Source organism: Methylocaldum sp. RMAD-M (genome assembly GCF_017832375.1).
Taxonomy (GTDB): domain Bacteria; phylum Pseudomonadota; class Gammaproteobacteria; order Methylococcales; family Methylococcaceae; genus Methylocaldum.
Genome location: NZ_JAFIBZ010000009.1, coordinates 115,343 through 172,763, shown reverse-complemented (window position 1 = coordinate 172,763; position 57,421 = coordinate 115,343). Strand labels below are relative to the sequence as shown.

General features: G+C 58.8%; 42 protein-coding genes and 1 pseudogene. 21 read left to right on the top strand and 22 right to left on the bottom strand.

The annotated features are described in order from the left end of the window. Positions 1–242 precede the first annotated feature (242 nt). On the bottom strand, positions 243–1,442 hold the full coding sequence (locus tag JOD69_RS11640) for a transglycosylase SLT domain-containing protein (protein ID WP_086134817.1): 1,200 nt from the start codon (positions 1,440–1,442) through the stop codon (positions 243–245). Between the two features lie 124 nt (positions 1,443–1,566). Next, a complete protein-coding gene (gene pyrC, locus JOD69_RS11635) occupies positions 1,567–2,610 on the bottom strand; it encodes a dihydroorotase (protein WP_086134816.1) in 1,044 nt (347 codons plus the stop codon). 315 nt (positions 2,611–2,925) lie between these two features. Here pyrC and parC point away from each other — a divergent pair, with 315 nt between their 5' ends. Beyond that, entirely contained in the window at positions 2,926–5,160 is a 2,235-nt protein-coding gene (gene parC, locus JOD69_RS11630; protein ID WP_210023950.1) for a DNA topoisomerase IV subunit A, read from the top strand. Between the two features lie 248 nt (positions 5,161–5,408). Here parC and lysM read toward each other — a convergent pair whose 3' ends face one another. Then, positions 5,409–5,870 carry a peptidoglycan-binding protein LysM gene (lysM, locus tag JOD69_RS11625; protein ID WP_077729576.1) on the bottom strand — a complete coding sequence of 154 codons (462 nt, stop codon included), beginning with the start codon at positions 5,868–5,870 and terminating at the stop codon, positions 5,409–5,411. Between the two features lie 101 nt (positions 5,871–5,971). On the opposite strand from lysM, the gene JOD69_RS11620 reads away from it, so the two are divergent. The 6 genes and pseudogenes from JOD69_RS11620 to JOD69_RS11595 all read left to right on the top strand — a co-directional run bounded on the left by JOD69_RS11620 (position 5,972) and on the right by JOD69_RS11595 (position 14,113). After that, the gene (locus tag JOD69_RS11620; RefSeq protein WP_086134813.1) at positions 5,972–7,690 is read left to right on the top strand and encodes an autotransporter assembly complex family protein; all 1,719 of its coding nucleotides are present in this window, start codon (positions 5,972–5,974) and stop codon (positions 7,688–7,690) included. Further along, positions 7,687–11,136, top strand: a complete 3,450-nt coding sequence (locus JOD69_RS11615; RefSeq protein ID WP_086134812.1) for a translocation/assembly module TamB domain-containing protein — start codon at positions 7,687–7,689, stop codon at positions 11,134–11,136. The genes JOD69_RS11620 and JOD69_RS11615 overlap by 4 nt, the downstream gene beginning before the upstream one ends. A gap of 204 nt (positions 11,137–11,340) precedes the next feature. Beyond that, positions 11,341–12,501, top strand: coding sequence for a hypothetical protein (locus tag JOD69_RS11610; protein WP_086134811.1), 1,161 nt, complete (start codon positions 11,341–11,343; stop codon positions 12,499–12,501). Between the two features lie 549 nt (positions 12,502–13,050). Continuing rightward, a pseudogene (locus JOD69_RS24665) lies at positions 13,051–13,158 on the top strand (DUF2934 domain-containing protein); the annotation flags it as partial. Between the two features lie 241 nt (positions 13,159–13,399). Continuing rightward, positions 13,400–13,729, top strand: a complete 330-nt coding sequence (locus tag JOD69_RS11600; RefSeq protein ID WP_208110007.1) for a DUF2288 domain-containing protein — start codon at positions 13,400–13,402, stop codon at positions 13,727–13,729. Between the two features lie 195 nt (positions 13,730–13,924). Continuing rightward, complete coding sequence (locus JOD69_RS11595) at positions 13,925–14,113, top strand: hypothetical protein (protein ID WP_077729570.1); 189 nt, start codon at positions 13,925–13,927, stop codon at positions 14,111–14,113. 8 nt (positions 14,114–14,121) lie between these two features. On the opposite strand, the gene JOD69_RS11590 is transcribed toward JOD69_RS11595, so the two are convergent. Then, positions 14,122–14,502: a DUF423 domain-containing protein gene (locus JOD69_RS11590; protein ID WP_205781107.1), complete on the bottom strand. Its 381-nt coding sequence runs from the start codon at positions 14,500–14,502 to the stop codon at positions 14,122–14,124. 327 nt (positions 14,503–14,829) lie between these two features. Continuing rightward, positions 14,830–16,731, bottom strand: coding sequence for a molecular chaperone HtpG (htpG, locus tag JOD69_RS11585; protein WP_086134809.1), 1,902 nt, complete (start codon positions 16,729–16,731; stop codon positions 14,830–14,832). Between the two features lie 342 nt (positions 16,732–17,073). On the opposite strand from htpG, the gene motA reads away from it, so the two are divergent. Genes motA through JOD69_RS11570 form a run of 3 tightly spaced genes read left to right on the top strand, consistent with a single transcriptional unit; the run spans position 17,074 to position 19,656 of the window. Continuing rightward, positions 17,074–17,928, top strand: a complete 855-nt coding sequence (gene motA / locus JOD69_RS11580; protein ID WP_086134808.1) for a flagellar motor stator protein MotA — start codon at positions 17,074–17,076, stop codon at positions 17,926–17,928. 21 nt (positions 17,929–17,949) lie between these two features. Further along, entirely contained in the window at positions 17,950–18,894 is a 945-nt protein-coding gene (motB, locus tag JOD69_RS11575; RefSeq protein ID WP_086134807.1) for a flagellar motor protein MotB, read from the top strand. A gap of 12 nt (positions 18,895–18,906) precedes the next feature. Then, on the top strand, positions 18,907–19,656 hold the full coding sequence (locus JOD69_RS11570) for a class I SAM-dependent methyltransferase (protein WP_086134806.1): 750 nt from the start codon (positions 18,907–18,909) through the stop codon (positions 19,654–19,656). 26 nt (positions 19,657–19,682) lie between these two features. Here the strand turns inward: JOD69_RS11570 and JOD69_RS11565 are convergent, their stop codons facing one another. From JOD69_RS11565 to JOD69_RS11555, 3 genes are all read right to left on the bottom strand, one after another. Continuing rightward, complete coding sequence (locus tag JOD69_RS11565) at positions 19,683–20,702, bottom strand: FAD-dependent oxidoreductase (protein WP_086134805.1); 1,020 nt, start codon at positions 20,700–20,702, stop codon at positions 19,683–19,685. Between the two features lie 71 nt (positions 20,703–20,773). Beyond that, complete coding sequence (locus JOD69_RS11560; protein ID WP_086134804.1) at positions 20,774–21,490, bottom strand: DUF2459 domain-containing protein; 717 nt, start codon at positions 21,488–21,490, stop codon at positions 20,774–20,776. Positions 21,491–21,555: 65 nt separating this feature from the next. After that, complete coding sequence (locus JOD69_RS11555) at positions 21,556–22,572, bottom strand: tryptophan--tRNA ligase (RefSeq protein ID WP_086134803.1); 1,017 nt, start codon at positions 22,570–22,572, stop codon at positions 21,556–21,558. Positions 22,573–22,745: 173 nt separating this feature from the next. Between JOD69_RS11555 and JOD69_RS11550 the strand changes: the two genes are divergently transcribed. From JOD69_RS11550 to JOD69_RS11525, 6 genes are all read left to right on the top strand, one after another. Beyond that, positions 22,746–23,045: a PilZ domain-containing protein gene (locus JOD69_RS11550; protein ID WP_086134802.1), complete on the top strand. Its 300-nt coding sequence runs from the start codon at positions 22,746–22,748 to the stop codon at positions 23,043–23,045. 30 nt (positions 23,046–23,075) lie between these two features. Continuing rightward, positions 23,076–23,480: a 6-carboxytetrahydropterin synthase gene (locus tag JOD69_RS11545; RefSeq protein WP_086134801.1), complete on the top strand. Its 405-nt coding sequence runs from the start codon at positions 23,076–23,078 to the stop codon at positions 23,478–23,480. 19 nt (positions 23,481–23,499) lie between these two features. Then, the gene (locus JOD69_RS11540; protein ID WP_077729558.1) at positions 23,500–23,949 is read left to right on the top strand and encodes a DUF1249 domain-containing protein; all 450 of its coding nucleotides are present in this window, start codon (positions 23,500–23,502) and stop codon (positions 23,947–23,949) included. Positions 23,950–24,297: 348 nt separating this feature from the next. Beyond that, the gene (locus JOD69_RS11535) at positions 24,298–25,323 is read left to right on the top strand and encodes a chemotaxis protein CheB (protein ID WP_086134800.1); all 1,026 of its coding nucleotides are present in this window, start codon (positions 24,298–24,300) and stop codon (positions 25,321–25,323) included. An 891-nt stretch (positions 25,324–26,214) separates the two neighbouring features. Beyond that, a complete protein-coding gene (locus JOD69_RS11530; RefSeq protein WP_240502451.1) occupies positions 26,215–28,977 on the top strand; it encodes a SpoIIE family protein phosphatase in 2,763 nt (920 codons plus the stop codon). Continuing rightward, positions 28,949–30,088: a PhnD/SsuA/transferrin family substrate-binding protein gene (locus tag JOD69_RS11525; protein ID WP_086134799.1), complete on the top strand. Its 1,140-nt coding sequence runs from the start codon at positions 28,949–28,951 to the stop codon at positions 30,086–30,088. Before JOD69_RS11530 ends, JOD69_RS11525 begins: the two co-directional genes overlap by 29 nt. 303 nt (positions 30,089–30,391) lie before the next feature. Here the strand turns inward: JOD69_RS11525 and recQ are convergent, their stop codons facing one another. From recQ to purE, 3 genes are all read right to left on the bottom strand, one after another. Next, the gene (gene recQ, locus JOD69_RS11520; protein WP_086134798.1) at positions 30,392–32,545 is read right to left on the bottom strand and encodes a DNA helicase RecQ; all 2,154 of its coding nucleotides are present in this window, start codon (positions 32,543–32,545) and stop codon (positions 30,392–30,394) included. A 35-nt stretch (positions 32,546–32,580) separates the two neighbouring features. After that, positions 32,581–33,711 carry a 5-(carboxyamino)imidazole ribonucleotide synthase gene (locus tag JOD69_RS11515; protein ID WP_077729554.1) on the bottom strand — a complete coding sequence of 377 codons (1,131 nt, stop codon included), beginning with the start codon at positions 33,709–33,711 and terminating at the stop codon, positions 32,581–32,583. A gap of 113 nt (positions 33,712–33,824) precedes the next feature. Further along, positions 33,825–34,313, bottom strand: coding sequence for a 5-(carboxyamino)imidazole ribonucleotide mutase (gene purE, locus JOD69_RS11510; RefSeq protein ID WP_077729553.1), 489 nt, complete (start codon positions 34,311–34,313; stop codon positions 33,825–33,827). A 107-nt stretch (positions 34,314–34,420) separates the two neighbouring features. Here purE and ubiG point away from each other — a divergent pair, with 107 nt between their 5' ends. The 3 genes from ubiG (at position 34,421) to pntB (ending at position 38,427) form a co-directional block, all read left to right on the top strand. Next, positions 34,421–35,161, top strand: a complete 741-nt coding sequence (gene ubiG / locus JOD69_RS11505; RefSeq protein WP_086134797.1) for a bifunctional 2-polyprenyl-6-hydroxyphenol methylase/3-demethylubiquinol 3-O-methyltransferase UbiG — start codon at positions 34,421–34,423, stop codon at positions 35,159–35,161. A gap of 287 nt (positions 35,162–35,448) precedes the next feature. Continuing rightward, a complete protein-coding gene (locus JOD69_RS11500; protein WP_077729551.1) occupies positions 35,449–37,011 on the top strand; it encodes a Re/Si-specific NAD(P)(+) transhydrogenase subunit alpha in 1,563 nt (520 codons plus the stop codon). Between the two features lie 15 nt (positions 37,012–37,026). Further along, on the top strand, positions 37,027–38,427 hold the full coding sequence (pntB, locus tag JOD69_RS11495; RefSeq protein WP_086134796.1) for a Re/Si-specific NAD(P)(+) transhydrogenase subunit beta: 1,401 nt from the start codon (positions 37,027–37,029) through the stop codon (positions 38,425–38,427). A 195-nt stretch (positions 38,428–38,622) separates the two neighbouring features. Here the strand turns inward: pntB and JOD69_RS11490 are convergent, their stop codons facing one another. The 9 genes from JOD69_RS11490 to JOD69_RS11450 form a co-directional block, all read right to left on the bottom strand. Beyond that, a complete protein-coding gene (locus JOD69_RS11490; RefSeq protein WP_086134795.1) occupies positions 38,623–39,891 on the bottom strand; it encodes an alginate export family protein in 1,269 nt (422 codons plus the stop codon). A gap of 288 nt (positions 39,892–40,179) precedes the next feature. Continuing rightward, the gene (locus tag JOD69_RS11485) at positions 40,180–40,758 is read right to left on the bottom strand and encodes an ANTAR domain-containing protein (protein ID WP_086134794.1); all 579 of its coding nucleotides are present in this window, start codon (positions 40,756–40,758) and stop codon (positions 40,180–40,182) included. After that, entirely contained in the window at positions 40,755–42,080 is a 1,326-nt protein-coding gene (locus tag JOD69_RS11480; RefSeq protein WP_086134793.1) for a CmpA/NrtA family ABC transporter substrate-binding protein, read from the bottom strand. The genes JOD69_RS11485 and JOD69_RS11480 overlap by 4 nt, the downstream gene beginning before the upstream one ends. Before the next feature lie 506 nt (positions 42,081–42,586). Continuing rightward, positions 42,587–45,313: a nitrate reductase gene (locus tag JOD69_RS11475; RefSeq protein WP_348529956.1), complete on the bottom strand. Its 2,727-nt coding sequence runs from the start codon at positions 45,311–45,313 to the stop codon at positions 42,587–42,589. A gap of 63 nt (positions 45,314–45,376) precedes the next feature. Continuing rightward, positions 45,377–45,697 (bottom strand): nitrite reductase small subunit NirD, encoded by a 321-nt coding sequence (gene nirD / locus JOD69_RS11470; protein WP_086134823.1) that lies wholly within the window; start codon positions 45,695–45,697, stop codon positions 45,377–45,379. A gap of 5 nt (positions 45,698–45,702) precedes the next feature. Then, positions 45,703–48,141, bottom strand: a complete 2,439-nt coding sequence (nirB, locus tag JOD69_RS11465) for a nitrite reductase large subunit NirB (RefSeq protein WP_086134792.1) — start codon at positions 48,139–48,141, stop codon at positions 45,703–45,705. A gap of 359 nt (positions 48,142–48,500) precedes the next feature. Then, the gene (locus tag JOD69_RS11460) at positions 48,501–50,222 is read right to left on the bottom strand and encodes a bifunctional protein-serine/threonine kinase/phosphatase (protein WP_086134791.1); all 1,722 of its coding nucleotides are present in this window, start codon (positions 50,220–50,222) and stop codon (positions 48,501–48,503) included. A gap of 42 nt (positions 50,223–50,264) precedes the next feature. Continuing rightward, positions 50,265–51,539, bottom strand: a complete 1,275-nt coding sequence (locus JOD69_RS11455) for an MFS transporter (RefSeq protein ID WP_077729640.1) — start codon at positions 51,537–51,539, stop codon at positions 50,265–50,267. A 615-nt stretch (positions 51,540–52,154) separates the two neighbouring features. After that, positions 52,155–53,105: a hypothetical protein gene (locus JOD69_RS11450; protein ID WP_086134789.1), complete on the bottom strand. Its 951-nt coding sequence runs from the start codon at positions 53,103–53,105 to the stop codon at positions 52,155–52,157. A 627-nt stretch (positions 53,106–53,732) separates the two neighbouring features. Between JOD69_RS11450 and JOD69_RS11445 the strand changes: the two genes are divergently transcribed. Beyond that, the gene (locus tag JOD69_RS11445; RefSeq protein ID WP_086134787.1) at positions 53,733–54,551 is read left to right on the top strand and encodes an alpha/beta hydrolase; all 819 of its coding nucleotides are present in this window, start codon (positions 53,733–53,735) and stop codon (positions 54,549–54,551) included. 268 nt (positions 54,552–54,819) lie between these two features. Continuing rightward, complete coding sequence (locus JOD69_RS11440; RefSeq protein WP_077729539.1) at positions 54,820–55,035, top strand: hypothetical protein; 216 nt, start codon at positions 54,820–54,822, stop codon at positions 55,033–55,035. A gap of 89 nt (positions 55,036–55,124) precedes the next feature. On the opposite strand, the gene cynS is transcribed toward JOD69_RS11440, so the two are convergent. Both cynS and JOD69_RS11430 read right to left on the bottom strand, forming a co-directional pair. Beyond that, positions 55,125–55,616 (bottom strand): cyanase, encoded by a 492-nt coding sequence (gene cynS, locus JOD69_RS11435; protein ID WP_205780710.1) that lies wholly within the window; start codon positions 55,614–55,616, stop codon positions 55,125–55,127. Position 55,617: 1 nt separating this feature from the next. Continuing rightward, complete coding sequence (locus tag JOD69_RS11430) at positions 55,618–57,357, bottom strand: bifunctional protein-serine/threonine kinase/phosphatase (protein ID WP_086134786.1); 1,740 nt, start codon at positions 57,355–57,357, stop codon at positions 55,618–55,620. Positions 57,358–57,421 lie beyond the last annotated feature (64 nt).

Genomic DNA, 57,421 nt, shown 5'->3' with positions numbered 1-57,421 from the left:
ACGGTGTCCTCGCTCTCCCGCACGATCCCCGCGATCTCCAGCGCTTTGAGACCCCGCTCGGCCGAGAGCAAGACCATCTGGGCACGAGTTCGGAGCCGTGGGTCCTTGGTCTTTCGATACAGGGTGTCTAACTCACTCTGTTGCGCTTTGCCCAACGGGGGGATCAGGATGGCTTTCATGCCACCAGTGTACGCCCTTTCCGCAGAACTTTATGGGATGTACTTAGCCGGTTTCGCCACTTTTTAGGCTGCTTTGTCCTTGCCGATGCTTATTTTCGGCGAGAATCCCTGATTCAAGCCGGGTATGCCGACGCTCTGGATGTGCATGGCGTTGCTGCCTTCCTCATAACGCGGGAGCCGCCCTTCGGTGTGCCACAATCGATAAGCCAGGGCGGCCGTCAAAACCCGGATCGGATAATCGCGCGGAAGGTTTTGCAGATAGGGCTGGATCGTCACGAAGTCGCGCGCGCCGTACTGCGTCATGATCGAGCGCAAACCGCCGTTGGCCGGCCCGATATTGTAGGCGAGAAGACCGAGGAACAAATCGCCGCGCATCTCCGCCAGATAAAGACGCAGGGTCGCCGCGGCTACGAAGGTATTGTGGCGCTGGTTGAGCATGTCCAGATGGTCGACATCCAGATGTTTCTTGACGACGCTGACCGCCGACTTCGGGGCAGCGGTGATCTGGAAGAGTCCGCGGCCTCCGTCTTTGCTGTCCCGCGGATAGAATGACGATTCCGTAGCGCCGATGCCGACCATGACTTCGGGGTCGACATCGAAGGCCTTGGCAGCTTCGTGGATCGTCGGCAGATAGATTTTGGCTCGCTCGATGATGCGCTGCATTTGAGTCAGATCGGAACGCCGATAGGCGGCAAACACCTGATGCGCAATCGTGTTCCGCTCGGCCTCCTGCATGCCGCCGACCAGGCTGCGAAGCTTGCCGAGATCGCGGCCGAATTCTTCCTGGGCGGCGAACCAGCCGGCTGCGACGGCGACGAAAACCGCCAGGATCGCAGGCAGAATCATGCCTTTGAGCACCAGCTTGGCGCGCATGCCCAGCCAGAGGCGCAACAGCACCGCATTTGCGATCCCTACGGCGAGTACCATTGCGGCGAACGGAAGCAGATTGGACCATAATCCGGTTCCGGCAAACCAATCCACCGAGCGTCCGAATACCGCGATGATTCCGATGAGGGCGGACGCAGCCAATGCCAGGATTTCGGTGCCGATAACGGCGACCCATCGCCACGGGTTCAGTTTTGCCGCGGGCTCGGCGCCTTTCTTGGCCTGTGTCCGTTTCTTTTTCGGCTTGGCCGCGTTATTGGATCGCCGCTTTTTGGGAGGGGATGAGGCAGGAGGGACCAAGTCCAGCTCGCCTTGTACGGGCTTGAGTGGCTTGCTCGGCGCCGCCAGGAATGAATCGGAGGACGAAGCAGGAGGCATCGAAGATTTCTCTTTGGAGATCGACTTGGGACCGGACACGAATCACCTGTTAGTGGAAGTTCCGAATTCCGTCCATGGACTGCCTCGATTCCAGCAATGGAGTGTCTGACGCGTGATTTATCGTTTATCGTAGCCGCTCGACAACACGCCAGCCTATCGTCTCGCCCGCCCTGAGCGGCACCAGGGTATCGTCACCGAATGGGATGGCCTCGGGCATCTTCCACTCGGATTTCTCGATCGCGATTTTTGCCTGATTGCGCGGCAGACGGTAAAAATCCGGGCCGTTGAAGCTCGCAAACGCTTCGAGCTTGTCCAGGGCACCGGCGGATTCGAAAACCGTCGCATAGAGCTCGAGCGCCCCGCGGGCGGTATAACACCCGGCACAGCCGCAGACCGATTCCTTTTGACTGCGTGGATGAGGCGCGCTGTCGGTTCCCAGGAAAAAATTTGGGTTGCCGCTGGTTGCCGCCTCGACCAAGGCCAGGCGATGAGTTTCGCGTTTCAATACCGGCAGGCAGTAAAAATGGGGACGAACGCCTCCGGCCAGCAGGGCGTTGCGATTATAAAGCAGATGATGGGCGGTAATGGTAGCCGCGATGTTCGGCCCGCCGTCCCGCACGAATTGGACGCCGTCCCGTGTGGTGACGTGCTCCAGAACGATGCGGAGCGCCGGAAATCGGCTTGCGATGGCGGTCAGATGCCTGTCGATGAACGCTTTTTCGCGGTCGAAGATATCGACCTCGGCATCCGTCACTTCGCCATGCACCAGCAAGGGCACATCGTATCGCTCCATGGCTTCGAACACCGGATAGATCTTTTCGAGGGTGGCGACCCCGGCTTCCGAATGCGTCGTCGCGCCGGCGGGATAAAGTTTCAGCGCCACGATCTCGGGTTCCTCGGCAACCCGCCGAATTTCCTCGGGCGAGGTTCCCTCGGTGAGATAGAGCGTCATCAGCGGATCGAATTCGAGCCCGGCGGGCAAGGCGTCCAGAATGCGGCGGCGGTAGGCGAGGGCGTCCGCCACGGTGGTGACCGGCGGCTTCAGATTGGGCATGATGACGGCTCGGCTGAATTGCCGTGCGCTGTCCGGCAGCACGTCGCGCATGGCGGCGCCGTCGCGGAGGTGCAAATGCCAGTCGTCAGGGCAGGTGATGGTCAGTCGTTGCATGGATGGCAGTGGATGTTTAAAGACGCAATCTTACAAGATTCGGCGCTGCCGTGGTTTGACGGGCAGCACAAACCCACGATGTGCCGGTTCCCGAGCTCCGGTTTGGGAACCGGGTTTTGCAAGCTCCTGCTTGCCGTATTTCGCGAAGCCGGAGCTTCCAAGGCAGCGTTCCCAATCCGGAGATTGGGAACGAGCATAACCGCGATAAGGCAGGCGGCTGCGAAAGGACTTAAAATGATCAGCTAACACAGAGGCGGAGATGCAACCGCCCAGGCTCTTCTGTTTATCAATCGCTCACTCTCTACCGAAAAAACCGTGAATTCCGTTTCCCACGAACGCATACCATTGAAAGATTTCACCGAGAAGGCGTACCTGGATTATTCCATGTACGTCATTCTCGACCGTGCCTTGCCCAATATCGCCGACGGACTCAAGCCGGTGCAAAGACGCATCGTCTACGCCATGTCCGAGCTGGGTTTATCGGCCCAGGCCAAATATAAAAAATCCGCCCGCACGGTCGGCGACGTATTGGGTAAATACCATCCCCACGGGGATTCGGCCTGTTACGAGGCCATGGTGTTGATGGCCCAGCCGTTTTCGTACCGCTATCCCTTGATCGACGGACAGGGGAACTGGGGCTCGCCGGACGATCCCAAATCCTTCGCAGCCATGCGCTATACCGAGGCGCGCCTGACGCCGTACGCGCAGACCCTGTTGTCGGAGCTGGAGCAGGGTACGGTCGACTGGTTGCCGAACTTCGACGGCACCCTCGACGAACCGGCCCTGCTGCCGGCGCGCTTGCCGAACGTGCTGCTGAATGGCTCGACCGGCATCGCGGTAGGCATGGCGACGGATATTCCGCCGCATAACCTGCGCGAGGTGGTCGGAGCCTGCATTCGTTTGTTGGACGACCCCCGGCTCAGCGTCGAAGAGCTATGCGACTCGATCAAGGGGCCGGATTTCACGACTGAAGCCGAGATCATCACCCCGCGCCAAGATATCGTCCGCATGTACCAGACCGGGAACGGTTCGATCCGCTTGCGGGCGCGGTGGGAGCTGGAAGAAGGGAATATCGTCGTCACCGCTTTGCCTCACCAGGTGTCCGGCAACGCGATCATGGAACAGATCGCCGCCCAGATGCAGGCGAAGAAGCTCCCCATGGTGGAAGATCTCCGCGACGAATCCGATCACGAAAACCCGACCCGGCTGGTCATCATGCCGCGCGGGCGGCGCATCGACGCGGATCAACTGATGTCGCATCTGTTCGCGACCACCGATCTGGAGAAGACCTACCGGGTCAATCTCAACATGATCGGGCTGAACGGCAAGCCGCAGGTCAAGAATCTTCAGGAAATCCTGCTGGAATGGCTGAGCTACCGCACCGAGACCGTGCGCCGGCGGCTTCAGTACCGGCTGGACAAGGTCATCGCGCGTTTGCACATCCTCGAAGGCTTGCTGATCGCCTACCTCAATATCGACGAGGTGATCGCGATCATCCGGAACGAAGACGAACCTAAGCCCGTGCTGATGGAGCGTTTCGGGCTGAGCGACGTGCAGGCCGAGGCCATTCTGGAACTGAAGCTGCGTCATCTGGCCAAGCTCGAGGAAATCAAGATTCGCGGCGAACAGGACGAGCTGGAAAAGGAACGGGCCAGCCTCGAAGCCACGCTGGGTTCACAGAAGAAGCTAAACGCTTTGATCAAGAACGAGCTGAAACAGGACGCCGAAAAATACGGCGATGCGCGCCGTTCCCCCATCGTCGCTCGCCAGGCGTCCCAAGCCCTGGACATTACCGTGGTGATCGGCAGCGAGCCGGTCACGCTCATTCTTTCCGAAAAAGGCTGGATTCGCGCCGCCAAAGGGCATGATATCGATCCGACCACGCTCGCTTTCCGGTCCGGCGACAGCTTTCTCTCTGCCGCGCTCGGGCGCAGCAACCAGCCGGCCTATTTCCTCGATTCAACGGGCCGAAGTTACGCCGTGCCGGCCCATGAGTTCCCATCCGCCCGCTCCCAGGGAGAACCCCTGACCGGACGGCTCAACCCGCCGCCGGGTGCGCTGTTCAAGGCAGTGCTGGCAGGTGCGGACGACGGCTGGTATCTGTTCGCGACCGACAGCGGCTATGGTTTCATTACCCAGCTCAAGGAGCTCCACACCAAGAACCGGGCGGGCAAAGCCCTGCTGACGGTACCGGAACATGCGAAGGTCCTGACGCCGGTACTGGTCGGTCAACCCGAGTCCGATCTGGTGGCGATCGCCACCGCGCAAGGCCGGTTTCTGGTATTCCCCATCAGCGAGATCCCGGTCCTCAACAAGGGCAAAGGCAATAAGCTGATCCAGATTCAACCGGCGGATCTGGCCGCGCGGCAGGATTACGTAGTAGCCATGACTGCCGTGCCCCCCGACGCCGGTCTGAAGGTTCACTGCGGCAAGCGTAGCCTGAGCGTGACGGCCAAGGATCTGGCCCATTACCAAGGATCGCGCGCGCGGCGCGGAAATCCGCTGCCGAAAGGCTTTCAGCGGGTGGAGCAACTGACGCTCCTAGTCTGAGGGACGTGGCCGGAAACAAGGTTCCGATTGGCGCTCCTGGTGTAGGGTGGGTTAGGCGCGCATGACCACGAACGATGCCGTGATCGCAGGACTCTCTGCGCGCCGTAACCCACCGACACCGCGGCCTTGTCCGGTGGGTTACGGCACGCGGAAACTCCGCTGGAACTTTGTGGATTCCGTGCGATGCGTGCCTAACCCACCCCACAATCGGTTTCGAGGAGAACGAGGCGTTATCGGTCGCCAGCTCTCTAATGCTCGGTCGGAATCCGTATCTTCTGCCCCGGAAAGATCAGGTCGGGGTTCTTGATGACCTCGCGGTTCGCTTCGAAAATCTTCGAATACTTGTTGGGATCCTTGTAGAACTGCTGCGCGATTTTGGAAAGGGTGTCGCCGGACTGGATGACGTAGTACTGCGTGTCGCCGTAGGTCTCCGCCGCCTGGGGGCTAGCTACGCCTGCCGGCAGCTTGACGCCTTCCACCTTCACCGCTTCGACGCCCTTGATGTTGCCGGCCATCAGTGCGGCTTTCTGCAAAGCCTCCGCCGAGTCCGCCTCGCCGGAGAGATAGGCGACGGAATCACGGTAATCCACCTTCAGGTTCTTGATGCCGGGATTGTTTTCGTTGATGTGCTCTTCTATTTTTCGGGCGGCCTGGCCTTCCTCGCTGAAGAGCCGATGTCCGATGTCCTTTGCAAAATCGAAAAGTCCCATGATTGTTACTCCTTTGCTTTTCCGTGTTTGTAGCCTCTGCGATCATTAGACCATCTGTGCTGCGAGTTTATTCGGCGCAAACGGGATTACGGGGAACAGGGGTGCGGTGGATCTTATTGCTCAGTTGCTTGCTATGTTTCGCATCCGCATGGAGCGCCGAACAGGTTGCGATCAGAATCGAGGGGCTCGACGAGAGGCTGGAAAGAAACGTCCGTGCGCTGCTGACCATCGCCCAGGCGGAAAGCATGAGCGACCCGCACAGGATTCGCATCGCTCACGAGCGCGCGCCGGACGAGATCCGAAGAGCGCTGGAACCGTTCGGGTACTACCGCCCGAAAATCGACGCGGCGTTGACGCGCGAAGGGCCGGGCTGGCTGGCGGTCTACCGAATCGATCCGGGAGATCCGATCAAGCTGAGCGAAGTGGATGTCCGCTTGACGGGCGAAGGTCTCGAACTGCGGGAATTCAAAACCTTGATTGCACGCTTTCCGCTGAAGGAGGGTGATGTTCTCGACCATACCCGTTACGAAAAGGGAAAGGAGGCGTTCTCGGAAGCCGCGACCGAGTTCGGGTTTTTCGACGCCAGCTTCAGCCGTGCTGAAATTTTGGTGCATCTTTCGGATTACCGATCCGAGATCCATCTGCATTTCGATACCGGCAAACGTTACCGCTTCGGCGAAGTCTCATTCTCGGAAACGCCGCTCAAGCCGTCGCTGCTCGAACGTTTCGTGAATTTCCACGCGGGCGAACCTTTTCGTTCTTCGACCCTGACCAGGCTTCAGAAAAACCTGCTCGACAGCAGTTATTTCAGCAAGGCCGACGTCATCCCGCACCCCGAGCAGGCGGATGCTCGACAGGTCCCGGTTTCGGTTTCATTGGCAATGCAGCCGAAAAACCGGTTTCAGGCCGGTGCCGGATACGGCACGGACACCGGCCCGCGCTTAACCCTGGGCTATCGCAATCGTTACCTGAATCGCCATGGACATAGCTTCTACGCCGACCTGCGGCTGTCGCTCATCCGTACCGAACTCGACGCGCTATACGCCATTCCCTTGAAGCGTCCGGAAAAGGATCAGCTCGGCTTTGCCGCGCAAATCGGCACCGAGGATACCCTGGCCGGTACAGCCGAAGTCGCACGCATCGGCATCAGGCATTCGACCGCCCGTTGGGGTTTGCGGGAAGTATTGTCGCTGGATCTGCAGCGCGAGCGTTTCGATGTGGGCGAGGGTCCGCAGACTGCGGTTTTGTTGCTTCCGAGCCTGGGTTATACCTGGTTGAGCTCGGAAAACGTGCTGAATCCCGAGCGCGGGGCGCGTATCGACCTGATCGGGAACGGAGCTTCGAAAGACCTGCTATCCGATGTTTCGTTTTTCAAGCTGCGGCTCAACGCCAAGGGGATCTACAGCCTGGGGGAGCGCAACCGGCTGATCGCGCGCGCCCAGCTCGGCTATATCGCGACCGACGAATTCAGCGAGCTGCCGCTCACGCAACGCTTTTATGCCGGCGGCGACAGGTCCGTGCGCGGTTATCGTCTGAACGAGATCAGCGCGAGGAATGCGGACGGGGACCGCATAGGCGGGCGCTACCTGACCGTCGGCAGCATCGAATACGAGCGGACGCTGTTCGGCCCTTGGGGCGTGGCCGTCTTTTACGATGTCGGACGTGCCGCCAATCATTTCGACGAACCGTTCAGTCATGGTGTCGGCCTGGGAGCCCGCTGGCGTTCGCCCATAGGTCCGGTTCGGCTCGATTTCGCCGTGCCCCTGTCGAGGGCGGAGGACTCGTTTCAGGTGCATCTGATTCTGGGTCCCGATTTATGAAGCGCCTGACGGCAGCCGTACTGGTCGTATTTCTTGTTCTCGCCGCCGTCGGCTACGCGCTGCTCTCGACCGAGATCGGCCTAACATGGCTGGTTCGCGGCGTGGAGCGTGGGGTCGGCGGTTTGAAAATCGGCCCTGCCTCAGGCTCGGTGCTGGGCGGATTTTCGCTTAAGGATCTGAGTTACCGGGATGAGCGATTGAGCATAGACCTCCGGGAACTCGAGATCGAATGGCGACCGAGGGCCTTGCTGCACCGAAGATTGCATCTCGACACGGTTCGCTTGAGGGATGTCCGAGTCGTGCAGATCGCCGAAGCCGCGCCGGAGCCGAAAGCCCCCCGGTTGCCCGATTTACGTCTGCCGCTGGATATAGCGATCGACGAGATCGAGATTCGCGATGCAAGCTGGCAGTCGTCCGAATCGGCGGAGCCGATCCGTCTGGAACGGATCGATGCGGGTCTGAAACTTCGCGAAGGCCGCATGATGGTCGAACGGCTCAGCGTAAAAACGCCCGAGGTCAGCGCGTCGCTCGGCGGAACCATCGCTCCCGGCGAAGAACGACCTATCGACCTCGATACCGCATGGACCGTGGAGCTGCCGGACCGGCCGAAAATCGCCGGAACCGGAAGGATTACAGGAGACCTGGAGCGGATTTCGACGGTCCAGCGGATTACGGCTCCGACGGCAATGCGCGTGACGGCGGAGGTCTTGATCCGAGAAAATTCCCTCGCTTGGAATGCCGAGGTCGATCTTCCCGAATTTCCGTTGGACCGGCTCGATCGGGACTGGAAGGCGTGGCCGTTCTCCGCACAGTTGAAAGGCGAGGGCACCAGCCGCACAGCCAAGGTTTCCGGAGATTTCGCGTTGACCGTGCCGGACGTGGGCCAAGCGCGAGGGCGCTTGGACCTGAGCTACCGGGACCCCGGCGAACTTGCGCTCGAAGCGCTCATCCTGAGGCTCCCCGAGACCGGAACGGAGATCGCTATCTCGGGGCAGGTTCGCGGTCTTCAGGAAACACCGGAAATCGATCTGGAGGCCCGATGGAAGAACCTGCTCTGGCCGCCGCAAGCGGATGGCGCATGGCGGAGTCCCGAAGGAAGGTTGACCGTTGCCGGAACCCGCTCGGATGTCCGGGTCGAACTTGACGGGCTGATAAGGGATCAGCGGGTTCAGGCGAAAGGAAACATCGGATTTCCGGAAGACGCCGTCGTGTTCCGGGATTTTCGCGTGAACAGCGTGTCCACGGCCCTGGTGGTGGACGGCGCTTGGGGGCCGCAGTTGAATCTCCGCTGGACACTGAGGTCCGACGATTTGGGAATCTGGCTGCCGGGCGCCAAAGGCCGGATGACGAGCAGCGGAAAGCTGGAAGGAGCCCGATCGGCGCCTGCCGTCGAAGCGGAGCTCAATGCCGCCGGCTTGAAATACCAGGAGTACGGCGCACGGGATTTGAGCCTGACGCTCAATGCGGGCGCCGCGCCCAATGCGCCGTTGACCTTCGATCTACAAGGGAATTCGGTCCGCTTCGACACCTATACCATGGATATCGGACTTTCCGGACGCGGCAGCCGGGAAAGACATGAATTGACCGGACGGATCGACAGCCCGCCCTATGCGCTAGCCTTCGAAGCGGAAGGCGGGTTGCGCGAAGATGCCTGGAGCGGCGTACTGAGCAGGTTCGATCTCAAGGAACCTCGATCGGGTTCCTGGACCCTGCGCGAGCCCGCAAGATTGAAGCTCGGGCGAACCCGAAGCGAGATCGAGGAAATCTGTTTGACCAACCGGGACGCACGCTGGTGTTTCGAAGGAGAGATCGCCGAAGGCGGCGAATGGTGGGCCGCCGCCCGCGTGTCGGGTGTTCCCTTAAAGCTATTCGGGGCTGAATTGCCGGAGCCGATGCCTATCTCGGGCATGCTGGAAGGCAGCGCCGTACTTCGCGGCAAAGACGATCTGATAGATCAAGGCATTCTGGATCTCGATGCGGAAGGCTTAGCGTTCGATCTTACCGTCAACGAGTCGAAGAAGGTTCGGATAAGACCGGAAACGGCATCGATATACGCGGATCTTTCCGGCCAAATATTGACGATGCAAGTCGGAATACGTCAGGCGGGACTCCTGGACATCCAAGGGGCGCTGGAGAGCCGGGGAACCTTCCGATTGGCCGAGCTTCAGGATCTGCCGGTGTCGGGACGTCTGACCGCCGATTTGGAAACCTTGGCGGTGTTCGAACCTTGGCTGGAGCAAATCGAAGGCTTGAGCGGCTCGTTCCGGGCGGATTTAGGGATCGAAGGCACAGCGAGAGCGCCTTTGTTGGATCTCGAGGCCAGCGTGCCGGATGCCGGTTTTCGCGTACCTCAGTTGGGCATCGGTATCGAACATCTGACGCTGCGGGCGAATTCGGTAGACCGACGACAAATCCGGCTCGAAGGGAGCGCGATGTCGGGTGGCGGAACCGTACGGATGAGCGGCCTCTGGCGGCTTGACGGTACGGCGGGCTGGCCCTTGACCTTGAATCTGGACGGAACCCGGTTTTTCGGCGTCGATACGCCGGAAGCCAAGGTCTACTTGTCGCCGGATATCAACATCATGACCGAACGGCAGCGGATCGATGTGCGGGGACGGGTAGATGTTCCGGAAGCGTTTATCAACGTTCCCAGGAAGGAACAGGCCGTGACCCCGTCCGAGGACGTCGTGCTGGTCAACGGCGAACCGGGCGAGGAGGAAACAGAGTTTCGACTGCATAGCGACGTTCAAGTCGTCCTCGGCGACAAGATTCAAGTAAAGGCCGCCGGCTTCCAAGGCGAAATCGGCGGCAGGGTAAGAATCGTTCAGGAGCCGAACGAAGAGGCGCGCGGAACCGGGCAGATCGTGGTTCAGGACGGTACCTATTCCTTCTATGGGGTTGACTTGACCATAGACGACGGGCGTTTGATTTTCACGGACACGCCGGTGGACAACCCCGGATTGGACGTTACCGTCACCCGCAGGCTGGACCAGGTAGTGGCCGGTGTGCGGGTACTCGGCTCGCTCAAGAACCCCAACGTTTCCTTGTACTCCATACCGCCGTTGCCCGAAGCGGACATTCTCGCCTACCTGATCGCCGGAAAACCCATGGACTTTGCGCCGCGCGAGGAAGGCGACAGGCTGAGAAATGCCGCTTCTTCCCTGGGCGGAGCGGCCGGAAGTCTGCTCGCGAGAGAAATCAGCAGCCGGTTCGGACTGGGGGGACTATTGGACGAGATCGGAGTCGGAACACCGAACGGCACCGAAACCACATCGCTATTCTTGGGGAAATACCTAACGCCGCGGCTTTACCTGCAATACGGTCTCGGCATATTCCAGTCGAGCAACGTGTTCAAGCTGCGCTATAAGCTCAATGAGCATTGGCGGCTTCAATCGGAGACCGGAGAGCAGAGCGGGGCGGACATTCTTTTCGAATGGGAGAGATAACGCTCCGGAGTCATCGACTCGTCGACGAGCGATATCGGATTTCTTGCGTCGCATCGGCCAATGCGTCGAAAGGGGACAAGCTTGCCGTTGGCGCAATCGGTTCGCTAGCATTCCTTTCCATGAACCCCGGTAGCGGTAGGGTTATTTAAAGAATAAGCTTGTCATCGGTATTGCATCGAAACGCTCAGGAATTCTGTTTCAATCATGAACGCGCTGTTGTCGTTTATCCAAAAACTGCTCATCGGATTGTTCGTACTAGGCCTTGCGGTGCTGGTACTGGTCGCGCTGATTCGTTACCAGGGCGATGAAGGTGAGGATCGAAAATCCTGGAAGCAGGCCAAAACCCAGAATACCATCGAGGGATACTTGGACTATCTGCGGGATTGCCAAGCGTGTCCACACGAGCAGGATGCGGAAAAAGCATTGGATCAGCTTCAGCGCCAGCGGGGATTGGTCGCCCGGCTCGAGCGCACGCACTTGCCGCCACGCGCCGGCATCGCCCTTCCCATTTTTTCGCCTGACGGACGGGACATTCTGGCGGTGGGCGGAACCAGCCTATATTTTTGGGATTCGACTACGGGACGGCGGTTGATCCGGGACAAGAACGGCTTTCAGACCCGCGGCGGTCGCTATTTGGAGGCTTTGGCATATTCTCCGGACGGCCTCCGGATCGCGGCCGGAATGTCCGGGCACGAAGGCGGGTATCTCGTGTTGTGGGATCAAAAAACAGGAGAGCTGCTGGCGGACTACGCCGTGGAGTGGTACGACGTGAAGTCCGTCGCATTTTCGCCGGACGGCAAATCCGTGGGGTGGATCGCCCGTGGACCGGCCGGAATCTGGGAACCGAGCAGCGGAAAATTCTTGCGCGCTACGCATGAGGGATCGGACGCTTTGGCGTTCGTTCGCAGGGACGACGGCAAGCCCCTTTTGGTCACTGCCTCGGGCAGGGAAGTTTGGTTTTGGGATGCGGCGTCCATGGAGATCGCCAAGCAATCCGAGCTCAATACCGACCGATCCCTTCTGGGTTTGAGTCAGGACGGTTTCTTGGTGGCGTTTCGCGAGGGGCCTGTTCTCGAACTCTGGGATACGCGATCAGGCACACTCATCGCCAGCTTGGGAGATCATGACAGCGAGATTGCGGGTTTCTGCCGCGAAAGCCGGAAAGGCTGGATAGCGGTGGGTACGAAAAGCGGCAATCTATACCTTTGGGATATTGCGGAGGCCAAAAAGCTGGGAAGTGTGCTCGCACACGAGGGTTCCATCGAGCAGATCGCATGCTCGAGGCAGGGCAAGGTGGTAACCGTCGGTTGGGATGCCGCCAAGGTGTGGGATCTCGAGAAGCTGCGCCATGCGAGCCAGGAGTAAAGGGTAGTCCGGCTGTCCTCCTGCGAGCGGAAGCCCACGACGGCGAATCGTAGCAATCTAATCCGGCAGGATACGAACTCTTACGTATTCTCCACACGAAACCACGACGGTTAAATACACCCACTCGAACGACAGCCGTAGGCTGGCAAAACCTCCGAAGGATGACGTCGAGTTCGGAACCGGAACGTTCCAATAAGGACCGCAATACGGCTTAGAAGCAGAGGGATTTTTGCCGAAGGACAGGACGTTCTTGACGGATCCGGGATGTTCCGTAGGAGATTGAGACAATTCTTAATCCAACCGGGATGGTTGCAATGGATTTGAATTGATCCTATGTGACCGGACAATCCGAGTTCGGCTGGGATGCAATTTCGAACAGGGAGGTTCTCGTTTCCCTTCTGTCTTTAAGGAAAAAGAAATTAGAAATTAGGAGGTTCTCTTGCTATGGCTAGGAAAGCGCTGAAAGCCGTGGATGACATGTCGGAAGATTTGATGTCGGATGCTCCGAGCAATCCGGTTCCATTTCCCGATGACGAGATAAACCAAAAGATTGCCGAAGCCGCGTATTACCGTGCTGAAAAGCGGGGCTTTGTTCCAGGTTACGAAGTCGAAGATTGGCTAGAGGCTGAAAAGGAAATCAGAGCGGGTTCCCTTTAAGCAGGTTTTTCGACTCTCTAGATTCGGTTTCCCCAGAAGGCAGAAATATCCCCCACCCAAATATACCGTTTCTGCCTTCTTCTTTTTTTATCCCCACCGCATGTGATGAGGATAAAAACAGGACTCTCTTTTATCCCTCCATTTCTGCGATCATAATCGAGCGATTCGACCGATAGGCGAAGCTTGGCGGCTGCCGGTTCAGTGAATTCGCGAGCGTTTCTCGATTCCAATCCTTTATTTGATGACTTTAAAAACAGCCAAAATGCACGATACCGAACTGCGCCAGAAACTTGCGGCGGAAACCGGACAAATCGGCTGGCAGGAGCTGGAGCGCCATTTCGCCAGAGGCGTCTTAATCGTTATTGGACCGGAATTGAACTTGGTCGAGGCTGCGGCAAAGATAGCCGAAGACGATAAAAGCGCTTTGCAAGAGTGGATCCAAAGAGGGCAGGTTGTGCGGGCGACCGACGATCACGCCAGGCGATGGGTCGATTCGAAGTGCACCTTTTGGGCCGTGGTCGTTGCGCCGTGGGTGTTGGTGCAAGAGAGTCGACCGCCCAAAGCGCACTAGAGTCCTTGGTCAGACTATCGATCTTATTAATCAGGCCCGTAAATACCCTCCTGGTATTTCGGGCCGCCGCCCAGGCCCGGTACACGCCCGGCCTGGGCTCACGCGGCTTGTCGCCGCGCCGGGGCATCCCTGCCCCGGATTAACCCGGCCTATATTTATAGGCCGGGTTAATAGTAAGCGTCTGGATCCGAGATTATGAGCACCAGAGCGAAATGCTTCATCACGCTGATAGGCTTGATGATATTGGATATTTTTCCGATACCGGTCGTCGGGCTGATCGGATTGTACGTCATTATCAACCGCCCGCGATGGTTCCTCGAAACGGTCAACCGATTGTACGACGAGCGAGGCAAAACCACCGTGAGCGCCGACGAGGAGATCTGAAGGGTCGGTTATTCCCGTTCGAGCCGCCAGGCTGAAAGCCCTAGCAGGAACCAGCCGGTGAGAAACGACAAGCCCCCGAAGGGGGTAATCCAGCCCAGCCAGCGAACTCCGGTGATACTCAAGACATAAAGGCTTCCGGAAAAAAGTACGATTCCTGCGAACATGAACCAGCCGGCCTTGACAAGAAGGCGCGTATCGGGGAGTTGTTTGGCCGTTATGCCGATCAAGGCAAGACCCAGCGCATGCCACATCTGATATTCCACGCCGGTGCGGTAAATCGCGAGGTGGTATTCGTCTAGAACCGCTCGTAATCCGTGAGCTCCGAATGCGCCCATGGCGACGCCGAGGAATCCGGCAGCAGCGCCGAGAAGAAGAAAGGTCCTGTGCACAATAACTCCAAGTACGGGTTTTAAAAGCGTTTTCCGGTTCGTCGGCAAGGGATTGCCGACCTACAAGAGCGTTGCGAGTAGGTCGGGAATCCTTTCCCGACGCAGCCGTTCGGCGATTCGCTGAGTCGGCAGAGGATCGCCGAACGGCTAAATCCATCGTCGCGGTCAGCGCCGCCTTATGGATTATTAATCAGGCCCGTCAATACCCTCCTGGTATTTCGGGCCGCCGCCCAGGCCCGGTACACGCCCGGCCTGGGCTCACGCGGCTTGTCGCCGCGCCGGGGCATCCCTGCCCCGGATTAACCCGGCCTATATTTATAGGCCGGGTTAATAGTGCATGACAGCTTGAAGCAAGCCGTTCAAGCGGCGGACGAAGGCGGCGGTATCGTCCAGCTGGCCGCCTTCGCTGAGGACCGCCTGGTCATAAAGAATATGGGTCAGATCGGCGAAGCGCGATTCGTCCGCCTCTTCCTTGAGCCTTGTCACTAGGGGGTGATCGGGATTGATCTCGAAAATCGGTTTGCTGACCGGTACGTCTTGCCCGGCCGATTTCATGATGCGTTCCATGGTACGGCTTAACCCGTAGGTTTCGCTGACCAGGCAAGCCGGAGAGTCGGTCAGGCGAGCGCTGATTTTCACATCGCTGATCTTGTCGCCCAGCGTTTGCTTGATTTTGTCGATAACGGGCTGGAACGCCTTGCTGGCTTCTTCGGTATGCTTCTTGTCCGCTTCGTCGGCAAGGGTGCCCAGGTCCAGATCCCCCTTGGCCACCGATTGCAGATGCTTTCCTTCGAAATCGGTGAGATAGCTGACCAGCCAGTCGTCGACCCGATCGTGCAGCAGGAGTACTTCCAATCCCTTGCGACGGAAGATTTCCAGGTGCGGACTGTTTTTGGCCGCGGCGTAATTCTCGGCGGTAATATAGTAAATCTTGTCCTGCCCCTCCTTCATGCGGCCGACGTAATCCTCCAGGGAAACGTTCTGGACATCGGAATCGTTATGAGTGGAGGCGAAGCGCAGCAGTTTGGCGATGCGGTCGCGGTTCTTGAAGTCTTCGATTGGACCTTCCTTGATGACCTGGCCGAATTCCTTCCAGAAAGCTTGGTATTTTTCCCGCTCGTTCCTGGCCATGTCCTCCAACAGACCGAGAACCTTCTTGGCCGCGCCGGAGCGGATTTTTTCGAGCAGCGCGTTTTCCTGAAGAATTTCCCGCGAAACGTTCAAGGGGAGCGAATCGGAGTCGATCACGCCGCGGACGAAGCGGAGATAACGGGGCATCAGCTTCTCCGATCCTTCCATGATGAAAACCTTCCGCACGTAAAGCTTTACGCCGTGCTTCGCGTCGCGGTCCCACAGATCGAACGGCGCATGCGACGGAATGTAGAGCAGAAGGGTGTATTCGTTGGTGCCCTCCACGCGGCTGTGGAGGCGAGCCAGAGGCTCCTGAAAGTCGTGGGAAACGTGCTTGTAGAATTCGTTGTATTGCTCGTCCGAAATCTCATCCCTGTTCTTTGCCCATAAGGCGGAAGCGCTGTTGACGGTTTCCCACTCGTCCGCTGCCGGCTTTTCGTCTCCGTACGCTTCCTTCTTCATCAGGATCGGCAAGGAAATGTGATCGGAGAATTTGCGTATGATCGACCGGAGTTTCCAACCGTCCAGGAACTCGTCCTCGCCTTCGCGGAGGTGCAGCGTAATCTTCGTTCCGTGCTCGGGTTTTTCGATGGTTTCCAGCGTGTAATCGCCTTCGCCCTTGGATTCCCAGCGTACCCCTTGGGCCGCGTCCAGACCAGCCTTGCGGGTTTCCAGGGTGACTTTGTCGGCAACGATGAATGCGGAATAAAAGCCCACGCCGAACTGGCCGATGAGCTGGCTGTCCTTCGCCTCGTCCCCGGTCAGCGACTCGAAGAACTGGCGGGTGCCGGAGCGGGCGATGGTCCCGATGTTCTCGCGGACCTCGTCGCGGGTCATGCCGATGCCGTTGTCGGTAATGGTCAAAGTCCGGTTCGTTTTGTCGTGTTCGATCCGAATCTTCAGCTCGCTGTCGCCCTCGTACAGCGCATCGTTTCCCAGTGCCAGAAAGCGGAGCTTGTCGGCGGCGTCGGATCCGTTCGAGATGAGCTCGCGCAAGAAGATTTCCTTGTTGCTGTACAAGGAGTGAATCATCAGGTGCAGAAGCTGTTTTACCTCAGCTTCGAACCCCATGGTTACCTTGCTTTCTGCTACGGTCATGGCAGTGACTTTCCTCCGGAGGTTTAAGTGGATCGACTCTAGTAATCAGGCCCGTAAATACTCTCCTGGTATTTACGGGCCACCGCCAAGGCCGGTACACGCCCCGCCTTGGCTCACGCGGCTTGTCGCCGCGCCGGAACATCCCTGCCCTGGGTTAATAAGATGACGATGAGAATTTGGGGCGATCCTTCCCGTTTTCAAGTCTGTTTCGTTTTTTGAGACGAGCGCCACGTTTTTTCGTCTAGACTTTTTTCGAGCCTGCTGTGGCTCGGACAACCAGCACCAAACTTCGACCGGCTATCCGTGCCGCCCTTCAGTTAAGCATCTCCAAAGAGTTAACGCATGTTCGTCATTATCGGTTACATCATCGTCGTGGGCGCCATTCTGGGCGGTTTTTTGATGGCGGGAGGCCATATCGGCGTTCTTATTCAACCGAACGAGGTCATCATCATTTTCGGCGGCGCGCTCGGCGCATTCGTCGTGTCGAACAATCCCAAGGTCTTGAAAGCCGTTTTCGGCGCGTTGATGAGCTCCCTGAAGGGTTCCAAATACAACCAGGCGCTTTATCTTGAAACCTTGACGCTCTTGTATCGGATCTTCAACAAGATCCGTCAAAATGGGCTGTTGTCCGTCGAAGGGGATATCGAGACGCCGGATCAAAGCGAATTGTTCAAATCCGCGCCCAAGGTGCTGGCCGACCATCACGCGGTCGAGTTCATCACCGATTATTTGCGCTTGATGACGAGCGGCAGTTTGGACGTCCATCAAATCGACAATCTGATGGACATCGACATCGAAACCCATCACGAGGAAGGCCACCTGCCCATACAGGCGCTGCAGCGCCTCGCGGACGGCATGCCGGCGTTCGGCATCGTCGCCGCGGTCATGGGCGTGGTGCATACCATGGAGTCGGTGGGTTTGCCGCCGGCGGAACTCGGCAAGCTGATCGCCGCGGCACTGGTCGGCACATTTCTGGGTATTTTGGTTGCCTATGGTTTCATCAGTCCCCTGGCGGGTCTGTTGGAACAACGTTTGGCGGAATCGACGAAGTATTATCAAAGCATCAAAGCCGGGCTGATCGCCTCGATAAACGGTTACGCCCCATCCACCGCCGTGGAATTCGCCCGCAAAGCGATGTTTTCCGCGGAGCGTCCGGAATTCTCCGAATTGGAGAAGCATCTCAAAGAAAGCCGTTAACGAGCTTATCCGGATAAGACCATGGCCGATAATTCGAACCAAATCGTCATCAAGAAAATCAAGAAAGGCGGTCACGGCCATCATGGAGGAGCCTGGAAGCTGGCCTACGCCGATTTCGTCACCGCGATGATGGCGTTCTTTTTGCTGATGTGGCTTTTAGGTACGACCGAACCCGCTTTCAGGCAAGGCATCGCCGAGTATTTCAAGGATCCCTGGAAACCTTCCCGGCAAGGCGGTCCCAACACGGGCGATGCAACCAGCGTGATCAAGGGAGGAGGGGAGGACATCACTCAATCCGAGGGTCAAGTCAAACTGACCGACCAAGGGAAGGAAGATATCGTCGGAGAAGCCGCCGAATCGGAAAAGGAGATGGAACAACTCGAGGCGCTGAAGGAAAAGATCGAGCGGATGATCGAAACCAGCCCTTTGCTCACACAGTTCCAGAATCAATTGAAGATCGACATCACTCAGGAGGGACTACGTATCCAGATCATCGATTCGGAAGGCCGGCCCATGTTCAATTCGGCGAGCGCCAAAATGGAAGGCTATGCATCGGAGATACTTCGCCAAATCGCGCCGGTCATCAACGAGTTGCCGAACAAGATCAGCATCGCCGGACATACGGATGCAAAGCCGTTTCCGGGCAAAGGACAGGGTTATACGAATTGGGAATTATCCGCCGACCGTGCCAATTCCGCCCGCAAGGAGCTGATCAAGAGCGGCCTCAAGGAAGAAAAAATGATGCGGGTGGTGGGGCTCTCTTCGAGCGTTCCTTATGTCAGGGAAGACCCCTTGGCCGCCACCAATCGGCGCATTTCCATCATCGTGATGAACAAGCATACGGCCGAAGAAATCATTACCGGCGGTTCCGGGATAGATATATCTATGCAAAAGCCGCTGGACAAAGGGGCGATTACGGGCCAAGGCATGGTGCCGGCCGCCAACAAGGCCGCGTCCGCACTCTAGGGCACCATATTCATGGTCGAAGCGCTGCCGGTTTGGTTCAGGGCCGTCCTGAGCCAACTCTTGGCCATCTTAGGCACATTCCTGCTTCTAAAGAGCGGCGGCCTGTTCTGGGCGTCCCTCGAGTTCGCCGTGGCATTTGAAGGTCTTCTCGCCATGGCCTTCGGCTGGATGCTGAGACTTCCTTATTGGTGGCTGCCGATCCAGGCGCTGTTCGTTCCCGCAATCGCCGTCAGCTGGCGGCTGAATCTCCCGCCGGTCCTGTATTTGGCCGGTTTCGTCCTGATGTGGCTGGTTTTTCGCAGTAATCTTCGCGAGCGGGTTCCTTTTTATTTGACCGATCGCGAAACCTGGCTTGCCGTTTCCGAGTTGTTGCCGCGGAACGCCGCGTTCAAATTCATCGACCTCGGTTGCGGCTGGGGCGGCGGCCTGGCGGTTTTAGCCGGGCAATGCAAATCCGGCGAATTCCGGGGCGTCGAATCGGCGCCTCTGCCGGCCCTGCTCGGCCGGTTTCGATTGCGGAACGAAAAGAACTGCCGTATCCGTTTCGGCGATTTTTGGATCGAGGATCTCGGCCGTTTCGATGTGGTTTACGCCTTTCTATCGCCGGCACCCATGCCTCGCCTGTGGCGCAAGGCGCGGAAGGAAATGAAGCCGGGGTCGCTTTTCATCAGCAACACGTTCGAGGTACCGGGTGTCGAACCGGATCAGACCTTGATCCCGCGAGATGGCCGCTCCGGCAAGCTGTTGGTTTGGCGGATGTGACCTTCGGTTTCTCGACCCTTGCCCCATCAAAAAATATAAGGGTGCACTGCATTGAAACCGTGCACTTTGGCGCGCGGTTTGAAATCGGGCGGCTGCCATGGCTCGTTGGTTTGCCCGGCAAGAAAACGGGCCAGCCAGAAGGCTTGATGCCGTATCGGCATGATATAGGCGTACAAGCGGCCGTCCACGAATTCGGCGGCATCGCCTATGGCGTGGATGTCGGGGTCGTTGGTGCGCAGGAACTCATCGACCAATATGCCCCGATCGGCATTTAACCCGATGCGCCGCGCCAGTTCGGTTCGCGGCTTGAAACCGCAGGCGACGATGACGCCGTGGAAACCGCTAGCCGTTTCGTCCTGCAACTTCACCGCGTAAAGGCTGCCGATTTTTTCGAAGCCCTGGACCGAGGCATTCAAGCGAACCTCTATCCCGTGGCCCTGCAATACCTGCAACAGAGTTGCCGAATCTTCCTCGATCAACTGACGTTCCATGAGTCTTGCCAAGGCATGAAACAAGACCACCCGATCGCCCGCCTTGGCCAGATCGGAAGCGACTTCGCAGCCGATCAGCCCGCCACCGATCACCGCCCACAGGGGCTTTGCCGATGTCTCGACGATTTTTTCCCGATGCCGCCGGAGTTCGATCAAGTCGTCGAGGCTGTTGACGACAAAGAACAAATCGCGGCTCGTCTGAAACGGGGGCGGAATCAGCGCATCCGAGCCGGGCGCGAGCACCGCCTTGTCGTAATTCAGGGTAAATTCGCCCGAACTGTTCCGGCAGACAATGGTTTTGTCGTCGCGGTTGAGTGTCAATACGCTGGTTTCGCGATAGATCGCGATGCCGGCATCGTGCAGTGCATCGAACGGCTTCAGAATGATCTTGGTTTCGATGTCGTCCCTCGAAAAGCCGTGGGATAGCATAGGCCGCGAATAATAGCCGTGGCCTTCCTGAGTTACGACGGAAATTCGGCATTCCGGCGCGAGTTTCCGAAGTTCCTCCGCGAAAGTGATGCCCGCGATACCTGAACCAATGATGACGACGTGCATGGAGTTTCCTCGCGATAACCGGTAAGCGTGAAATATCAAAAAGAGCCTTGAAGCGATTCTTACGCCGATACTTAGCGACCTTCCGACTCCGGCCGAACGATCTTGCCGAACTCTCGCACCTGGGACAAGAGCCCCCGCGACGTGACCGCGAAAAACGGCACGACGGGCAGGCCCGCATCGCGCAGGATTCGCGCAACCCAGACATTGCAGGTATTGAACAGATGGAATTTGCCCTCGGCTGCGTAAAAGCGGCTGTCGGGATATAGACCCGGGCCGATGGCTTGCGCTCTGGCCGTATTCTCGCGGGCGTAGGTGTTGTGAATGGATACGATGAGTTGCCTGAGCTGCTGTTCCGACAAGGGGACCTCAACGATCTCGGCGGCGGGGAAATAAGCGGTCGGATGAACGGGGACTCCGACAACGTGCAGAACGCTGGCGGTGGGGGCCACGACGGCTTTGAACCCGTACCAGAGGTTGAAGCCGGCGGCCTGATAAAAATCGCGGTCTCCCCAGCCTACTTCGAGATACTCCGCTTTCGGAAAGTCTTGGCTTTCCGGCCACAACCCGGGCGGGATATCGGCTCGTTTGACGGCTAGGCCGGTGTGCCAGCCCAGATCGACCAAATAGATAGTGCGTTCGGCGCCGGCCTCTTCCATGGCCAGCGCCTCGTCCAGTCGGTTCGGCGCACAGCCGGCGAGCAGCGCCAGCAGGACCAGCAGCCGGAACAATCTTAATGGGCCGGCTGCCTCGAGATATCCTTTTGCCCAGTATTTGGGATCGTGCGACATGTCATTCCCGACGGTAAGGCGCGGGATAAGCGGCGGCGACGCCGCATCCGAACGGCGCGCAAAGGTCAGAGACTCAGGCTTCGGATTCCGATGCTGTGGCGGACCTTCCGTATCAGCGGGGCGCTGTAGCTTCGGGCCTTGCGGGCGCCGTCCTGCAATGCTTCCTCGATTTTGTCGGGTGCTTGTAGCAGTGCTTCATAACGTTCCCTCGCGGCTTTCAGATGATCGTCCAGATACTCGAACAAAATGTTTTTCATTTCTCCCCACGCAATGCCTTCCGCGTAGCGGCGCCTTATCGCCGTAGTCTCCTCCTTTGTCGCGAACGCCCTATAGATGCCGAACAGGGTGCAGGTGTCCGGATCTTTGGGTTCGCCCGGCAACAGAGAGTTGGTCTTGATCTTCATGATCAGCTTGCGCAGCTGTTTTTCGGGTGCGAACAGCGGGACGGTGTTGTCGTAGCTCTTGCTCATCTTACGCCCGTCCAATCCGCATAGCACAGCGGTATCCTCGCTGACGTCCGCTTCGGGAAGCACGAAATGCTCGCCGTAAATATGATTGAAGCGTCCGGCGATATCGCGTGCCATTTCGATATGCTGAACCTGATCCTTTCCGACGGGAACTTTATTGGCGTTGAAGATCAGAATATCGGCCGCCATCAGAATGGGATAATTGAACAATCCCATGGTGACGCCCTTATCGGGGTCGCTTTCGCCACTTTCTTCATTGGCTTGGACCGCGGCCTTATAGGCATGGGCGCGATTCATCAGTCCTTTTGCAGTGACGCAACTGAGTATCCAGGCCAGCTCCGTGATCTCGGGGACGTCCGACTGGCGGTAAAACACGGCGTTTTCCGTATCCAAACCCAAGGCCAGCCAGGTGGCGGCGATTTCCAGTGTCGATTGGCGGACGCGTTCCGGGTCCTGGCATTTGATCAAGGCATGGTAGTCCGCCAGAAAATAGAAAGGTAGGACGTTATGATCGCGGCTGGCTTCGATGGCAGGGCGTATGGCGCCCACGTAATTGCCGAGATGAGGTGTACCGGTCGTGGTTATTCCAGTTAGGACGATGGATTTCGTGCTCATAGGTTCAAGGTGTCGGATTACTGCGTCGTTCCAACAAGTTGTGTCGATTTAGGCGCGGCACTATGGCATAAAAGGGCGCGCATTGCCAAACCCGAAATCGGAATCGTCCGAACGACTTCGGCTATGATCTATCGGTTAGAATACCGGGAAACCTAATGGGGAGATGCACAGCTATGCTGGAGTACGACGAAAAGCGGGATTTCATCCGCATGCAGGCCGATTGCAAGTTGACCTTCCGGTTGGCCGACAGCGATATTGTACATGAGGGGGTATGTGTAAATATCAGCGGCTCCGGCATCTTGTTCGAGACCGATATTCCTGTGGCGATCGGTAAAGCCGTTGAAGTGTGCCTCGTTCCGCAGAACAAAATCACCCCGCCTTTGACCGCCTATATCGAAACGATCCGCTGCGCGGAGAGCGAAGCGGGTGGTTACCGAATTGCCGGCGCCATCAAAGGCATCAAGAGCGAGTGAAATCGCTGGTCAATATCCTTGTCGCAATTCATGTTTACGATTACCAAAGAAGTGTATTTTTGCTACGGACACCGTCTAATGGAACATACGGGCAAGTGCCGTCATCTCCATGGTCATAGTGTCAAGGCAGCAATTACCGTGATTGCCGAAAGTTTGAACGAACAGGGCATGGTCTGCGATTTCGCGGAGATCAGCGCCGTCGCGTCGGAGTATATCGACCGGCAGCTCGATCACAATCTGCTTCTGCACAAGGATGACCCACTCCTGCCGGCGCTAGTTTCGGCCGGAGAACGTTTTCTGGCGCTCGACGAGCATCCTACGGCCGAGTATCTGGCCAAGCTGATATTCGGACACGTCGCGAGCCGAGGATACAACGTCAAGAGCGTGACCTTATGGGAGACATCCAGCGCCTGCGCTACCTACAGTGAATTTTGAGAGATCGTTTTTACCGGTAATGAGCATTTTCCAGCCCGCAGAAAAATCCTTCTGGCTGCAAAAAGTCTGCGAATCGAACTACGAGAAACTGGCGCACCTGATTCCCGACTTGGACCGCATCGACGAGACCGCCGTCGCCCAAGTCAACGGCAAGCCGTCCCTGCATCTGAGGTTGCTCGAAAGGTCGCCTTATACCCTGACGCTGGAGCTTACCCACGATTTCGTGCGGGGTTTCGAGCCGGCGGTGAGAATCCGCGTCAGTCTGGACGCCAAGACCGCCGAAGCGCTCAGCGACCACTGCCGACCGGTGGTCCTCGATGCGGTGAGGGACCGGTCCAGCGCCAAGAGCGTGCTCGATTACAAATGGTCGCTGAACTACTTCCTCACCCGCTGGCTGGATCACTGCCTCCAAAGCGACTACCGATTCGGAACCGCCCGTTATTCGCGGGAAGAATTCGCCACGGTCTAATTCCATTCGACATTCGAGTGAACATTCATCGTAGGATGGGTAGAGCGAAGCGAAACCCATCGATGGCGGGTTAGCCCTAGTCTCCGCTCAGGACAGGCCCCGCGTAACCCGCCGATGGAAGGTCGCTCGGCGGGTTACGGCGCACGCGAAGCGCAGTGATCGGCAGTCGGTCAGTGCTAATGTGCGCCTAACCCACCCTACGAAAAACGATTCCTGATTGAAAGCGATTTGGAGGGGTGGTCGAGTTACTCCTATCCGTTGTACCCGAACGTCGATCCAATTTCGCCCTTGATCAACCATTCGGCGTCCTTCGGGTCTAAGTAAGTATTTGGAATAAAAACCCGTACGATGCATACCCGCGACATGATCGTCATCGGCGCCTCGGCGGGAGGCGTGGAAGCGTTGAAAAATCTGGTCGGCGATCTGTCTTCCGATCTTGAGGCGACCCTTCTCGTTGTCCTTCATGTCCCAAGTCATAGTACGAGCTTTCTGCCGAATATTCTCCAGCGAAATGGACCGCTCCCGGCCACCCACCCGGATGACGGCGAGACGATTCGGCGGGGGCATATCTACGTCGCCCCGCCTAACCGGCATCTGGTGCTCAGAGACGGGAAAATTCATCTTTCGGGAGGCCCCAGGGAGAACGGCTTCCGCCCCGCGATCGATCCGCTTTTCCGCTCGGCGGCGAGGATATACGACTCTCGCGTGATAGGAGTCATTTTATCGGGCACGCTCGGCGACGGCAGTTTCGGACTCAAATCCATCAAGAACGCCGGCGGGATAGTGATAGTCCAGGATCCACAGGAAGCCATTTTCTCCGAGATGCCGCTGAACGCCATCGAAAGCATCGCGGTCGACTACATCCTGCCCGTCGCGGGCATTGCCGCAACCATCGAGCAGTTAGCCCAACAGCCCGTGCGACAACGAAGAGGTGCCCCCATGCCGGATGAAACAGAAAAAGAGCGTGAGATTGTCAAAAAGGACATAAGACAGTTCGAATCCGGGGGAAACCCGCGCCTTGCCAGTGTCCTGACCTGTCCGGAATGCGGCGGGGTGATGTGGGAACTCGGGCACGGCGAAATGGTTAAGTACCGCTGCCATGTCGGACATGCGTTTTCCACGGAAAGCCTGCTCAATGAACAGGCCGAAACGCTTGAAGTCGCCCTTTGGTCCGCAATCCGTTCCCTGGAGGAACGGGCAGCCCTGCTAAAGCGCATGGCCGCGCAATGCCACGAGCACGGCAGCGTCTTTTCGGAGCAAAGGTTTTCGGATCAGGCGAAGGAAACCGAACAAAACGCCGACGTGATCCGTACCGTATTGCTCAACGGCAGAAAAAACATAGCCAGTCTCGACGAAGAAGCCGGCAACGAGTGAGTCGGGCGTTTGCCCGTGCGTTACGGCCCACTTCTCATTTCAATAGCAAGGGGTCGTTTTAATCGGGATGCTTCCAACAGGGCTTTCGCTGGCTTCCAGGCTCCCGCTTGGAAGCCATATCCGAGACGCCCGAGTTGGCACTGGGTTCCCAAGCTGGAGTTTGGGAACCAGCACAATTCTGAGAAGGTTTTGCTGCTCCTTGAAAGCTTCGAAGCCACCGGCAGAGGCACCGGTGCCGACGATCATGAGCGGGTGCTTTGGGGACAAGGCGACATGCGTTGACGGTGAGGTTTTCTTGGACTGCGATTCGTCCCGTGTTTTTTGAGTGCGTTTCTTTGCCATGACTGCTTGACAATGGAACTATCTTGGCCTTGTGCGCGAGTCGTTCGCTGATGCCAAGAGTGCATACTCCGTTTTTCACGGATTCGCGAACGCGGCCGAGCGGTCTCTGGCAATTGGATGGTAATTCTGCGGGAACGTCAGACAAATCGGCAAAAAGTACGTGATGGGCAAACAAGCCGGGTGACCGTCGGCCGATGCCCAATCGACTATTCGGGCCAGGGTTCCGTGATTGGCTTTCGATGTCGGATCATTCCGGCCTTTTTAAGAGGTGAGGGTTATCCATACTAAGACCGAAGACTAGCAATAAGATCCTGCAACGTCCCGATATTCCCGTTCACCGCGCTGTGCTTCCGCTACGCTCCTCGACACCGGCGCCGTGGTCCCATGAGGCGCCATTCTGACGCAAAAATTCTCAAATATATTGGAGCTGCGAGCATCAGTTACTGATCTAGATCAACATTTCGGGCGAAGTTTACAAATCCATCTACTATTAATGAATGCCCTACAAGGGGGCATTCATTAATAGAACGGAAAGAGGAAGGAGAACTTATGGAGCCCGGAAAGTTTCCCTTGTCCCAGCAAACACCCTCGAAAATGCAAGGTTTTTTTCGAGAGTCTCTCGGCTGGGCATTGGACCAGTACGGCACCGTGCTGGGCCTTCTGGCGATGACGGCCGTCGTGAGCTACGCCGTTCTGATCGCCGACCTTCGCAGTCAGGAGGGCAGCGCCGCTGCCTTGAACCTGGCTGGCCACGAGCGCATGTTGGTGGAGCGCGGCGTGGTTCTGGCGATGAAAATGACAGCCACCGAAAGCCATGTCGAGCGCCAGGCCATCCGACAGCAGATGGTGGATACCATCAGCCTGTTCGAGAACATGCACGGTTATCTCAGGAACGGCGATCGCCTGGTGCGCCAGGGGCCGCGTCTACTGGCCGAGCCGGGCGAACTGGCTCCGGAACTGCGCCTCATCTACTTCGAAGATCCGATCAAACTCGATCAACAGATCAATGCTTACATCGAGGCGATACGTAAGCTATTGTCGCGGCCGGTGGATGCCGTCAATTCGGACGATCCGTATTTTCAGTATCTCACTTCCGACGCCCCCGAAAAGATCCTCTCCGGCCTCGACAAGGTGGTGGCGTATTACCAGCAAAATGCCGACTTCCGCCTGCAAAATACCCAAGACCTGCAAGGCGTGATGCTGGCGCTGTTCCTGTTTGCCTTGGCTTTCGGCGGCATGGGCCTCTTGAATCCTCTGGTCAAGCGCCTCAAGGACAGCATGGCGAACCTACAGGCCCAGAGGGACTTCAACGAAAACATCATCAATACGGCTCAAGCGCTGATCATCGGTTTGGACACCCGAGGCAAGATCATCTTGTTCAACCGCTATGCCCAGGAAATCTCCGGCTGGACCGAGGACGAGGTGCGCGGTAGCGAGTTCTTTGCCATGCTCTTTACGCCCGAACAGCAGGGCCAAATGCGGGTTTTGTTCGACGATGTCGTGCAGGGCGGTCTGTCCGGCGAGACCGGGACGGAAGTTCCCATGCGAATCCGTAGCGAGGAACTGGTGGACATCATCTGGCATGCCACGGTGGTCCGCGATCAGGACAGCAAGCAGCCGGTCCTGTTCCTCATCACCGGCGACGACATTACCGAGCGCAAGCGGGCGGAAGATCGTCTGCAAGCCACCCTGGTGGAACTGGAAAAGCTGAGCAGCCGACTGCAGGAAGAAATCAACCTCGCCGCCGCCTTGCAGCATTCCATTCTGCCGAGCCCCGACATCGTTCTGCCGGGCGTACACGGCGTCGCCTCCTTGACTACTTCCAGCGAGGTGGGCGGCGACTACTACGACTATTACAAGGTCGGCGGCTATTACGCCGTTATGGTGATCGGCGACGTGAGCGGGCACGGCGTGGCGGCGGGCACCATGGTGAGCGCCGCCAAGGCAGGTCTCTATCCGCTGGCGAATGAAGGGGTGACCCGCCCCGCGGAGATCCTTCGTTCCCTCAACGAAACCATGTTGGCAACGGCGCACCAGTCGTTGCTGATGACCATGGGCTGTCTGAGTCTGGACAGCCGCACCGGTCACTTGCGCTTCGCCAACGCCGGACACGTGCTGCCTTACCTCAAGCGGCGCGGGGATAAGCACTGGACCATGATCGAGGGGGGCGGCTTGCCCTTGGGAAAGAGCCGCGATTCCGATTACCTCTCGGTAGAACTGGATCTGCAACTCGATATCGGCGACCGGATATTCCTCTACACCGATGGCGTGGTGGAACAGGAATCGGCGCGCGGCGAACCCTTCGGCTACGAGCGGCTAGAAGCCATTCTGAACGAAAACGCCGAGGCCGAGCCGCGCGTGCTGGAAGAAAAAATTCTCGCTGCACTCAAGGCTTACGGCGGACGCGACCATTTCGACGACGATGTGACCGTGGCCGTGCTGGAGCATACCGATCGCGTGGAGGTCCAGGCCGCGCGCGACGAGGACTCGGCTCAGCTCATCCGCATCACCGAGGGATTTTACCGAGGCCAAAGCGATCACTTTACCTCGCCGACCTCGCGCCAGCTGGTGGTTTTCCTGTCCGAAGGCGAGTTTCACGACCTCTTGCCGCGCCTCAGCGTGGACGGTATCCGCCGGGTATTGCCCCGCGACGATGCCTTTTACCATCGGCTCGGTTGGGAACATTTGCTCAGTCAGCATCAAGCATCGCCGGATGATGATATTTACTGTCTCGTCCCGGGGCGCGTCGCAGAGCGGCAATTCCAGCTCACCCACAGCGACGACAAACTGTTCTTCATGGAGGAAGGTCGCGCCTGGCTGGAGGAACTGGGCGTCATGGCGCCGGACCAACTCGAGTCTATCCTGTTGGTCCTCGACGAAATGGTGGAGAACTCGTTGTACGGCGCGCCCCGTGACGGCCAAAGCCGCCCGTTTTATCTGAAGGGAACGACGCGGAATCTGTCCGAGAACGAACACGTGCGTATCCACCTGGCGGTAGGTTCCGACACCATCGGTTTGTCGGTTACCGATAACTGGGGCACCTTGACCCCGGCAATCTTCCTGGACCATCTGACTCACACGCTTGCGAAAGGCGTCGAAGCCGGTATCGGTGGAGCCGGGTTATATCTGATGTGGCGTATGTCGGATTACTTGCAGGTGCGCGTCACACCGCATCGCCGTACCCAGATCACCACTCTGTGGGATCTGAGCCGGCCCTTGCAGGTCGGCTTGAAAACCGGATTCCAGTTCCTCTACCACAGCGAGCACGATGAGGTTGTAAGCCATGACTCTGGCAGATTCACTTTTCATTAACAGCCTGCCGTCCGGCGAGGAAGGCGTGCTGTGCTACGCCTTTGCCGGTTCGGTAGACGCCCATTCCGCGCAGACCCTCGGTCAGTTGAACGGCATTCCGGCCAACGCCCGCGTCAGTTTGGATTTCAAACAGGTCGAGCGGGTCAATTCAATGGGCCTGTCTCTGCTCCTCAAGCTGTTCGAACACTGGGAAAGGCAGGGTATCAAGATCGAAGTCAATAACCCCAATCGCATGGTCGCGATGCTGTTCAAGATCACGGGGCTAGGCCGTTTTCTCACCACCGATGTCAGCCTGCCGTCGGAGCGGGCCCAGCCGTCCGTGGTCAGCGCCGTACGAGCCGCACCCGAGCGTCCCGTCGAATCGGGTTCGCCGCATCCCCGGGGCAAACTGAATTTCGTGGCCAGTCTACAGGTCGGTGCTCAATTGAGCGGCTGGTACCTGCTCAATACCTATTTGCAACGGCACTTGCAGCGTGCGATCCATTTCGAGCAGTTGCCGGCGGGACATGAGATCGGCCACGAAACGGTGGACATCTTCTTCGCCAAGCCCTTCGAAGCCTGTGCCATGATTCGGCGGCAGCAGTTCGTGCCATTGCTGCGGCCCTTGGGGGAGGCCGACGAAGTAGTGATCGTCATGCGCGCCAACGACGAGCGGTCACTCGCCGACATGGGAGACGTCCGCGCAGTCACGGCTTCGCAGGGCAGTTTCGTCTACCTGCTGGGTCGTTTCCTTTGCGACGAGAACGGGCTGGACTCGTCCAAGTTCCAGCATCACTTCGCGGGCAACGAAATCAAAGCGCTGCAATTGCTTCTCAAGGAACAGTCGGATGTCTTGTTCATGCTGAAGAAGACCTATTACGGCCTGTCCAATCTCACTCGAAACAATACCCGTGTCGTGGACGAAAGCGACACCCAGTTTGCCTTCCATCTTCTTTGCGCGAGCCCGCAAATCGCCGACCTCGGGGAATCCGTCGCGAAAGTCTTTACCGGCATGGGCGACGACGAGCAGGGTAAGAGCATCCTAAAGGACATCCAGTTCGACGGCTGGTGCGTGCCGCAGGAAGGAGAGCTCGCCATGCTGATGCGGTTGTACGAGAGGTACGCGGAATAAGCGGAGCGCTGCCCAGTTTTTGATCTTCGGGCCGGATACAGCATGCACGCCGTCCGATCCGAGGAGGGCTTTTTCGGAATTTCCCCAGCGAAGTAAGTCGGCAATCCTTTGCCGACGTACCCGCTTGCCGACCTGTTACGTCGGGAAAGGATTCCCGACCTACGTCAGTTGGGTGGCTCCTGTCGCGGCCCGTTTGCGATTGAAAAGGGCCATGGAAGGGTGGTTAGGTGCGCCTTGAAAGACCGGATTTGCGCCGGCAGGTTTAGACGCGCACCGTATAAACCCACCGAGGGGGCGTTCACTCTATGCCTCGGAGTCAGGCGAGTTACGCAGCCTGTCGTAATAGGCCCGCACGCAACGAAGCACTTCATAGCTGTATTTGCCGTTCAGCGCCTGGTATAGCGGCTTGAGGGCGCGCCGTTGGTCTTCCGGCAGGCTCTGCCACGCTGCTTCTATTTCTCCGATTTCCGAATCGCTCAAACCCACCACCTCGCCGAGTTCCACGGCCCCGGTTTCGATGGCCCTGGCCAGATGGCCGTAGACGGTCGAAATCGTCAATCCGCGCTGATAAGCGATCTGTTCGGCGTTCATGCCGAGCCGGAATAGCGCCAGGCTTTCGTCTGCCGTCGTGCTGGCGGTCGAGGCCGAACCGTCGCTGCTTCTGTGCTCCAGGATGACCGACAGAAACTCGTCGCCGTAGAGCTCCAGCTTGCGTTCGCCGATGCCCGCCAGGCGGCTCATTTCGGTGCGGCTGGTCGGTCTCGACTGGACCATTTCCATCAGAACGGCGTCCTGAAAAATCACGTAAGCAGGCACGTCCTGCTCCTCGGCCAGCGTGCGCCGCAAGGCGCGCAAGGCTTGCCAGAGACGCTCGTCTTCCGGGTTGGAAAAGCGTTCGACGGTCTGGCGTCGGCCGCTCGAGGCCTCCTTGTAACTGTCCCGCCTTAGCCGAAGGTCGACTTCGCTGCGCAGTACCGGGCGGCATTCCTCGGTCAGACGGAGTGCGCCGTGAGCCTCCCAGTCCACCGTCAAATAGCCTTGGGCGATGATCTGACGGAATACCGAGAGCCACTGTTTCTCGTCCATGGCGTGACCGATGCCGAAGGTGCTGAGCCTGTCGTGACCCAGCCGCTGTATTCTCTCGTTGGACTTGCCGCGCAGTACGTCGATGATGTGGTGAACGCCGAAGCGCTGGCCGGTGCGGTAGACGCAGGACAATGCCTTGCGGGCGGCGTCGGTGCCGTCCCAGGTGTCCGGCGGGTTGAGGCAGTTGTCGCAATTGCCGCAGGGTTTGTCGGAGATTTCGCCGAAGTAGCGGAGCAACGCTTGCCGACGGCAACCGGTCAGCTCGCAGAAGCCGAGCATCGAATCGAGTTTGTGGCGCTCGACCCGTTTATGCAGTTCATCCGCTTGGGAGGCCTCCACCATTTGCCGCAAGGTGATCACATCCTGCAAGCCGTAAATCATCCAGGCATTGGCCGGCAAGCCGTCGCGTCCCGCGCGTCCGGTCTCCTGATAATAAGCCTCGAGGCTCTTGGGCAGGTCGAGGTGCGCGACGAAACGGACATTGGGTTTATCTATGCCCATGCCGAAGGCGATCGTCGCCACGACGATCACGCCTTCCTCCATCAGAAATCGCCGCTGGTTTTTCTGGCGTTCCTCGGCGGAAAGGCCGGCATGGTAGGGCAGGGCGGAGAATCCTTGAGCGCGGAGCCATTCCGCGGTCGATTCCACCTTTTTTCGCGACAGGCAGTAAACGATGCCGGCATCTCCCGGATGTTCGTTTCGGAGAAACTGAACCAGCTGCCGGCGCGCGTCCTGCTTGGGCGATATCCGGTAGCGTATGTTGGGCCGGTCGAAACCGCTGCAAAAGACCCTGGCCTCCTGCAGTCCGAGGCGCTCGACGATCTCCTGCCGGGTCCGCTCGTCGGCGGTGGCGGTCAAGCCGATTCTGGGAATGCCGGGAAAACGTTCGTGCAGCAAGGAGAGCTGCCAGTAATCGGCGCGGAAGTCGTGGCCCCACTGGGACACGCAGTGCGCTTCGTCGATGGCGAAAAGGCTGACTTCGGCCCGCCCGATGAGCGCCTGCACGCGCTCGGTCAAGAGACGTTCGGGCGCGACGTAGAGGAGGTCCAGTTGGCCGTCCAGAAAGTTCCGCTCGACCTGGCGCTGTGTGTCGTAAGCCAGGGTGGAATTCAGAAAGGCGGCTCGAACGCCGAGTTGGAGCAGGGTTTCGACCTGATCCTGCATCAGGGCGATCAGGGGCGAGACCACGACGCCCGTACCGGGGCGGATTAGCGCGGGAATCTGGTAGCAGAGCGACTTGCCGCCGCCGGTGGGCATCAGCACCAGCGCATCGCCCCCTGCCGTCAGATGATCGATGACGGCGCGCTGCTGGCCGCGAAACCGTTCGTAGCCAAAGACGCTGCGCAGGACCTGAAGGGGGTCTTTCGGCATGATCCGCCAGCTTGCCGGAAGCGCCGCTTTTCCGGCTAAGCCTGGAGCATCTGTTTCAGTTCCAGTGCCTGCGACAAAGCGGCTTCCACGTTTTCGGCCAGCACGTTGAAATGTCCCATTTTACGGCCGATGCGGGCGGTCTTCTTTCCATAAAGATGGAGCTTGACGTTGGGCTGACTCAAGAGCTTGTCCCAGGCCGGCTCGTCGTCTCGCCAGATATCGCCCAGAAGATTGACCATCACCACCGGACTCAGCAAGCGGGTATCCGCGGGCGGCAATCCGCACAAGGTGCGGACTTGTTGTTCGAACTGGCTGGCGGCGCAGGCATCCAGCGTATAGTGGCCGCTGTTGTGGGGGCGCGGGGCGATTTCATTGATGACCAGGTCGTCGTTGTCCAGCACGAAGAATTCCACCGCCAGGACGCCGATATAGTCCATGGCTTGAGCGAGCTTAAGCGCCATGTCTTGCGCGTGTGTCGCGACGGCCGGCGCAACCCTGGCCGGCACGATGCTGACGTCGAGAATTCCCGATTCGTGCTGGTTTTCCGCCACGGGGAAGCAGACTACTTCGGTCGGCGAAGAACGGGCGATGATGACCGAAATCTCGGTTTTTAGATTCAGTTGCCGCTCCAGTACGCAAGACTTTCCGCCCAGTTCGGCGAATGCGGCTTTCGCTTCCTCGACGGTTTTCACCCGGATTTGGCCCTTGCCGTCGTAGCCGAGCCGCGCCAGCTTCAGAATGCCGGGCAAGTGGTCCGCCAGATTCCGATCCAGGTCGGTGGCGGTCTCGATCGCGAGAAACGGAGCGACTCCGAGCCCTGCCCCGGAAATGTATCGCTTTTCCGCGATACGGTCCTGAGCGATCGAAACGCATTCCGCCGAAGGGCTTACCCGTACGCGCTGTGCCAGGTAGCTGAGGCTTTCGGCCGGGACATTCTCGAATTCCGTGGTGACCGCGGCGCAGGTTTCGGCGAGTCTGTCGAGAGCCGCCCGGTCATCGTAGGCAGCGCGGATGTGCACATCGGCCAATCCGCCGGCCGGACTGTCGCCGTCGGGATCCAGTACGGTGACGCGATAGCCCATGGCCCGCGCCGCCATGGTGAACATGCGGCCCAATTGACCACCGCCCAGGATGCCGAGCATGGCATTCGGTAGAATGTGTTTCATCGTCGATAGGGTTAATGTGGAACTACGGGAACGGGTCGATAGACGACAGCCGTTCTTATTCTAGTTAGCTTCAGGACGTCCTGTTTCGGAAAATCAGCGGCCTGCTTTCGGCATCATTCGATTTCCGGCAGCGTCAGCCCCAGCACGGCTTCTGTTTGCCTAAGGCGATAAGCCTTGAGTTTGGCGGCCAAGTCCGAATCGTGAACGGCTAGCAGCGCCACCGCGAACAGACCGGCATTCACCGCGCCCGGTTCGCCGATGGCGAAGGTCGCGACCGGTATGCCCTTGGGCATCTGGACGATGGAGTACAGGGAGTCCTTGCCTTTCATGTATGTCGTCGGCACCGGAACGCCCAGCACGGGCAGGTGGGTTTTCGCCGCCATCATGCCGGGCAGATGCGCCGCGCCTCCAGCCCCGGCGATGATGCATTTGAGTCCGCGATCGGCCGCCGTTTCGGCGTATTGAAACAACAAATCCGGCGTCCGGTGAGCGGAAACCACCTTCGTTTCGAACGGGACATTGAAATCTTTCAACTGACGGGCGGCATGCTGCATGATCTCCCAGTCGCTATTGCTGCCCATGATGATGCCGACGTGAACCATTGAATATCCGGTCTTTCCAATCAAAAAAGCGATTTTATCCCGATTCCTCGCCACGCGCTAAGACGAAGGCACGCATATCGGGCTTCCTTCCTCTGGAAAAATAAACCTTGAGCACAAAAACCACAATCGATCCCGCCGAGGCGGCGCATTTCGACCGGCTGGCCCATGCCTGGTGGGACCCCGACGGCCCATTCTGGCCCTTGCATCGCCTCAATCGGCTTCGAGCCGGTTACATCTCCGAGCGTTTGAGCGCACGCTTCGGTCGCAGCGCGAATCGAGCTGTGCCGCTTCAGGGGATTCGTCTCTTGGACATCGGCTGCGGCGGAGGGTTGCTGAGCGAAGCGATGGCGCGGCTCGGCGCGGAGGTGCACGGCGTCGACATGGTGGAAAAGAATATCCGCATCGCGCAGCAGCATGCAGAAGCGAGCGGTCTGGCGATCCGGTACACCTGCGGCACCGCGGAAGGTTTGGCCGAACAGGGCGAATCGTACGATGCCGTCTTGAATCTCGAAGTCGTCGAGCACGTGGCCGATTTGCCGCTCTTCATGAGCGCCTGCGGCCGATTGGTCCGGCCCGGAGGGCTGATGGTCATCGGCACGCTCAACCGGACGGCCGCATCCTTTCTTACCGCGATCGTCGGCGCCGAATACGTGCTGCGCTGGCTCCCCAAGGGAACCCATCGTTGGCGGAAGTTTCCGAAACCGGAGGAATTGGAAGGCATGCTTCTCGAAAGCGGCATGCGTGTTTTCGATCGCACCGGCGTCAAGATCGATCCCTTTACTCGGAAATTCAGGCTAAGTCCCGGAATGAGCGTCAACTACATGCTGGTCGCCGAAAAATCCGGCTGATCGGCGGCGTTGCAAAGAGTTCCGCAGCCCAATCCGGATGGGTTGCCAGAGGCAAAATAAGTTGACCTCTCCCGGCAATTACTTTAAGAAGGTGCGGGGGTCGTTAAGCCGGGCCAGAAAATTTTGTCAATTATCGAGACATAGATTGTGAATTTCTCATTGTCGCACGCAAGTTAGCTATTTCCGTCCCACCAGGAACGGGACTTCTGGCGCCCTGTTTTCGCCCTCTTGAACAAAAACAATGTTCGTAATTGTTGCGCTCGATAGCGCTAGGAGGAGTACGTTTTATGCGAATTGGGGTTCCCAAAGAAATACACGCCGGAGAGAAGCGTGTTGCAACCGTGCCGGAGGTGGCCGAAAAACTCATGAAACTCGGTTTCTCGGTGACCGTGGAAACCGGGGCCGGCGACAGCGCCAACTTTTCCGACGATGCCTACCGCGAAGTCGGCTGCGACATCGCCGATGATGCTAAATCCTTGTGGGCCGGCTCGGACATCGTGCTCAAGGTGCGTGGTCCTCAAGTCCATCCCGAACTGGCCGTGGATGAAGTCGACTATTTGCGCGAGGGCGGCAATCTCATCAGCTTTATCTGGCCGGCCCAGAACCCCGATCTCATGGAACGGCTCGCGGCCAAGAAAGCCACCGTGCTGGCGATGGACAGCGTGCCCCGCATTTCCCGCGCGCAGAAGCTGGACGCCTTGAGTTCCATGGCGAATATCGCCGGCTACCGCGCAGTGATCGAGGCGGCCCAGCATTTCGGGCGGTTCTTCACGGGACAGGTGACCGCCGCCGGCAAAGTGCCGCCGGCGAAAGTATTCGTCATCGGCTGCGGCGTCGCCGGGTTGGCCGCCCTCGGCGCGGCGAACGGTCTCGGCGCCATCGTCCGGGCAACGGATACCCGCCCGGAAGTCAAAGACCAAGTCAAATCCATGGGCGCAGAGTTCGTGGAAGTCAACTATCAGGAGGAGGGCACCGGCGTCGGCGGCTATGCCAAAGTGATGAGCGAGGGCTACCAAAAGGCCCAAAAGGAAATGATCGCCCGCCAGTGCATGGACGTGGACATCGTTATCACGACCGCGCTGATTCCGGGCAAGCCCGCGCCCACACTGATCACCGCGGGAATGGTGGAATCCATGAAACCCGGCAGCGTCATCGTCGACCTGGCGGCCGAGCAGGGCGGCAACTGCGAGCTGACGGTCCCGGGCGAAGTCGTCGTCCGACACGGCGTCACCATCATCGGCTATGCCGATCTGCCCAGCCGGCTTGCCCGTCAGTCCAGCACGCTGTACGCCACCAACCTTCTGAGACTGATGGAAGAGCTGTGCCCGAACAAGGACGGCACGATCGACGTCAACATGGAGGACGAGGTCATACGCGGAACCACGGTGATCAAGGAGGGGGAAATCACCTGGCCGCCGCCACCGCCGAAAATCACCGCAGCCCCGGTAGGAGCCACCCCGGCACCGCCGGTCGAAATCAAGAAGGCGGAAAAGAAGCCGCTGCTGCCCGCCTGGGCGCAAACCGGCATCACGCTGGGCGTGGCGGGTCTCCTGTTCTACGGCCTCGGTTCTGTGGCTCCGGCGGCGTTCATGTCCCACTTCACCGTTTTCGTGCTGGCCTGTTTCGTGGGCTACATGGTGATCTGGAACGTCACCCCGGCTCTGCACACTCCGCTCATGAGCGTCACCAACGCCATTTCGAGCATCATCGCCATCGGCGCCTTGATCCAGATTTCCTCGCCCGGTGTGTTGATCACCATCTTGGCGGGGCTCGCCATCGTTCTGACCTCGGTCAACATGGCCGGCGGTTTCTGGGTCACCCAGCGCATGCTGCGCATGTTCAGAAGATAAGCGGAGAGAATAACAATGTCAGAAGGATTAGTTACCGTTTCCTATATCGGCTCGACGATACTGTTTATCTTGAGCCTCGGGGGGCTTTCCCATCCTGAATCCGCGCGGCGCGGCAATTTCTACGGCATCCTCGGCATGGCCATCGCCATCCTCGCAACCGTGTTCGGGCCGAAGGTGACCAGCTATGTTCCGATCATCGTCGCCATGGCTATCGGCGGCAGCGTCGGGGTCTATGCCGCTATCAAGGTCAAGATGACTGAAATGCCGGAACTCGTCGCGCTGATGCACAGCCTGGTGGGGTTGGCTGCGGTGCTGGTGGGTTATGCGAACTTCATCGATCCGACCTCAGCCTTTACCGGGGTGGAGAAAACCATTCATGAGGTGGAAATCTATCTCGGCGTTCTGATCGGCGCCGTGACGTTTTCCGGTTCGGTCATCGCATTCGGTAAGCTGTCGGGCAAGATCGACGGCAAACCCATGCTGCTTCCGGCCCGGCACTGGCTCAATCTGGGCCTTTTGATTCTAGCCATCATCTTGGGGGCCGGCTTCGTCAACGCGCAGTCCACTGCGGGCGGGTTCGTTCCGTTGCTGCTGATGACGGCCGTTGCGCTAGCTTTCGGCGTGCACATGGTCATGGCGATCGGCGGCGCCGATATGCCGGTGGTGGTGTCCATGCTCAACAGCTACTCGGGATGGGCGGCTTCGGCCACCGGCTTCATGCTGTCCAACGATCTGCTGATCGTGACCGGCGCTCTGGTGGGTTCTTCCGGTGCGATCCTGTCCTACATCATGTGCCGTGCCATGAACCGCCATTTCCTCTCGGTCATCGCCGGCGGGTTCGGTACCGGTACCGGCGTAGCGCCGGCGGCTGGGGCGGGGCCACAAGGCGAGGTGCAGCCGATCACACCGGAAGAAACGGCCGAACTCCTGCGCAACGCCAGCCGCGCCATTCTGGTGCCGGGCTACGGCATGGCGGTGGCTCAGGCCCAGCATACGGTGTACGAGATCACCAGGCTGCTGCGTGAAAAAGGCGTCGACGTGCGTTTCGCCATCCACCCGGTGGCGGGCCGCATGCCGGGCCATATGAACGTGCTTTTGGCCGAGGCTAAGGTTCCTTACGACATCGTGCTGGAAATGGACGAAATCAACGAGGACTTCCCGGAGACCGACGTCGCCATGGTCATCGGTGCCAACGACATCGTGAACCCGGCGGCGCAGGAAGACCCCAACAGCCCCATCGCCGGCATGCCGGTTCTGGAGGTCTGGAAGGCGAAAACCTCGATCGTCATGAAGCGCTCGATGGCGTCCGGCTATGCCGGCGTCGACAATCCGCTGTTCTACAAGGAGAACAATCGGATGCTGTTCGGCGACGCCAAGAAGATGCTGGACGAGGTGCTGAAGCACTTGCAGGGGTAGAAATACCGGTTTGCGTAGAATGGATTTCCCATGCGGCGCATTACGCTAAAGCTAATGCGCCCTACGCAAGCTCAAGCACTTACAAGGATAAATGTAAATGACCGTAGGATGTGGCGACGTAGGAGCCGCATCTGTCGCGATCGATGCGGTTCGAATACTCACCGCATCCTACGGCCTTAAATTCCCAGCTTTCTTTTAGAAACTGATCCCCGCCTGCAGCCACCATTTTTGAGTGTCGACGTTGCCGGCAAACGCTCTCGGGTTGGACGAGTTGTAGTCGGCGAACTTGAAGAGCAGGGAATAATGCTTGCCGAATTTCTTTTCCACCTGTACGTCGAACTCCTCGCCATAGCGGATGCTGCCGGTATCGTCCCGGAAATCGTGGTAGACGAACCATAAATCCAAGCCGTACAGGCTGGTCTTGAACGTGCCGTACACGTCCCGGACGCCGTCGGGCGGCGTCACCAGGAACTTGTCCGCCCAGCCCTGAAAGGCGTGCAGCGTCGCGAGCGGCGTACGGAAGCCCTGGCCGTTGTCCGAGCCCAGTTCCTCGAAGGACCCTTTAAAGACGAAGCCCCACAGATCGATCCCGCCTTCCGCCAGCCAGTAATCGACCTTGAAGTCCTTCGGGTTTTCCGCATAGTCCTCCTGCCATGCGTATTCGGCCGTGTAGAGGGCCTTGATTTTGTCGGTGATGGGTGTCGCGCCGTCAAAGCGAGCGCCGACCGTCTGGGTGGAATTGGTTAGGGTATTGAAGGTCCGCGTCGGAAAGCTTTCGTGTTGATTGTCGTAATCCAGCCATTCACCGTGGACGACGAGTTTGCCCCAAGGGAGACCGGTGTAGGCAATGTTGAAGATCGGCGAATTCATGCCGATGGTGCGGGAGGTGACGTCCTGCACTTTCCAAATATAACCGGCGGTGATCGTGGTGTCGGGCAGGCTGGCGTTGGTGATGGCCACGGCGTCATAAGTCTGTTCCAGCTGCCGCCAGATGACGTTGCCGATGAAACGGTGGTTGTCGAAGATGATGCGTTGACGGCCGACTTTTAGGTTGGTCTGAGGTAAACCGCTGTAATTCAGCCATAACTGGTTGACCTCGTTCTTCTGGGGATCGGCGATGACGGGATGCCGGGTCTTGTCGTTCCAGGTGCTGTTGTACTCGTTGCTGAAGATATCCTGGTTGCCTTCGTATTCGGCGAAGGCCTTGAGCCCGTGAAACTCCGGAGTCAGATAGCCGATGCGCGCCCGGATCATGTCGGCCTTGCCGATTTCGGGCAGATTGGCCTGATCCACGTATTCGAACCGATACCGGATATCGATGTTGATCTTGCCGCCGCCGACGTTCAACGCCTTTTCGATATTCTCGTCGATACCCTCCGCAAAAACCGGGCTGGCCGTGCCGAGCCCCAGCATCAGAAGCCGCGCTAAGCTGCCGCTACTCAGCGGCTGCCTGATAATCCCCATGACTGTACCCCCATTCTGTTGTGATCCGATAAGCAATAAAAAAGGCGTCGCCCGCAGTTGAAGAGCTGCGGGAGGACGCCTTTGTCCGGAAGTCGAGCGCCGCCGTCAGCGCGCGACTCTAGCTTTCATAGGACTAACAGGAAGCGTGCCAAGCTCGTTTAACGCGCTAAACAGCTCTGAAACAGCAGCTGGCGGCGCAGTGCGGAGGCGCCGGGCGGGTGGGCTGGTGCATCGGGTGCGACAAAAGAGTGCGCGATGCGCGAAAGGCGGGCGGAATTCGCCCCGAAGTCAGTCCGTCAGCCCTTCCAGAGTAAGCAGGGTCCTGGCTACGTCCGCGATGCGCATGTTGCGGCTCATGGCCGCTTTGCGCAGCAACTGATACGCTTCGTCCTCGCTCATTCCCTTCCGCTGCATCAAAATGCCCTTGGCCTTGTCCACCACTTTCCGGTCGGCTAGCTGGGTTTTGGTTTCGTGCAGTTCGCGCTTGAGCGCCTCGAATTCGCGAAAACGGGCCATGGCCACCTCGACGATGGGCATGATGCGTTCCTGACTGAGGCCGTCCACCACATAGGCGCTTACCCCGGCCTGCACGGCCTGGCGGATGTAATCGCCGTCGCGCTTGTTCGAGAACAGGATGATCGGCCTCGGCTGGTCGCGGCTAATCTCCCGCATTTGCTCCAAGGTGTCGCGGCCCGGCGCCTCCAGATCCATGATCACCATGTCCGGCTGGCATTCCTTGAGTTCTCGAAGCAGGTTGTGGCCGTGCTTGATCCGGGCGACGACCTGATGTCCGGCATCGTGCAGCGCTTGCTCCAATATGGCGCTGCGTGCCGAATCCTGATCGACCAGCATGATTCTGAGGCTCATGGATTGACCTTGGCCAGTTCGTCCAGTGAAACCTGCCGATTGTGCAGCTCGAAGCGCTCCAGATAATCCACCGGACGGAGCGCATCGAAGGTGCCGCCATCCAGGAACTGATCCGTACCCAGGATCATCGGCTCGGTGGCTTCCCGAAGCGTCCACGGTTCGCCGTGCTGCCCCTCGGTCTTGTAGTCCGCGGTGGGGAAGGGCAGGCCCAGAGCCTGGGCGGCTTCGCGGTAAAGATCGGGCCGATAGACCTCTTCGGCAAGCTTTCGCATGTCTACGGGATCGCGGAGTTGTCCCCAACGGTACATCTGAGTGATGAACCAGACGGCATGGGAGCGCCAGGGAAACGTCGCGGCATAACGGAAGAACACGTTGAAGTCGGGAAGCGGCGCGGGCGCGGCGTCGACCTGGTAGCGAAACGAGCCGACCATGGACATTTTCACCACGTCAGCCGGTGCGTTGACGTATTCCTCCCGAGCCAGAATATCGGCCACTTCGATACGGTTTTCCGGTTGATCGATCCATTGCGCCGCCTCCAGCAGCGCCATCAGCATGGCGCGGTGAGTGTTGGGATGTTGTTCGGCCCACTCCCGGTTCACGCCCAGCACTTTTTCCGGCTTGTTGTTCCAGATTTCATAATCGGTGATCAGCGTGCGTCCGACGCCGGTGGCCACGGCCTGCGCGTTCCACGGTTCTCCGACGCAGTAACCGTCTATTTCTCCGCTGCTCAGGTACTTCACCATGTGCGGCGGCGGGATCACGACCAGGCGCACGTCGCGGTCCGGATCGATGCCGCCGGCGGCCAGCCAGTAGCGCAGCATGTAGTTATGGGGGGAGAACGGAAATACCGTTGCGAAGCACAAGGGCTCGCGCCCCGCGTGTTTGCCGGTATCGATGACTTTCTTCAGTGCACGGACGCTCATGGACCGCTCGGCTGCCGCCGCCGGATCGAGTTCGGCCATGCGCCGGTACAAGTCCAGGGAAACGGTAATGGCGTTGCCGTTGAGATCCAGGGACAGAGCGGCGATGGTCGGTTTTTTCAGTTCCCCGAGACCGAGCGTCGTGGCGATGGGCATGGGTGCCAGCATATGACCGCCGTCCAGCAAGCCGGCGAATACCTTGTCGCGGATATTGGCCCAGGACACCTCTCGGGAAAGTCTCGCTTCCAGCCCGTGTTTTCGAAAAAAACCTTTTTCGTAGGCGATGACGAGCGGTGCGCAGTCCGTCAGCGGGATGAAACCCAAGTCGATCTGGGTTTTCTCGAGTCCTTCGCCGCCTGCCGCATGAACGCCAGGGCGCAGCCATTGGGGAACCGAGGTCATGAGTTAAGGGTCTCCTTGTCCAAAATTCTCCAGGATGGATTGGATTGTGAAGCGTCAAGAGCGTATCGGCTCCGATAGCAGTTACGACGCGAGTAGCCTGCCACGACGTTATGGTTTCAGCAATGATCGTGCCATACGGTCCAGTGCTTGGCCGTAGCCCAGACAGTCGGCAAGGGATTGCCGACCTACGTCATTCCGTTCGGCATTCGAGTGAACATTCATCGTAGGATGGGTAGAGCGAAGCGAAACCCATCGATGGTGGGTTAGCCCCTAGTCTCCGCTCGGGACAGGCCCTTCGACAGGCTCCGCGTAACCCACCGATTCGAGGTCGCTCGGTGGGTTACGGCCTCCGGCCTAACCCACCCTACAAACATGAATTCTTTATTAAAAGCGATTTTGAATTAGGCCGAGATAAGCGATGCCTTAAATAGGAACATAGGCCGTTGAAGTGCACAAATACGAGGCAATGCTAGACGCCTTGTGCCGCCGCAGCGGCGCTGGTGTTTTTACCCCTGCAATAAGGACTTGAGCTCGGGAATACAGGAACCGCAATTGGTTCCCGCTTTGAGTGCTGCACCAATTTGTTCCGTTGTCGACAGATTTTGCTTCTGAATGGCGCGTTTCAAGGTATTGATGCCGACCCCGAAACAGGAGCAGACGATACGCCCCTGATCATCCTCGGCCGAAGCCGGTTTTCCGGCCAAAAGGCTCATGCGTGCCCGATCGGGCACTTCATCCAGTGCGAATAGACCGGCCAGCCAACTGCGCGGCGGCAGCTCGAAGCTCCGGTCTATGAAGGCGCAAAACTGCAAACGTCCGCCGAGGAGGCGTGCGCAGCGGTACCGGCCCGAGTGGATGTCGGCGAACTCCAGCCATTCTTCCCTGCCGGGCACCGGCTCGGCGGACGCGGATTCGCGCGAACCCGAGGGATGGGTGAACAAGCCGCGCATCCAGACAGGCCAGTCCGAAGGTGACTCGGAATGTGCCAGCTCGTAAAGCCAATGGCCGTCTCCCCGTATCGTGACGCGGTACTCGACCTCGATAGCGTCAAGCGGTTCGCGCGACAGCAAGAAGCCGTGCCACGACGGCCGATAGGGCGCGATCCGGAGCGGCGTATGCTTGGATTCGGGTTCGCCGGACATCGGATCGGTTGCCGGGTTGACCAAGGCATTGATCAAGCCTTTGCTGGCATAGGGTCCGCTCCAGTGCATGGGCACGAACACCGATCCTGGCTGCTGGTCTTTACTGACGCGGGCGCGGACCAGGGCTTGGCCGAACCGGCTCTCGAGGCGAACCAGGGTTCCGTCCTGAATGGCGAATCGGGCCGCATCGTGGGGGTTCAGCTCGGCGTAAGGCTCGGGAACATGGTTGGTCAAGCGGGCGGTTTTTCCCGTGCGGGTCATGGTGTGCCATTGATCGCGGACGCGCCCGGTATTGAGCACCAGCGGATAGGCCGCGTCGGGCGGGTTGGCCGGCGCTTTGGGGACCACCGGCACCATTCCGGCGCGGCGGCCGAAGTTTGAAAACCCACCTGCGTCGAACAGGCGAGACGCGCCGTTCGGATGATGCCCATTTACCGGCCACTGGATCGGCTTCAAGGCTTCATAGCCGGCGCGATCGAGTTCCGCGAGACCGGAAATGTCGAACACCCGTTTGCCGTCATTCCGAAGGCCGGACAACCGGGCGTGCTCCAGGAAAATTTCCCAAGCTGACCCGTAGCGAAAACCTTCCTCGTATCCCATCCGCTGGGCAACCCGGCTGACGATCCACCAATCCGGCTTGGCTTCGCCAGGCGCTGCCAGAAATGCCCGCTGGCGCGAAATGCGACGCTCCGAGTTGGTGACGGTGCCGTCCTTCTCACCCCAGGCCAGCGCGGGCAGGTTCACATGTGCGTAGGCGCCCAAGTCGGTGCCCGACTCGCATTCGGAAACCACCACGAATTCGCAGCGGCGGAGCGCGTCCCGCACCGCGTTCGCGTCCGGCAGGCTCACGGCCGGATTGGTGGCCATGATCCAGACTGCCTTGATGCGTCCCTCGGCGATCGCCTGAAACAGCTCCACGGCCTTGAGTCCGGACTTATCCGGCATGCGCGGCGCATTCCAGTACTCCTGCACGAGAGCCCGGTGTTCGGGATTCTCGATGTCGAGATGCGCCGCGAGCTGATTGGCGAGTCCGCCGACCTCCCGCCCGCCCATGGCGTTGGGCTGGCCGGTCAGGGAGAAGGGGCCCATGCCCGGTTTGCCGATCCGCCCGGTGGCAAGATGAACGTTGATGATGCTGTTGACCTTGTCGGTGCCGCTGGACGACTGGTTGACCCCTTGCGACCAGGCGGTGACGACTTTTTCGGTGCGGGCAAACCATTGGTAAAAGCTCGCGAGGTCCTCTTCGGGAATACCGCAGATCCTGGCAACAGCGGGCAGGGAGGGAGCCGTTTTGCGAGCGTTCTCGAACGCTTCGGCGTAGCGACCGAGATGATTTTCCAGGAAGGCGAAATCGATCCTGTCATCCTGGCGCAGATAATTCAGGAGTCCGTTGAACAGAACCACGTCGGTGCCCGGCCGTATCGGGAGATGTAGATCGGCGGACTGACTCGTCGCCGTGCGGCGCGGATCGATGTTGACGATCTTCAGGCGGGGATTTTCCCGTTTGGCCGCAACCAGACGCTGAAACAGCACCGGATGGCACCAGGCCGCGTTGGAACCGACCAGCACGACGAGATCGGCCAGTTCCAGGTCCTCGTAACAGCCGGGCACGACATCCTCGCCGAAGGCCCGTTTCTGCGCCGCGACCGTGGACGACATGCAGAGGCGGGAATTGGTATCGATATTTCCCGAGCCGATGAAACCCTTCATCAGCTTGTTCGCGACGTAATAGTCCTCGGTCAAGAGCTGGCCGGAGACGTAGAACGCCACCGAGTCGGGACCGTGGATATCGGTGATCCGTCGAAACGTGTCGGCGACGGTGCCTAGCGCTTTGTCCCAACTCACCCGCCGGCCCCTGATCTCGGGATAAAGCAGCCGAGTTTCCAGCGACAGGGTTTCTCCGAGCGACGAGCCCTTGGAGCAAAGCCGCCCGAAATTGGACGGATGTTCCGGATCGCCCTTGATGTCCGCCGACTCGGGACCGCGCGGCTTGGCCAGCACGCCGCAGCCGACGCCACAGTAGGGACAGGTGGTGGCGATGGGCGCATCGTCCGCTGTTAAGGACGGATCTGAGAGCGGTGCAGAACTCACGTTTCTCTTCCTCTTAATAACGAAGTGTGGCTGGGATAAGGGCAAACGTTCACGGAATTCCGGCTATTCCGGCCTGTCGAGTTGCAACCACAACCTTTCGTTTTCCAGCTTTACCGGAAAGCACGCCGTTCGGCCCTCGTCCGGCGGAGCGGCTTCGCCGGACGCCAGGTCGATCACCCAGTTGTGCAACGGACAGGCCACCCGCTTTCCGCATACGATGCCTTGGGAGAGCGGCCCTCCTTTGTGCGGGCAGAGGTCGCGAACCGCGAAAATTTCGTCGTTCAGGGTGCGGAAGATGGCGACATTGCCAGCCGGCGTGGCGACGACGCGAGCGCCTTGGCGGGGAATGTCCTCGATTCGGCCGATTTCGATCCAGTCGCTCATGACATTCATCCTACTTTCCTCAAGGGTTCGAAGTGTTGCCGCTCGGATTCCTTGGCGAGAACCGCCCATGGATCGATCTGGGCGCTTTTCTGCGATTCGAGAAACCGCTCGTACAAGGCGCGTCGGCTTTCCGGATTCGAGACGATGCGCTCCTGGACATAAGCGAGACCGACGCGTTCGATCCAGTGCGCGGTCCGCTCCAGGTAGCGGGCTTCTTCCCGGTATAGCTGCATATAGGCGCCGCAGTATTCCTTCACTTCCTCTTCCGTATCGACCTTGCACAGAAAATCGGTGGCGCGGACCTTCACGCCGCCGTTGCCGCCGACGTGAAGTTCCCAGCCTGAATCCACCGCCACCACGCCGAAGTCCTTGATCGTGGCCTCGGCGCAGTTGCGCGGGCAGCCCGATACCGCCATCTTGACCTTGGCCGGCGTCCACGACCCCCAGGTCATTTTTTCGAGGTCTATGCCCATCTTGGTGGAATCTTGCGTGCCGAACCGGCACCATTCCTTGCCGACGCAGGTTTTCACCGTGCGCAGCGATTTGCCGTAGGCATGGCCGGAGACGAGGCCGTGCTTGCCGAGTTCCGCCCAAACCGCCGGAAGCTGCTGTTTCGGGACGCCCAGAAGATCGATACGCTGGCCGCCGGTGATCTTGACCGTCGGAATCTCGAACTTTTCGGCCACGTCGGCGATGGCGCGCAGCTCCCGAGGATTGGTGACGCCGCCCCAAATCCGCGGCACCACCGAATAGGTGCCGTCCTTCTGGATATTGGCGTGGGCCCGCTCGTTGATGAAGCGCGACTGCGGATCGTCCCGGTATTCGTTGGGCCACTGGCAGAGCAGGTAATAATTGAGCGCGGGGCGGCAGGAATGGCAGCCGTCGACTGTCTTCCAGTTTAGGAAGCGCATCACCTCGGGAATCGACTTCAGGCTCTCCGCGCGTATCGCCTCTCGCACTTCTTCATGGGTATGGTCGGTGCATTTGCATAGCGGCTTTTTGGCCGGGCTGACCGAGTAATCGCTGCCCAGGGTGCTTTGCAGGATCTGCTCCACCAAACCGGTGCACGAGCCGCAGGAAGCCGAGGCCTTGGTATGGGTGCGCACGTCATCCAGAGTGAATAGCTTTTTCTGAACGATGGCGTCGACGATGGTCTTCTTGCAGACGCCGTTGCAGCCGCAGACCTCCGCCGTGTCCGGCATGAGCGCCGCGCGGTTGTCCGCCCCGTGGCCGGCATCGCCCAGATGCGCCTGCCCGAACAGGATGTTTTCCCGGAAAGCGGAGATATCGGTGCCGTCCCGCATCAACTGGAAGTACCAGGCGCCGTCGCCGGTATCGCCATAAAGCACCGCGCCCTTGATGCGGTTGGATTCGACCACCAGCTTCTTGTAGATGCCCCGGGCGGGGTCCTGGAACAGCAGCTCTTCGTAGCCGTTTCCGCCCTGAAACTCGCCCGCGGAGAAAAGATCGATGCCGGTCACTTTCAGCTTGGTGGACGTCACCGAGCCCTCGTAGCGCGCGATGCCGTATTCCGCCAGGTGATTCGCGCAGACCTTGGCCTGCTCGAAAAGCGGGGCTACCAGGCCGAAAAGCTGCTTCCGGTGTTGCACGCATTCGCCCACGGCGTAAATGCGGGGGTCGAAAGTTTGCATGGTGTCGTTGACCAGGATGCCGCGCTCGCAATGGATGCCGGCGCTCTTGGCTAGATCGACGTTGGGGCGGATGCCCACCGCCATGACTACCAGATCGGCGGGGGTTTCCGAGCCGTCCTTGAAGCGTACGCCGGTGACGCGGTCGTGGCCGAGGATGGCTTCGGTCTGCGCTTCCATTCGGAAATCGAGGCCGCTGTCCTCGAGCGCCCGTTTCAAAAGGTCCGCGGCAGGCTTGTCCAGTTGCCTTTCCATCAGGGTATCGAGCAGATGCACGACGGTAACCGCCATCCCCCGCTTTTTCAGCCCGTTGGCCGCTTCAAGCCCCAAGAGGCCGCCGCCGATGACGACCGCATGCCGGTACTTCTGCGAAGCCTCCAGCATCAGTTCCACGTCGCGGATGTCGCGAAAACCGATTACGCCCTGCAGATCCCTGCCTGGGACCGGCAGCATGAAAGGCATGGAGCCGGTGGCGAGCAGCAGCCGGTCGTAGCCGGCCTCCAGTCCGTCTTCGGTACGAACCAGCCGCCGCCGACGGTCGATCGCGACGACCTTCCGCCCCTTGTGCAGCGTGATGCCGTTCGACGCGTACCAGTCGTCATCGTTCAAGATGATGTCGTTAAGCGTCTTCTCGCCGGCCAGGACCGGGGATAGGAGGATACGGTTGTAATTGCAGTGCGGTTCGGCACCGAACACGGTGACGTCGTATGCGTCGGGAGCGATTTTCAGCAGCTCCTCGACTGTGCGTATGCCGGCCATACCGTTGCCGATTACGATGAGTCTCTGTTTTTTCATGGCTTACCTCCTCCGGGATGAATCCCATTCGTCAAATCAACTTTCGTAGGATGCGGGGACGTGAGATGAACCTCGTCATTCCGGCACGGATTGCTCGCCCCTTCCCAGGGGGCTCGTCCTTCAGACCAGCCTGCGGCTGTCCAAAACCGTTCCCGACGGTTTTGTGCCGGAATCCAGACGCCAGGGATGGCATCGGCCCGGATCACAATCCCTGTGCTCTGGATGCCGGCATTCCAATCGCAAACGGTCATCCAGGGAGCGCCCGGATGACCCTTCCAATCGCAAACGGTCATCCGGGGAGCGCCCGGATGACCCTTCCCTGCCGGCATGACGGCTTTACTTACTGCATTGATAAACACCTAAACCCTCCCGTAGACCTGAAACAGGCACACCATCAGCAATCCGAACAGGAGCAGCGCGGTCAGTTGCCAGAACAGAACCGGATTGCGCTGGTACAGGGGAAGGGGACGGGCGGAGACACGCTTGCCGCCGCCTTTCGATAATCCGGATTCCAGCTCGAAGGCCAGCTCGATGGCGTCGGCATAGCGTTCGCCGGGGTCGATCGCGACCGCGCGCGCCAAGGCGGCGTCCAGCCAGACCGGCAAATCCGGACGGCGGCTGGTCAGGGGTTTGGGTTTTCCGAATCGGGGCGTGCTGAATGGCTCGATCTCGCCGTAGGGATAGGCACCTCCGGAGAACACGCGATAGAGCGTTACCCCCAGCGCGAAGATGTCGCTGGCGACGCTGCCCCGCTCGCCGTGAAACAGTTCCGGCGCCATGTAGCTGGCGGTGCCCGGCATCGGATCGGCCTGGTCCTCGTCCCAGGCCGGCAATCGCGCAATGCCGAGATCCAGCAGTTTCAGGCCGCCGTCGTCCGGAAGCAGGATGTTGTCGGGCTTGATGTCGCGGTGCACGATCTGCTGGCGGTGCAGTGCGTGCACCGCCTTGCACAGTTTGAGAGCGAGGTCGATGCCCGGCTCCAGGCCGATGCGTGCGTTTCGCCGCAGGTGCCGTTCGAGCGTGGCGCCGCGATAATACGGCATGACCGAGTAGAGACGGCTTTGCCGCTCCGGCGGCTGTTCCAAAATTTCGGCCACCCACGGACTCTTCACCCGCCCGCCGATCCATGCTTCCCGGACAAAGGCATCGTGATATTGCCGCTCGCTGGCTACCCGCGGATGAGGGAACTTGATGACCACCGGGTTGCCGTTGCGCCGGTCGACCGCGCGGAACAGCGCGCTGTAGCGCCCGGAAGACAGCAGTTCTTCCAGTTGAAAATCATCCATCGTGTCGCCGGGACGGGGTAGTTCCAGGATCGGCAAGGACTCGATGATTTCCCGCAGCGATTGACGGTCGGCCCGGGGCAGGGCGATGACATCCACCACCAGCGCGGTGACGTTGTCGGTGCTGCCGCGCTCCAGCGCCGATTCGACCAGAGCGTCCGCACTGCTTTGGGGCGCGGCCCTTTCCAGCAGGATGCGCGCGATCTCGGCTTGTTTAAGTCCGCCGTGTAGGCCGTCGCTGCACAGCAGGAAACGGTCGTGGATTTCGAGCGTGTGCACGGCGTAGTCGGTCCGGAGCAGGGGCTCCAGGCCCACGGCCCGGTACAGGATATGGTCCAGTTCGGGGCCGTTCAAAGTGTGATCCTTCGTCAGCAGCTCCAGCCGCTCGCCGCGCAGGCGGTAGATGCGCGAGTCGCCGACGTGTATTAGATGTGCGCGGCGGCCGCGAAGAATCAAGGCACTGAAGGTGGTAGCCATGTGGGCGAGATTCGGGTCACGCTTGCCCATCGCGTGTATCCAGCGATTGGCGGCATCCAGGCTTCGATCCAGCAACTGCTCCACCGCCAAGGTTTCGGCCAGGCTGTAATAGGCTTCCATGAAGCTGTGCATGCACAACTCCGCGGCTACCCGCCCTCCCTTGGCCCCGCCCATGCCGTCCGCCACCGCCGCGACGACGCCGCGACAGGCCAGTTCCTGCTGCGACGGTTGAGCGATACCGGCGTAGTCCTGGTTGTCTTCGCGCCGCCCTTGGCGGGAAGCGAAGGCGGCGCTCAAGGCGAGTTGTCCGTTCGCAGTCACTGACGCACCCCGGTGTGTTCCCTTATCCCCATTCCGCCATGCTCAGACCCGCGCACCGGATACCGCGCCCCAGGTCGTGCGCCAGCGTTTCTTGACCATGATCAGGCCGACGAGCCCCAGGAGCGGCAGCCCCGCGAACACGCTGAAACCCAGCGCGAAGCCGTGTTGCACATTCCAGGACCAGCCCAGGGTCTTGGCCAGGAAGAATCCGCCCACACCTCCGGCGCAGCCGACGAGTCCGGTAATCACGCCGATTTCCCTGCGGAAACGCAGCGGCACCAACTGGAATACCGATCCGTTGCCCATCCCCAGGGCCAGCGTGCCGACGAAAAAAATGCCGACGGCAGACCATGCGAGCGCCGGCAGTTCGAACAGACCCCAGCCGGCCACTTTCGCGTCGCTCGCCGATTGCGGCGCCGGCCCCTCCGGCAAGAACGAAATCGCGAGATAGCTCAGGGAAACGATTACGAACAGAACTTGCAGGGCACGGATGCCGCCTACCCGATCGGCCAAAAGCCCTCCCACCGGCCGGAACATCGAGCCGGCGAATACCACAAGGGCAACCATCATGCCCGCGGCTATTCCGGAGACGTGATACCAGTTGGTGAAATAAAGAGGCAGGGCATTGCCGAGCCCCACGAAGCCCCCAAAGGTAATGGAATAAAAGAACATGAACCACCATGTGTCGGGGTCCTTCATGACCGCGGCGTAGTTGGCCAGGGTGACCGGCGTGCGTTTGTCGGGGGCATCCTTGACGAGAACGGCGTAGATGACGAGCACCAGCACCAGAGGAATGAGCAGGAAACCGAACACCGCCTGCCAGCCGAAACGTTCCGCCAGCCAAGGGACGATCATGGAGTCCAAGACTACCCCCATATTGCCGGCTCCCGCGATACCCATCACCACGCCCTGGTATTGGGGCGGATACCAGCGGCTGGCCTGGGGCAAGGCCACGGCGAAGCTGGCTCCGGCTATACCTAAGAGCAATCCCAGCAACTCCACTTCCAGCTTGGAATGCAGGCCGAACACGAATACATAGGTGAGCCCGAGGATCACCAGCAATTGGGCCAGAACGCCGGTCAGCTTGGGTCCCAGATGGTCGGCCATCGAACCCAGAACGATGCGGAATATTGCGCCGGACAGGATGGGAATCGCGACAATGGTGAACTTCTCCGCCACCGGTAGCCCCAGATCCTTGGTGATGTACAGGGACAAGGGCCCGAGCATCACCCAGACCATGAAGGAGACGTCGAAATAAAGAAAGGCGGACAACAGGGTTGGCCAGTGGCCGGCACGCTTGAATTCTTTGAAGTCCATCGACAAATCTTCTCGAAAAATCCTAGAGCCGCTCTCCGGTGAATCCGGAGCAAAAAAAAAAGCGCCCGGCGAACATCGATGCACGATGATCGCAAGACGCCTTTGCCATGTTCCTGAACGCCACCGTTGGCGCAGGTACATTCTATTGATTGATGTAAGCAGCTCGCGTGCCAAACAGCGCGGAAGCACGTCGGCTAGGCATTTCGGCGGTCCGCTGGGCTGTGCAGAATGCCTTCCCGCAGCTATTTGCACCATTGTTGCGCCTACGGTGCACCGAGTTGAAGCGTAGGTACGGATCGCGGGCGCTTAACGGTGGTAAGACGGCACCCGTATTCCGGTGAGTCTATATAAAGTAATGGATAGTGCAGGTGGAGCCGGTTGGATGCCGAACCGGGACTGGCCGGGCATAAACCGCATCGTTCGCGAGTGATGCGCTTCTTTCGTCAGTTTGAGACGTGGATTAGCTGGGTTTTCGCTATCGCTGCAACCCAGCCTACGGTCCCGTCGGGCGCAACGCTGAAATTGCTGGAAGGCCCGGAACAGCGCGGCTTGAAGGTTTCGGTGGTGTTTCCGCCTCCGGCATCCACCGAGGTACGGCCGGGGTGAACCGGCCGTTCAATCGACGCCGCGGGACACGGCAAGGGTTTGCCAGCGGTGCCTCGCGAATACGACGACGGCGAGCGTCACCCCCAGTGTTTCGAAGGATTCCTCCGCCAGAAGTACGACCTGCCCCGGCGTGGAGTTAAACCATGCTTCTCCCAGGCGTGCTGCGCCGTTCGCCTCGACGATCTCGAAGCCCAGCGCGCCTGTCGCGAATACGAGCCCGGCCAATACCAGTTGCCACAGGGCGCGGGGGCCGACCGCTCGACGTGCCGCGACAAGAAACCAGGCGCTCATGACCAGCAGCAACGGCAGGAAAACCAGTGGCCAGAAATACGTCCTGACCGGGCCGACGCTCAGGGTGTTCTCGCCGTCGCCGATCAGTGTGCTGCCTTTCAGCAAGACGCCGACCGCCTCGTGGAACGAAAGCAACTCATCGAACCCGAGGTAGGTACATACCAGCGCGGACGCGAACCAGAAAATCGCGCGGTCGAGGCGGTAGCACTGGAACGAAAGCCACGCGGCAAACCAGAGCTGTAAGCTTGCAAAAATGGCCGGAATTCGGAACTCGCCGCCCATCCAGAACGCGGCACGCAGCCATCTGAGCTGGTCCGCTCCCTTGTCTCGGGTAAGCCAAAACCCGAGACCGAGCAGGAGCTGAACCAGGACCAGGGCGGTACCCAATGCACGCGCTCGCTGAGTTGGGGTTGCGCCCTCGTACCAGGCCGGAAGGTTCGGCGAGAAGAGGTTCAAGGCAAGTGCAGTTCCGGCAAGCAACCAGGCCAGCGCTTCGAATGTCCAGAAATAGAAGCGCTGAGGCCATGCCGCCAGCAGCATAATCGTCCCGGCCTCCCGCTGGGGCAACAGGCTCGGCAGTTGCAGCAGGTGAAGAACCACGCCGGCGGTTATCGACAACAGGAACATGAGCTGCAACCTGTGGTGCGGATATTCGATACGAGTACTCATCTTGCGGATGGCGGGCACGATTTCCGGACAACGAATGGGTGTTTCTTATATCCCGGGGAGGAACGAGTTGCAACCTTCCCCGGAGACGGGCAGGTTTGCCTTATTTAACTTGCGGAATGGCAAGATCACTGGAGATGGAAAAACGCGTAGGGCTCGGGACGCAGCCCGCTCGCTTCGGCCTGGTGGTCGGCTCGTCATCCTCGATATCAAGGACCCGTCTCGCTGACGGATCAAGCCGTCTGGAGCATCCTCTATGAACGCCATCAGCAGAAACCGCGGGAAACGATGGAAAAGCACTTTAAGCGCGGGTTGTTAGCCGAATGGAGAAAAGCAATACGGCTTAACCCGCTCACTTTGAATACCCAACAAACAGACGGAGCGCTAGGGAGAATGGATAGCTTTACGATAAGGAAAAGTATTTTTATCGAAGCAAGGCCGGAGACGATATTCGATGCGCTCACACGGTCGGATGAAATCGTCAAATACTTTCCCCTTAAAAAGGTAAAGTCCGATTGCAAAGCGGGTAGCGAGATATTGTTTGACGGCGAGATTAACGGAAAAGAAATACACCGAGCATCGCCCGTGACGCTTTGTTGCAGGGCGAAGTCGCGGACGTAGGAGGTCGGCATGGCAACCGCAAATGTCAACGGTGTGCGGCTTTTCTATGAACTCCAAGGCAGCGGGGAGGTTCCCCTCGTATTGGTTCACGGCTCATGGGATTCTCATCACGACTGGGACCTGCTCGTTCCCCGTTTGGTCGACTCTTTTCGAGTTCTCACCTACGATCGCCGTGGCCACAGCGAGAGTACGTGTCCGCCGGGACAAGGCAGCGTGCGCGAGGACGTGGCCGACCTTGCTGCGTTGATACAGGACCTGGGACTCGCGCCGGCATGGGTAGCGGGAAACTCGTTCGGCGCATCGATTGCGCTCCGGCTGGCCGGTGAGCGGCACGACCTCCTTCGCGGCCTCATCATTCACGAGCGGCCCCTCTTCGCGCTGCTCGCCGACGACTCCGCCGTTGCGCCGATGCTGGAGCAGGTTCGGCAACGAGTTGGGGGCGTGGTCGAACGGATCGCCTCGGGCGATCATGCCGGCGCCGCCGAACAGTTCGTCGAGACTGTTGTGCTCGGCCCGGGGTCCTGGGCTCAACTGCCGCCGGAGTACAAGAAGATCATGATGGATAATGCTCCGACCTTCCTCGACGAGGCGAAAGATCCCGAACAGCTGGTTTTCGAGCTGGAGTGGATCAAGGAGTTTACGCGTCCGGCTCTCCTCACGCTGGGCGACCAGAGCCCACCCATCTTCGGACCAGTAGTCGGCAAGCTTGCAGAGGCGATGCCTCGCGCGGAGGTCCTGAAATTTCCGGGAGCAGGGCACATCCCGCACGCCACCCACCCGGACGTGTACGCTAAGGCTATTATCGAGTTCGTCCGTATGCACTCGTGATCGTCCAACGGCGGAAGTTACCGTTGCACTGCGTCTAAGCAACGTGTTCTTCGCAGACCGGGAGCCGATTTTCCTTCCATGACAGGAATTTTTGAAAACCAAGGGGAAGCGCGAACAGCGGCGTTCATCGCTTCCTCGGACAAAGGCGTCCTTGGCCGGTTTCGTACGGAACCGGCATGGGCGCTTTTTTTTTCGGCTTCGGAAGAGAAATGTCGGCACTACCCGAATACAAATTCGACCGTGAGGATTCGGCTGCACCCACCGCACCGTGGTGCTCGGCGGCTTGCTGCTGGGTATCGAGGCGGCCCGCGCCATGCACCGTTCCAACATCGGGGCGTTCCTGGCCGAGCATCGCGACTGTGTGATGCCACGCCAGCTCCATATCGCCGCCCAGACTGTGTCTGATTGGGGCTCAACCTCCGCCAACGATTTGGAGCGGGGCGAGCCGGCGCCGGAGTTCGAATTCGACCGGGCGGTGAGCTAGTAGCGGCTCTCACTCGAGCCCGCTCTTTCGCCCGATCCGCCGGTTGCCGACTCGTCTCATAGAGCCCGGCAAAGCAATCCTTTACCGATTTACCAGGATTTGTAAGGCAAAAATTTACCGTTCATGGTGATGACGACGCGATCGCCGGCTGGGTTTTCTTCTTTGCCGACCGTCATGCTGAAATCTATCGCGCTCATGATACCGTCTCCGAATTTTTCATGAATGATTTCTTTCAAGGTTTCTCCGTAAACGCCGACGATTTCATAAAGCCGATAAATAAGCGGGTCTTGGGGTATTTCGAAGGGCCATTGTTTGTGAGGAAACATTTCCAAGGCGGCTCGAACTTCAATAGGCAGCTCCAAAATGGCGCAGAGCTTTTCGGCAATGTCGTGTTTCATGCTGTTCATGCCAAGACAAGCCGAGGCCAGCCAAACCTCATTGACGCCAATCTGTTCGGCAATGGCTGTCCAAGTGAGTTGTTTTTTTACTTTTGCAGTAATAATGCGGTCCGTCATTTGTTCTTTGGTCAGCAGAGAATCGGCTTTGCAAGATGACGGTGTCTGTGTCGATTTTGTTTTCATTTTAGATACCCCTATTTGTTAACTTAAACAATAAGGCAACAACAGTAATTGCCAGAATGAAGGAAACGCTTTTCCAGAAAACTACTGGATTACGTTCGATGAGCGGTGGACGGGTCTTATTCAGAAACGCTTGGTTCGGGTGGCGTAGATCATAGATAAACTCGGATAATTCCCCATAACGCTGATACGGGTTCGGATGTACTGCCTTCCTGAGCACATCATCGATCGAGGCAGGGATTTCCCGATCGTCATCGAGTACAGAGTGATAGGCTAATTTCTTTTGTGCGGCTCTGGTTCTGGCCTTGGAGACTTCGGCGCCATAAGGCAGTTTACCCGACAGCATTTGATAAGCTATAACGCCCAGCGAAAACATATCGGAATATGTTGTCCCGCTTTCGCCAAGAAAATATTCCGGCGCGGTATATTGGGCAGTACCTAGCAGATGACTTCGCTCGATTGCCGTTGTGATCTCCATCAGGCCGGCAACTTTCGTCGAACCGAAATCGATGATCTTCACCGTGCCGGTACGGTCGATCATGATATTGTCCGGTCTCAGGTCCTGATGCAGCATTTCCAGCCTGTGAAAAGCGCGTAATCCTTTGGCAATTTGTTCAACGATGCCGCGCACGGTTTCCAGGTCCGGTCTCGGATTGTCGATCATCCACTGCGTTAATGTCTGACCGTCAATGAATTCGGTGACGATATAGAGATAGTTGCGTTTCCGCGTCTGTGCGCAAGGCTTCAGTACATACGCACTATTGATGCGCCGAGCGATCCATTCTTCCATCAAGAATCTTTCCAAATAAGCCGGGTCGCCCCGAAGATCGATCGATGGCGTTTTGATGATGACCGGTGTGCCGGTTTCGTTATCAACCGCCAGATAAACATGGCTGCGACTGCTGGCATGCACCTCCCGGACGATCTTGTAGCCATCAAAAACCATTCTGGCTTCCAAAATCGGGGGGAACGGCAGTTCGGTTAACTGCTGATAGAGTTCATCCGGATTCTGCTTAGGCAAGTTTTCGATTTTAACGACCTGAGCCGTGAGATTATCCGGACTGCCTTGTTGGTATGCTGCGTCCACGATCGCTTTCGCAGCGGTATCGAGATCGTCTTCATGCTCTCTGATGGCATTGATGATGAACCGAGGACTGGCATATTCATAAACGCCGTCTGTCGCGAATAAGAAAATGTCGCCTTCTTCCACTGGCAATGCTCGATAATCAATTTCGAGCTGAGGATTAACGCCTAAAGCCCGACCAAGATAGCTTTTATCCTGCGATACCCAAAATCGATGATCGTTGGTCAATTGCTCCAAGGCATCATCATGCAATCTATAGATGCGCGTATCGCCCACGTGAAAAATATGTGCGGTGGTTGACTTGATCACCATGCCGCTAAAGGTGCACACATAACCTCTGTCTTTATCGTAACGATACTGGCTTTGCTGTGTCTGTGAATGTAACCAGGAGTTGGTCGCGATCAAAACCCGCTGTGCTGACTTCCTGACAGACCAAGCGTCCGAAGTGCAGAAATAATCCTCGAGAAAACTCCTAACAGCGGCTTCGCTGGCAATCTGGCTCACATCGCTGCTGCTGATCCCGTCGGCCAGCGCAATCGCAATTCCTTTCGAGCTCAACTGGGGCTCTTTCGGTATGCAAACACCGTGAAAATCCTGATTGGTTTCCTTACGGCCTTTGTCGGAGTATTGTCCTACGGAGATTCTTAATTGACTGGACATTTTTGTTTTTATAGATCCGACCTGGTAAAGCTTTTAAGCCGCCCGCCTTGAGCTTGTCGAAAGA

Coding starts and splice junctions, on each gene's coding strand:
- JOD69_RS11640 (WP_086134817.1), bottom strand. CDS start 1,442: ATGCCTCCTGCTTCGTCCTCCGATTCATTCCTGGCGGCGCCGAGCAAG.
- pyrC (WP_086134816.1), bottom strand. CDS start 2,610: ATGCAACGACTGACCATCACCTGCCCTGACGACTGGCATTTGCACCTC.
- lysM (WP_077729576.1), bottom strand. CDS start 5,870: ATGGGACTTTTCGATTTTGCAAAGGACATCGGACATCGGCTCTTCAGC.
- JOD69_RS11615 (WP_086134812.1), top strand. CDS start 7,687: ATGAAGCGCCTGACGGCAGCCGTACTGGTCGTATTTCTTGTTCTCGCC.
- JOD69_RS11610 (WP_086134811.1), top strand. CDS start 11,341: ATGAACGCGCTGTTGTCGTTTATCCAAAAACTGCTCATCGGATTGTTC.
- JOD69_RS11600 (WP_208110007.1), top strand. CDS start 13,400: ATGACTTTAAAAACAGCCAAAATGCACGATACCGAACTGCGCCAGAAA.
- JOD69_RS11595 (WP_077729570.1), top strand. CDS start 13,925: ATGAGCACCAGAGCGAAATGCTTCATCACGCTGATAGGCTTGATGATA.
- htpG (WP_086134809.1), bottom strand. CDS start 16,731: ATGACCGTAGCAGAAAGCAAGGTAACCATGGGGTTCGAAGCTGAGGTA.
- motA (WP_086134808.1), top strand. CDS start 17,074: ATGTTCGTCATTATCGGTTACATCATCGTCGTGGGCGCCATTCTGGGC.
- motB (WP_086134807.1), top strand. CDS start 17,950: ATGGCCGATAATTCGAACCAAATCGTCATCAAGAAAATCAAGAAAGGC.
- JOD69_RS11570 (WP_086134806.1), top strand. CDS start 18,907: ATGGTCGAAGCGCTGCCGGTTTGGTTCAGGGCCGTCCTGAGCCAACTC.
- JOD69_RS11565 (WP_086134805.1), bottom strand. CDS start 20,702: ATGCACGTCGTCATCATTGGTTCAGGTATCGCGGGCATCACTTTCGCG.
- JOD69_RS11560 (WP_086134804.1), bottom strand. CDS start 21,490: ATGTCGCACGATCCCAAATACTGGGCAAAAGGATATCTCGAGGCAGCC.
- JOD69_RS11555 (WP_086134803.1), bottom strand. CDS start 22,572: ATGAGCACGAAATCCATCGTCCTAACTGGAATAACCACGACCGGTACA.
- JOD69_RS11550 (WP_086134802.1), top strand. CDS start 22,746: ATGCTGGAGTACGACGAAAAGCGGGATTTCATCCGCATGCAGGCCGAT.
- JOD69_RS11545 (WP_086134801.1), top strand. CDS start 23,076: ATGTTTACGATTACCAAAGAAGTGTATTTTTGCTACGGACACCGTCTA.
- JOD69_RS11540 (WP_077729558.1), top strand. CDS start 23,500: ATGAGCATTTTCCAGCCCGCAGAAAAATCCTTCTGGCTGCAAAAAGTC.
- JOD69_RS11535 (WP_086134800.1), top strand. CDS start 24,298: ATGCATACCCGCGACATGATCGTCATCGGCGCCTCGGCGGGAGGCGTG.
- JOD69_RS11530 (WP_240502451.1), top strand. CDS start 26,215: ATGGAGCCCGGAAAGTTTCCCTTGTCCCAGCAAACACCCTCGAAAATG.
- JOD69_RS11525 (WP_086134799.1), top strand. CDS start 28,949: ATGACTCTGGCAGATTCACTTTTCATTAACAGCCTGCCGTCCGGCGAG.
- recQ (WP_086134798.1), bottom strand. CDS start 32,545: ATGCCGAAAGACCCCCTTCAGGTCCTGCGCAGCGTCTTTGGCTACGAA.
- JOD69_RS11515 (WP_077729554.1), bottom strand. CDS start 33,711: ATGAAACACATTCTACCGAATGCCATGCTCGGCATCCTGGGCGGTGGT.
- purE (WP_077729553.1), bottom strand. CDS start 34,313: ATGGTTCACGTCGGCATCATCATGGGCAGCAATAGCGACTGGGAGATC.
- JOD69_RS11500 (WP_077729551.1), top strand. CDS start 35,449: ATGCGAATTGGGGTTCCCAAAGAAATACACGCCGGAGAGAAGCGTGTT.
- pntB (WP_086134796.1), top strand. CDS start 37,027: ATGTCAGAAGGATTAGTTACCGTTTCCTATATCGGCTCGACGATACTG.
- JOD69_RS11490 (WP_086134795.1), bottom strand. CDS start 39,891: ATGGGGATTATCAGGCAGCCGCTGAGTAGCGGCAGCTTAGCGCGGCTT.
- JOD69_RS11485 (WP_086134794.1), bottom strand. CDS start 40,758: ATGAGCCTCAGAATCATGCTGGTCGATCAGGATTCGGCACGCAGCGCC.
- JOD69_RS11480 (WP_086134793.1), bottom strand. CDS start 42,080: ATGACCTCGGTTCCCCAATGGCTGCGCCCTGGCGTTCATGCGGCAGGC.
- nirD (WP_086134823.1), bottom strand. CDS start 45,697: ATGAGCGACTGGATCGAAATCGGCCGAATCGAGGACATTCCCCGCCAA.
- nirB (WP_086134792.1), bottom strand. CDS start 48,141: ATGAAAAAACAGAGACTCATCGTAATCGGCAACGGTATGGCCGGCATA.
- JOD69_RS11455 (WP_077729640.1), bottom strand. CDS start 51,539: ATGGACTTCAAAGAATTCAAGCGTGCCGGCCACTGGCCAACCCTGTTG.
- JOD69_RS11450 (WP_086134789.1), bottom strand. CDS start 53,105: ATGAGTACTCGTATCGAATATCCGCACCACAGGTTGCAGCTCATGTTC.
- JOD69_RS11445 (WP_086134787.1), top strand. CDS start 53,733: ATGGCAACCGCAAATGTCAACGGTGTGCGGCTTTTCTATGAACTCCAA.
- cynS (WP_205780710.1), bottom strand. CDS start 55,616: ATGAAAACAAAATCGACACAGACACCGTCATCTTGCAAAGCCGATTCT.
- JOD69_RS11430 (WP_086134786.1), bottom strand. CDS start 57,357: ATGTCCAGTCAATTAAGAATCTCCGTAGGACAATACTCCGACAAAGGC.